Genomic DNA, 57,671 nt, shown 5'->3' on the forward strand with positions numbered 1-57,671 from the left:
CCTCCTTCCAAAGCTTGCAACGAATTCTATAAGCGGTATGATTCTTATTCGGTCCATTCAGGCGTTTTCTATGTGAACTGCCTTTAACAATGTGCGAATAATGAAATGACAATTCATGATGAGGTTAAGCGATCTATTTGCTCCTCCGCAAGGAATCATTGCCAATAAATGCTCCTCATCAGTTCTCCAGTTATTTTAAAGATCGGTTCAATGTAACGATTTCTTGAGCCAGAGAAGCAGCTCTTAAAAAATCTTTTTGCCTTTCGGCTTCGGCTCTTTCCGCCTCTTTTTCTTTTATCATTGACCAATTTCTTTGATTCAACACTTTTTTTACATAATCTGATAACTCGGCTTCGCTAAGCTCTTGATTAACCTGAAGCATTAATATATCAGACAAGAGCTGACTTATATGATCATCCGTCACCCTGGCCATCAGATGCTGAGGCGTCAGCTCGGCTCCCTCTTCATAAAAAGCATAAAGATAGGCGGCTAATGCCCGGTGCTCATCAATATTAAATTGAAACCCTACCCGGTCAATCACTTTTTTGATGACGCTCCGATCTCGAAGCATGTGAGCGAGTAACAGCCTTTCTGCATTTTCATACGCCGGACGCAAACGTTTTTGCCTTGCTTTTGTCGTCAGATGCGCTCGCCGCGTTTTTGTTTCACCGCTATTGTCAGCAGGTTTGTTTTGCTTGCTGAAAACAGACAGCTGCTCAGTTAAAGACTCCTGTGAAAGCGAAAACTCTGAAGCAAGCTGCTTTACATAGACTTCCTGCTCTAGAGACCCTGAAAGCGTGCTGATTTCTTTCAGTACGTCTTTAATGTAAGCTAGGCGGTCGCCTTCATCGGACAGGTTCTTTCCTTTTCGGAAATATTGCATTTTGAACGCCATTACGGTGACACTTGCGTCAATAATGTCGTTTTTAAATTTTTCCCCGCCGAATTTTTTGATGTAATCATCAGGGTCCAATCCGTCAGGAATCATTGCAACTCTGACTTTGCAGCCTTTTTTTTGCAGAAGCTCCGAAGCTTTTAAGGTGGCTTCATAACCGGCTTTATCAGAGTCATAGCAAAGAATGATTTCTTCGACGTTTCTTCTCAGGATCTTGACATGATCATCTGTAAGAGACGTTCCCATCGTGGCTATGCTTTCCTTTACATCCGAGCTTACGGCCGATATGACATCAGCAAACCCTTCAAATAAGACTGCTCTTTCCTGCTTTCTGATATGAAGGCGGGCCTTATAAAAATTGTAAAGCAGTTTGCTTTTATGAAAGAGCGGGGTTTCAGGACTGTTCATATACTTAGGCTGCTGGCTGCCAAGAGCCCTGCCTGAGAAAGCAACAACAGCCCCGTGATGATCATGGATCGGAAACATGACACGGTTTCTGAAGCGGTCGAAATATCCGCTTCCGTCTTCGCGTCTGATCAGGAGACCCGCTTTTTCCATTTGCGCCTCACTAAATCCCCTCTTTACAAGGAATTTCGTGATAAAGTCCCAAGAATCAAGAGCATAGCCAATCTGAAATTCATTAATCAGCTCTTTCGTAAAGCCCCTAGAAAGCAGATAATCCAGTGCCTCTTGACCTTCTTTTGTATTTATTAACAAATGATGGTAAAATTTCTTCAGGAGCTCATGTGCCTCAGCCATTTTTTGTTCTCCAGAAGACTCTGGCCGGGCTCCGGAATGGACTGTTATATCATCTGGAAAATCAATTTGGTATTTGTCAGCAAGGTGAGAAACCGACTCGGCAAAAGAATAGCCTTCCATCTGCCTTAAAAAAGAGAAAACATTGCCGCCCGCTCCGCAGCCAAAGCAATGAAAAATCTGTTTGTCGGGCGATACGGAAAACGAAGGTGTGCTTTCTCCATGAAAAGGACAGAGTCCAAAGTAGTTTCGGCCTTGCTTCTTTAATTGAACATAATCACCTATGACTTCAACGATATCTGCCGACTTTTGCACCTGATCCACAATTTCATCTGGTATCCGATTTCCCATCTTATAACACTCCGTCGTACATTATTCGATGCTTTAGTGCAAAATCCCTTCATCGTTCGACAGGATTTTTTGCAGCAGTGTAATAAATCGTTCTCGATCTTCTTTATTCAATTTTTTAGGCCCTTTGGCATATACGCCTTTTTTTCTTTGTTTGCCGGAAAAATGACGGCCCTCTAGGGCAAAATCAATCGTGTCTTCTTTGTAAAGACGACCTCTTTCCGACATAACAGAGACATTTCTGTTCAACAGCAGAGATGCTAATCCGATGTCCTGCGTCACAACAATATCTCCCGGTTTCACGTGATTTGCGATATATAAATCAGCAGCTTCTTTATGAGGATCAACATACTTCCATTTTTCTTCATTGCTTCTGGAAAGCTGATAATGTTCAAATGAAGCGACAAAAAGAACTTGAACTTCATACTCGGATGCTGTTTGTAAAATTTCATCTTTTACCGGACAAGCATCAGCATCGACAAAAATCGTCTTTTCTTGTTCATTAAGAAGAGTAATTCTCCATCCCTCCATTAAACTCCTGCATAAAAGCAAGCAAAATCGCACATCCTTTATTATTGTGGATGTATATGAATTTGTCGAAAAATTTCCGGGAGAAATTCTTGACATCTTACCCATAATAGTTTATTCGTATCACACGATCCTTAAACCTAAAATTAATCATTTTATCACAATTTTTTATTATAATACAAACTTCACAAAGATGCTATTGTTTTTCATTATTCCCTTTTGGCACAGCCAAAAACCCAGGATAGAGCGTCCTGAGTTATATGTTTTTTGTTTTGAGATGATGGATAATATTTGCTGTTTCCTCAACCGCTTTATTTGAAACATCAACAACCTGGCAGCCGATCCGATCCACAATCTTTTCGAAATACTCGAGTTCCTCTTTGATTCTGTTGATATTTGCATAAATCGCTTTATCATTAAGCCCGAGTGATTTTAAACGTTCTTTTCTGATATGATTCAGTTTATCAGGGCTAATCTTTAAACCGATGCATTTTTTCGGATCAACGTTAAAGAGTTCTTCCGGCGGATCAACCTCCGGTACAATCGGAACATTGGCAACCTTCAGGCGTTTGTGTGCGAGATATTGAGACAGCGGTGTTTTAGACGTTCTTGAAACGCCGATCAAAACGATATCAGCTTTTAAAATCCCTCTTGGATCACGTCCATCATCGTATTTAACTGCAAACTCGATGGCCTCCACTTTTTTGAAATAATCTTCATCAAGCTGGCGCACCCGCCCCGGTTCGTATTTCGCTGTTAAACCGTAGGCTGTTTCCATTTTATCAATCAACGGGCCGATAATATCATAATATAAAACATTTGCTTTTTCCGCTTCGGCTATCAAATATTCTCTGATTTCCGGCACCACGAGTGTAAAACAGATAATGCCGCCGTCTGCCTTTGCAAGTGAAATCACTTCATTGATAGTGCCTATATCTTCAACATAAGGAATTCTTCTTACATGAGTATCATCCGCCGATCCGTTAAATTGGCTGAGTGCTGCTTTTACTACCAATTCAGCCGTTTCACCGACGGAATCCGATACAACATAGATGATGCGGTTATTCATATTATCCCCCCGTTAGTTTGCAATCTTATAGGATTTCATTTTCAGATAAACTGACAAGTATTTTGGTCATATTTGTTTTTGTCACTCTGCCGATCACTTCAAAGCCTTTATCGGTGTCTTTGATGACAGGCAGTGCATCAATTTGTTTTTCTATTAAGTGCTTTGCAATGTCCATCACATAATCCTCGCGTCTGCACACCGTAATGTTCGGCATCCTTGTCATGATGATGTGAACAGGGACCGATGTAAGCTCCTGCTGGCCAATGCTCGCTCTGAGCAAGTCTTTTCGTGAAAGCACCCCGACTAAAACAGCATCGCGGTCCACCACAAACAGAGTACCTACATCTTCTAAAAACATGGTGCAAATCGCATCGTACACAGAAACGTTTTCGTGAATCACTACGGGGATAGATTGAAAGTCTTTCACCTGAAGCTTTTTGAGTTTATCCGCCAAAAGCTGTGTGCCGGTTTTTCCCGTATAGAAATAACCGACTCTCGGGCGCGCCTCGAGGAATCCTGACATGGTGAGTATGGCTAAATCCGGGCGCAATGTCGCCCTGGTTAGGTTCAGCTTTTCTGCAATATGCTCCCCTGTAATCGGCCCGTTTTCTTTTACAATCTGCAAAATATGTTCTTGCCGTTTATTTAGTTCGATCGTACTCACCACCTTTTCACTTCATAGCTATGTAAAGAAATAATAATCCATATTATAACGTAAATATCTTGTAATCAAACAAAAAACTTATAAATGGGGAAAAGACGATTACCGATCACACAGCAACCGCCTTTTCTCTCTTTATTTTACAATAAGGGCATTCATATTCGCAAAGGACTTGATCTCATCCGCCAAGCTTACCATTTGCGCTAAACGATTTGCCTTTAATGCCTCATTATCCGCTATAACCATTGTATGATCGAAGTAAGCATCGATCGGTTCTTTTAAGGCTGCAAGTGAAGCAAGCGCCGCCTCATAATCTTTTTTGCTGAAGTTTTCCTGCAGATTTTGCTTCGCTGTTTGGTAGGCATCAAACAGTTTTGCTTCGTATTCATTTTCAAACAGATCAGGCTGAATGTCTCCGCGGACTCCTTTTTTGCTGATAGAGATCACTCGGCCTAACGCTTCGGCTGTTTCCTTAAAGCCAGGTGCACCAAGCTTTTGCTCCAGTACTTGTGCTTTATGCAGCGCAGAGTACGGCTCAAGCTCAGAGCTTTCCAGCACGGCGTCAATGACATCATGTCTGATTTGTTCAGCATTCAAGACATATTTCAAGCGCTGAGTGAAGAAATCCAGCAGTTCATTTTCTTTATCGGTTTGAACGAAAGTAAGCAGCTCTTCAAATGAAATTCCCCAGTTGCGGTCAAGAAGAATCGCAACAATACCGCTTGCTTGGCGGCGCAGTCCGTAAGGGTCTTGGGAACCGGTCGGAATTACGCCGATAGAGAAGAATGAAGCGATTGTGTCAAGCTTATCCGCCATTGCTACAACAGCTCCGGTGAAAGTAGAAGGCGTTTCTCCGCCCGCTGATCTAGGCATATAATGTTCATTAACTGCCGCCGCCACAGCTTCATCTTCGCCAAGCATTCTCGCATACTTTTCGCCCATAATTCCTTGAAGTTCAGGGAATTCATATATCATATGCGTCACAAGGTCGAATTTAGAAATTTCAGCAGCCCGCTTCACATGTTTTAATGTATCTTCATCAGCCTGAAGACGAACGGCAAGTTTCTCTGCGATTGATGTGACTCTTCTAACCTTATCAGCAAGAGAACCAAGCTCTTCATGGAAAACGATATTTTCAAGCTTCTTCACATTTGCATCAATGTTTAGTTTCTGATCTTCCTTGTAGAAGAATGACGCATCAGATAAACGTGCGCGCAGCACTTTTTCATTGCCTCGGGCCACATTTTCAATCGCGTGGCTGTTGCCGTTTCGGACTGTGATAAAGTGAGGCAGCAGGTCACCGTTTTTGTCTTTGACAGGGAAGTAGCGCTGATGCTCTTTCATTGTTGTGACAAGCACTTCTTCAGGAATTGACAGAAACTCGGATTCAAATGAACCGTAAAGAGCTGTCGGGTATTCTACTAAATGATTCACTTCATCAAGAAGGTCTTCGTCAACTGGAATGCTCCAATTGTTTTCAGCAGCCATTGTTTCCAGCTGAGATTGAATCATTTGCTTTCGGACGCTAGGATCAGCAATAACATGCTGTTCTTTCAACTGCTCTTCATAAGCTGAAGGTGATTCAATTGACACTTCATGTCCGAGGAAACGGTGTCCCTGTGTTGTCCGTCCAGACTCAACGTTTGTGATCGAAAATGGAATGACATCCTGTCCAAATAATGCGACAATCCATTTGATCGGTCGGATATAACGCAAATCTTCATTTCCCCAGCGCATGTTTTTCGGGAAATGCAAGCTTGTAATTAAACCGCTCAATTCTGGCAGAAGCGACTTCGTTTCTTGGCCGGCTTGGAATTTTTGCACGAATACATACTCTATGCCTTTTACTTCTTTGATATACAGGTCTTCCACATTCGCGCCTTGGCCTTTTGAAAAGCCGATTGCCGCTTTTGTCCAGTTCCCGTCCGCATCAAGGGCAATTTTTTTCGCAGGCCCTTTTGCTTCTTCTTTTATATCATCCTGCTTTTCTGCGACATCCTTAACGAACACAGCAAGACGTCTCGGTGTATTGAAGAGTTTCACTTCACCGTGAGTAATATTTTTTTCTTTAAGCCAGCCTGTCAGCTTGTCGCCAAGCTGAACCATGCTTTCATTCAAAAAGCGCGCCGGCATTTCCTCTAATCCGATCTCTAAAAGTAAATCCTGTTTACTCATGAGAAGAACCCTCCCCTTTAAGCATTGGGAACCCTAGTTTTTCTCGTTCCTCATAATAGGTTTTTGCTACTTTTCTAGCTAAATTCCGCACTCTTGCGATATAGCCCGTCCGCTCGGTAACAGAGATCGCACCTTTGGCATCAAGCAGGTTGAAAGTGTGCGAGCATTTCAGCACATAGTCATATGCTGGATGAACAAGTCCGTTGTCCATTTGCTTGATCGCTTCTTTTTCATATGTGCTGAACAATTGGAACAGCATATCGACGTCTGATGTTTCAAACGTATAAACAGAATGCTCATATTCAGCCATCATGAATAAATCTTTTACTGTAAACCCTGACGTCCATTCCAAGTCAAACACGTTTTCTTTATCCTGGATATAAGACGCGAGACGCTCAATTCCATACGTAATCTCTACAGAAACGGGTTTACACTCTAATCCCCCGACCTGCTGGAAATACGTAAACTGTGTTATTTCCATTCCGTCAAGCCAAACTTCCCAGCCTAGACCCGCGCAGCCTAAAGACGGATTCTCCCAGTTGTCTTCAACAAAGCGAATATCGTGCTCAAGCGGATCAATTCCAAGAGCACGCAAGGAATCCAAATACAGCTCTTGAATGTTATCAGGTGACGGTTTAATAATGACCTGGAACTGATGATGCTGATACAGTCTGTTCGGGTTCTCCCCGTAGCGGCCGTCTGCCGGACGTCGGGAAGGCTCTACATAAGCCACTTTCCACGGCTCAGGACCGATACTGCGCAAAAATGTATACGGGCTCATCGTGCCGGCTCCTTTTTCTACATCGTAAGCCTGCATAAGCACACAGCCCTGACTGGACCAATGCTTTTGCAAGGTTAGAATCATGTCTTGAATATTCATTTCAAGCACCTCCACTTTTCTTTCATAAGTTGACTGTGGCAGCAACCAAAAAACTCCCGTCTCTATGCTTGCCAGCCGCAAACATAGGGACGAGAGTTCTCCCGCGGTTCCACCCTAGTTGCTGAGAACAAAATCCCAGCCTCTTTTTTTAAAATTGCTCAAGAATGCCTTTCGTTGCGTGCTCATCCTTAGCTTACACCGCCCTAAGGTCGCTTTCATGAGGTAAACGCAAGTACTTCTTTCTCTCACTGCAACATATTTTATAATAAATGATCATATAAAAAGATGGACCAAATGTCAACTTTTGTTTTCACCCATAAGATGTTTCATGCTTTCCATTTGATCTAAAAAGCGCTTTGATTTTAAATACAATCCCGAATATTCTTCGTAATATAAATCAATCACTTGCTTTAATTCAGCTTTTGTTTCCTCTTTTAAGGACACATTGCCGAGTCTCGACAAATCAAAATAGTAGAAGAGTCTTAACAGCCTTGCCGTTTGTGGTTTAATCGGTATCCTGTAAGGATCTTTTTCAAAACAGCGGTGGCATATAAAACCATTATCACGAACAGAAAAATGAAAGGTTCCGTCTTGGCTTTTACAATGTACACAATGATTTAGCTCAGGATACAGGCCCATGACACCGAGCATCTTCATTTGAACAATGAAGGTGATAACATCCGGATCTGTTCCTTCATTCAGCTGTTTTAATGATTCTAATATGAATTCAAATAAATAAGGATTTGGCTTTTTTTCTTCTGTGCCTCTGTCGACTAACTCAGCAATATAGGCAGCATATGCTGTTAAAAACAAGTCTTCCCTGATGCCTCTCATGCTGAGGATCATTTCCCCCTGCTGAAGCGTTCCGAGGCCCGATGTTTTTTGCATTAAGAAAGAACCATACAAAAAGGGCTGGCTGACTGCTGATAAACGGCTGTTCGGTTTTTTGGCGCCTCGTGCCATAACACCTATTTTTCCGTGTTCTCTTGTCAGTAATGTTACGATTTTATTCGTCTCTCCGTAATCATTTGTGCGAAGAACGATTCCTTCACATTTTGTCAGCATTTCCGCACCTTCCTCAAGCAGGAGCGGCCAAGAGGTTTATAAAATTGGATAATCAAATCGGGCTAGCTCATCTTCTAGTTCTTCGGGTCTTTCCATGTTCTCTTTTTCCAGTTCTTTAAAAAGAAGATACGTATCAACATTTCCTGTTTGAGAAAATACGTTCCAGGTAAAATTCAACACAAGAAACCCACCTTTCTGTAGTTAAACTAGCTTACCTAAACTCCAAATTCTTACCTTTATCTTGACCAGATGTCCTCCATTTCATGTTAAACAAAATTTGCTAATGTATCCCTGTTCCTGTGAGATAATGACACACACAGCAAGAGATTAATATTCGTCCTCTTTAAAGCCAAAATCGCGAAGCTGGGACATTTTATTACGCCAGTCTTTCTGCACTTTCACCCACAATTCAAGGTAGACACGGGAGCCCAACAGTGCTTCAATATCCGCTCTCGCTCTTTTTCCAACCTCTTTTAGAAGGCTTCCTTTTTTACCGATCACGATGCCTTTCTGGGAATCCCGCTCGACCACAATCGTTGCCGCTACGTGCACAGAACCGTTGTCTTGCCCTTTGATGGATTCGATGGCCACCGCAATGCTGTGCGGGATTTCTTCTCTCGTCAAATGCAGCACCTTTTCCCTGATTAATTCAGAAATGATAAATCGTTCAGGGTGGTCAGTTACCTGGTCACTCGGATAGAATTGCGGCCCTTCCGGCAAATACGCTTCAACCTGAGCAAGCAATGTTTCGATGTTATTTCCTTCTAAAGCAGAAATCGGAACAATTTCCTTAAAAGGATAACGTTTGCGGTATTCGTCAATTAGCAGAAGCAATTGGTCGGGATGAATTTTATCAATTTTGTTTACGATTAAGAATACAGGCGTAGACATCTTCTCCAATTTCTCAATGATGAATTCGTCGCCCTTCCCGTAGCCTTCCTCAGCATTGATCATAAACAAGATCAAATCGACTTCTTTTAATGTATTTTGCGCCACTTTCATCATAAAGTCCCCAAGCTTATGCTTAGGTTTATGAATCCCTGGTGTGTCAATAAAAATGGTTTGTGATGTGCCTGTCGTCAGTACTCCTTGCACCTTGTTTCTCGTCGTTTGGGGCTTATCGCTCATGATCGCGATTTTTTGTCCAATGACTCTGTTCAAAAATGTAGATTTTCCTACGTTTGGTCTTCCAATAATGGATACAAATCCTGATTTAAAGCTTTCGTTCGTCATGTAAATCCTCCGATGAAAATGCGCCTGGCAATAATTCTTCCACAGTCATTTCTTTTATTTGTCCTTGTAAATTAGTTAGTACGACAATAACGTCTTTTGTGCAAAGCTCAGAAATCACCTGGCGGCAGGCTCCGCACGGAGATACCGGTCCAGGGGTGTCAGCCGCAACGGCCAGCATCTGAAACTCTGTATCCCCTTCAGAAACAGCTTTAAATAAAGCAGTACGCTCGGCGCAATTGCACATGCTGTATGCCGCGTTCTCAATGTTGCAGCCTCTGTACACTTTTCCATCCTTGGTAAGAAGAGCGGCTCCTACTTGGAATTTGGAATACGGCGCATATGCCATATCACGCGCTTTTAAAGCTTCTGTTATTAATTCTTGTCTGTTCATGTGTACATTCCTCTCTTACCTATAATGGTACCGCTATCACTTTATATTTTACATAATCGCGCGCTTTTTTTCACGCCCATTTCTAAAAATGTAAAATAAATGTAAGAATTTTCAGCCATTACAGCTTTGGCAAAAAAATAAGTAAACCAATGATACACGAAATCACGGCAAAAACGCAAACAGCCCCGGCGGCAGCGTCCTTGGCCGCTTTAGCAAGAGGGTGATGTTTGTCAGTTATTAAATCAACCGTATGTTCAATGGCTGTATTTAAAAGCTCAAGCGAAAACATACCGCCTATCAAAAGGAATATAATCATCCACTCAATCATGCTGAGCTCTACAAGGAAGCCGCAAATGAGAACAGCGCAGGCGGCTGCGGCATGAAATTGGAAATTCCGCTCCGTCCGCGCTGTTTCCCAGATGCCCCGGCCTGCATGCACGAAGCTTTTGAAGAATCGCTTCAGCTCATTTCTATGATCTTTTGAGTCCATAAGCGTCCAGCAATTCCTTTTGCTTAGTAAGCATCTCCTCTTCTTCCTCTTTCGTCATATGGTCATACCCTAAAAGGTGCAGAAATCCGTGTACAGCTAGAAATCCGAGCTCTCTTTTAAAAGAATGATTATACTCCTCTGCCTGCTCTCTTGTGCGATCGGCACTGATGATAATATCACCTAAAACCGGAGGCATTTCGGCGCCCACGATTTCGACCTCGCCTTCTCCCTCTTCTTCAAGAGCAAATGAGATGACATCTGTCGGAGCATCCTTTCCCCGGTATTCTTTGTTAATCTGATGTATGTCATCATTGGAAACAATCGTGACAGAAACTTCAGCCTGATCCTGAACGCCTTCACGCTCAGCGGCAAATTGAAGCAGATTTTCTACTTCTTTGAGCATCTCTTCTGAGACGCTTCCTGTTTCATCAACGATATCAATCAGTAAACTCATCTATTTCACCTTCTTAGTAGCCTCCGGATATTCAATCCGGGAGTGGAAAATTCCTTTTAATGTTGCACAGAGCGTTTTTGCGATTGTATCCAGCTCTTTAAATGTCAAATCGCATTCACTGAACTGTCCGTCCTGAAGCTTATCGGATATAATACCCCGGACAAGCTTTTCAATTCGTTCAGGATTTGGATTATGCATGGATCTGACGGCCGCTTCAACACTGTCGGCCACTGATATAATTGCGGCTTCCTTTGACTGCGGCTTCGGCCCCGGATAACGGAACTCTTCCTCTGTAATCTGGTCGCCTTTTTCCTTCGCTTTATAGTAAAAAAACTTTAAAAGCGAGGTTCCATGATGCTGCTCAGCAATATCGACAAGCTCTTTCGGAAATTTATAGCTTCTCAGCATATTCGCACCGTCTGTCGTATGCGAGATAATAATATTTTTACTCAACTGAGGTGACAGCTTGTCATGCGGATTGTCAATATTCATTTGGTTTTCAATAAAATATTGCGGGCGCTTTGTTTTTCCGAGATCGTGATAATATGCGCCGACTCTTGCAAGCAAACCATTAGCCCCAACCGCTTCACAGGCTGCCTCTGATAAATTGGCAACCATTACACTGTGATGATATGTACCTGGTGTTTCTGTCAGTATTTTGCGCAATAGCGGATGGTTAGGATTAGACAGCTCGAGCAGCCTCATGGTGGATAAAATGCCAAAGCCCGTCTCAAAAAACGGCATCAGGCCGATGATCAATACAGATGAAGCAAACCCCGACACAACCCCCATGAGCATTAAAGTGCCGATTTCAAGACCCGACAGCGCAGTGTTCTGGATCAATAATAAGGATAGAACGACAACCATATTAATAAACGCCACGAAAAGTCCGGTCTGCAAAATCTTTGATCTTGCATTGTGTTTTCCTAAAAATAATACACCTGAAATGCCGCTGATCAAATAATAAATCCCTATGACATAATTGAATGTTCCTGTCACACCCTGATTAAACATCATACTTCCGCAAATCGCAAGAATGATACTTCCCAAAATGGCAATGCGTTCATTCATCAGCAGTTTGATTAAGATGGCGCCGGCCGCAATGGGGACCAGATAGCCGATATTATTATACTCCATCTTCTGAAACAAACTGACAACCTCCATGATCACAAGCAAAAGTGTTGTGATTATGGAGAATAACAGAATGGATTGGTTTTTAAACTTCAGATTTTGTTTCTGTTTTTCAAAATAATATACAAGTGTTGCAATGAAAAGTCCGATCATAATCAATAGCCCGCTGATCGGTTTAAAGAGATTTGAGTTATTTAATAACCCGGTCAGCTCAAGTTTCCTGTACACTTCCCGATCAATGAGGTCATTTTCTTCCACGAGCACTTGTCCCTGTTTGATTTGAACCTGCTGGACATTATCTGAGGCTTCCTGCCGTTTTGCCTCTGTTGCTTTCGGATCGAAGACGTAATTCGGAATAATAGCAAAACGCCCGATTTCTGTCGCGGCTCCCAAGTATTTAGACGGAATAGAATTGCTCTTTAGCTCTTTTTCTACCTTATCCTTTGCATCAGATAGTTTATCCGAAGGGATTTCACTGCTCATGACCGTATTTACTGCGGTAATGACCGTATCTCTGACAAAAGAAAAGTCTTCACTGTCTGCTTTCAGCAATGTCTTGATGGAATCCTCCGATATAGAATCATTCACATCTGATGTCAATTTGTCCTTTACAGATTTGACCATTGATTTTTCCGATGGTGATTTACTGCCTTCTTCCGATGATTTTTTCACTTCACTAATACTGTCGAATATTGATGACACAAGGTCAATCCGATTGTCTGTATATTCTTTTTTTAATGTATATTGATCTTCAACCGCGTCCTCAGCGGCTTGCTTTTTTTCCTCTGTGGCTTTTTGATCTTCTACGGTTGCCGGAGCGTAAATGGTCTTGTCGCTGACTGAAAACAGGTCTAAATCAAGTGTTTCCGGCTTAACATGTACAAAGAGCAAAGCAAACATAATGGCAGCCAGCAGAAGATACAGCAGTACATGCATGGAGCGGGCATTTTTAAAACTGCTCCATTTTTTTGAGCTGCTTTTGGTCTTAGCCTTCTTTTTCAACACAAGAACCTCCTCTTGAAACATCAAGCCCATAAGCAATCATAAAAATGACCCGATAACGCGCGATCGGGTCATTCAGCATTAATTTTGCTTATCGTATGCTTCAATAATTTTCGCAACAAGCGGATGTCTGACCACGTCTGTCTGGTCTAGCTCAATCATAGAAATGCCGTCTATTCCTTTCAGCATCTCCTTCGCTACTGCAAGTCCCGATTTGACGCCTTTCGGCAGATCAATTTGGCTGACGTCACCTGTAATGATCATTTTAGAGCCAAAACCCAGTCTCGTCAAAAACATTTTCATTTGAGCAGGCGTGGTATTCTGTGCTTCATCAAGTATAACATAAGCATCATCGAGCGTCCGCCCCCTCATATATGCGAGCGGAGCAATTTCAATGATGCCTCTTTCCATCAGACGTTCTGTATGATCTGCCCCAAGCACATCATGGAGAGCGTCATACAGCGGGCGCAAATAAGGATCTACTTTTTCTTTTAGGTCACCTGGGAGAAAACCAAGGCTTTCACCGGCTTCCACGGCAGGTCTTGTTAAAATGATTTTTTTGATATGTCCGTTTTTTAAAGCATGGACTGCTTTTACGACAGCCAGGTACGTTTTCCCGGTTCCCGCCGGACCAATGCCGAATACAAGGTCATTCCGCTTCATAGCGGCCACGTATTCCCGCTGTCCCATTGTTTTTACACGGATTGATTTGCCTTTTGCGTTTTTTGTAATTTCTTCTTCATACATGCTTTCAAAGTATTCAAGTTCATTCTTCTTTGCCATTTTGATGGCGTAAATCACATCACGTTCAGAGATCTCTATCCCCTTGCGAATTAAAGCGAGGAGCGATCCCAGCAGCCTGTCTGCAATCTGAAACGATTCATCATCGCCTGAAACATAAATCGTCTCGCCGCGCGTAATGATATTTACATTCAGATCTTTCTCCATCAATTTCAAAAAAGAATCTTGGTTCCCGAAGAGTGAAAGCGCCTCGTCCGGGTTTTTCAGTTTTTGATTCATCGCAAGTAAATGTTCTGTCATTCTTCAGTCTCCCTGACAATAGGTGTGGTTTGAACGATATCTTCTATAACTTGGTAGAGAATAATCAACTTTACTTTACCATTCTCAACAGTCTGGTGCAAAACTTTTTCACTTTTCACCTCGCCGTTTTCGCCTATTTTATCCTCTACATCCTGTTTACCCAATTTAATGCCTTCTTGAACTGCTTCTTTTTTTGTATATTTTCGCAAAGCCTCTTCACTTTCTCTCGTTTGCTCTTTGACATAAGATACAGGGAGCTTAAATCCGAGAAAATGAAGCGAATGTTTTTCTTGTTCTGTTTTTGGATGCTTCAATTCCTCTTTTTTAAACGTCATCCCCCAGATCGGGATTGCCAAAGAACCAAAAGAAAGCTTGTGCTTTGTCCTTACTTTGCCCGTATAGACGTTAAATAATGTTTCAAGCGGGACTGTCACTTCTGATCTATACCAGGTTTCTCCGTAAATTTCTGCTTTTGAGGCGACTTCCTGCTGATGGTCTTCGCTGCCGATCAGTCCCGAAACAAGCAGCTGCCCCTTTTCAACATGATCGTGTATGGCGGCCATGGGCTGTCCTTTTTGCACAAACATTCTCGTAATGGTTGCTTTCTTTTTGGCGACAATATTGCGCGGGCTAACATATTTTTCTTTTTCGGGCTCATTTTTCTCCACAACTTTCATGTGAATGGTCGTCCCCTTCAGATCAACTCCGACCCAAGTGATATTGTCTATTCCATTGGTTAATGATTTCTGTATTTTTTCGGGCGACATCATTAAAAACTGCAGACGGCCCTTTTTGACGCCGATTTCATTAAGATGCTGCCTCATTTGATGTTCTGTTTCAGGCTTAGCGCCTGTCACATCAATTTTCCACACCATATTGGACAGCAAAAACAAAAGGATGAAAAAAATCGCAAAACCGATCGTAAACCCTATATTCAGCTTTGATTTCAGCAACAGGAAGGGAAAACCCTTCCGATTGATAAATCGGGCTTTACATTTAAATTTACTTCTCACCCGCCGAAAGGCATGTACATCCTGAAGCTGTATATATAACGATACGGCTTCTTTCTTTTTTTTGACATGAAAGACCGGAATCCCCTGTCTTGTGCATTCATTAAGGAGCCGTTCAATCCCTCTTCCCGTCAATTCAAGCTGGACCTTACCCGAAAAAAAAGACAGCCATTTATTTTTCACAACATTTCCCCCTCGGCTTTATGACTCAACATATCGAACGACATCAATCGTACCCTCCAAAAGTATCTCTTCCGGAAGAATCGCCTTGATGACAAAATTTTTACCAGATATGATGCACTGGCCCTGCTTCAGCATCAGCCGCACTTCATTCTCACTGAAAAGCAAAAGGCCTCTGTGGTTTTCTATGTAGATATGAAGTCTGCCAACCATTGTAATCCTCGGCAGATCCATCATAACGTCCGGGGGAATTTCCAATGCTCTTGTCAGCCAAGCTTTCATACGATTCTTTCTTTGCCCCATACAAAAAGAACCCCCTTTCATCTCATATGTATGATTTGAAAGGAGGTTCTAACACTTTAATTTTTACGGGCCGGGCGCATCGTACGGTGAGGTTTTTTCGCCCGTGGAGGTCCGAACACCTCTCCTAGAACGATCCCCTGTACGACGGTGTCTTTATTCACCTGAAGCATTTTTTGTTTTGTGTATACTGTTTTTTGTTTGGCAGCAGCAAGATCTCGTTCCAGCCCTTTCAGGTTTCTTGCTGTTTCCCTGCGTCTTTCTTCCGCTTCCCGTCTTGCCTGTTCCATACGGTTAGGGATAGGGGCAGGGGCATCTTCTTTTGACTGCTTCTTTTGAGGAGAAGCAGATTGCACGTGTTGAGGTTTTTTACTTTTTTGGCTGTTTTGCTTTTCTTCTTTGCTCTTTTTGCCGAAAATCGCAGAAATGATTCCGATGATCGCTGCAATAATAAGCGGATTGGTCAGTAAATCTTCCATCAGCGTTCTCCCTTCTTAGAGAGATTATGATTTGCGGTCTTCATCCGAAGGGTCTTTCGTCAGCTTGCCGAATGAATCACGCATTTCTGTGTCAGCATCGATGTTCTTGATATTCATGTAATCCATGACGCCAATATTCCCTTCACGCAAAGCTTCTGCCATCGCAAGCGGCACTTCCGCCTCGGCTTCTACCACTTTCGCGCGCATTTCTTCTACGCGGGCACGCATTTCCTGTTCTTGAGCGACAGCCATCGCACGTCGTTCTTCCGCTTTTGCCTGCGCGATGTTTTTATCAGCCTCGGCCTGATCGGTTTGTAAAATTGCCCCGATGTTTTTGCCGATATCTACATCTGCAATATCAATTGAGAGAATTTCAAACGCAGTTCCTGAGTCCAATCCTTTTCCAAGGACTGTCTGAGAAATCATGTCAGGGTTTTCAAGCACTTTTTTATGATTATCAGATGAACCGATTGTAGAAACGATCCCCTCACCTACACGAGCTACAATGGTTTCTTCCCCTGCTCCTCCAACGAGGCGCTCGATATTCGCTCTTACTGTGATTCTCGCTTTCGCTTTCACTTCAATCCCGTCCATTGCGACACCGGCAATGAACGGTGTTTCAATCACCTTAGGATTAACGCTCATTTGAACAGCTTCCAACACGTCCCGGCCTGCAAGATCAATGGCAGCACAGCGCTCGAAAGTGAGTTCAATGTTAGCTCTCTGAGCGGCGATAAGCGCGTTGACGACTCTGTCAACATTACCTCCAGCCAGGTAGTGGCTTTCAAGCTGGTTTGTTCCAACATTAAGTCCCGCTTTATGGGCTTTAATCAGCGGGTTAACAACCCGATTCGGAATGACACGGCGAAGCCTCATACCAACTAGAGTGAAAATGCTGATTTTCACTCCGGCTGCCAAAGCTGAAATCCAAAGCATTACAGGCACAAATGTAAAAAATACTGCCAAAACAATGATCGCTACTGCGACAATTGCCAGAATCATAAGTGTTGACGGATCCATATAACTTCTCCTCGTTTCTATTTAAATTTCTCTCACGACAATGCGTGAGCCTTCTACTTTAATCACTTTTACTTTTTTATCTTTTTCTGTAAACGATCCCTCCGAAACAACGTCAAGGCGTTCATCATCAATAATCACGGTACCGGAAGGACGCAGCGGTGTAAAGGTTATACCCACTTTTCCCATTAAGTCCGTGCGCGTTTGATTTGAAACGTAGCCGCTCTCCGTGTTTGTAGAATCATTTAATATCAATTTCTTAAAGAATTTCATACGCTTTCCCAACACCCTTGTCAGTAAAATAAAAGCTGTAATCGAAACAGCTGAGGCGATCAAGAGAGAAACTGCCATGACAGTGAAGCTCCCCGCGGCTAAAAACAGGCTCGCAATAATCGCTCCCAAGCCCAGTAATCCAATGATTCCTCCGGGAAGAAAAATCTCAAGCAGAATGAGAATCACCCCTGCTATAAAGAGGAGAACCGTCTCATACCCGGCAAGGCCGGCTGCAAGATGCCCGTAAAAGAACAGCAATAACGCAATGAGTCCAGCCGTTCCAGGGAGGCCGACACCCGGGGAAAAAAGCTCCACCGTCAGACCTAAAAAAGCGATTGTCAGCAGAATAGGGACAATGACCGGATTCGTCAGCCATCTTGCTGTCTTTTCCGCAAAGCTCTCCTTTGCGTAGCTAATCTGCGCCTTTTCGAACCCAAGCTTCTTTACGAGCGTGGACAAATTGTCAGCAGTGCCTTCTGAATAGCCTACCTCAATCGCCTTGTCTGCGTTAAGTGTCAGCAGATCTCCCTTAGGCGCGCCGACTTCCTTGGCATCTATATCTGGGTCAGCCATTGCGAGCGCATATTTTGGATCGCGGTTATTTTTCACTGCGGCATCTTCCATCTCTGCCAGCCAAAGTGATTGAGCTTTTTGGTCAGCGGCATTGCCTTGGCCATCAACAATCGCGGCGGCTCCCATTTTTCCGCCAGGCGCCATATAAATGTGATCTGCTTGAAGTGCAATATATGCACCAGCAGACAACGCGCGTTTGTTGACATATGCAGTTACGGGGATCTCGCTTTCGGTTATCAAATCGGCCATATCAATAGCAGATTTGACCAATCCCCCCGGGGTATTGATATCAAGAATAATATGGTCTGCATGTGCATCCTTTGCGTCTTGTAACGAACGGGACAAAAACGAGGCGAGACCCTGTTCGACATTTTTTTCAACCGGGATCACATAAACAGTTTGTTTTTCTGCTTTTGCGTTCAGCTGTACGCCTAATAAAGAAAGTAAAAATATACCCAAAAGAGCAGCACGGAATCCTTTGATTTGAAGCAAGGGCGGTGTATCCCTCCTTCCTTTTATAATAAGTGCCTTCTCTTCATACGTAACAAATGTATCAAAGGTTTCATTTTTTTATGTATAAAAAAAGACATCTCTCTTAGAAAGATGTCCTTTTCTTTGCCATTTAAGACAGTTGACTGCTCACAAGCTTATTAATTAAACTTCCGTCAGCTTTACCTTTTACTTTAGGCATAATTGCCCCCATCACTTTGCCCATGTCCGCTTTTGAGCTCGCACCGACCTCCGCGATGGTTTCATTTACGATTGTACGCAGCTCTTCTTCTGACAGCTGCTCAGGTAAATAAACTTCTAAAATGTCCAGCTCTTTTTGAACTTTATCTACTAAATCTAAACGATTAGCGTTTGAAAATTCCTGGAGGGAGTCTTTACGTTGCTTAAGTTCACGAGAAAGGACAGTGAGTTCCTCATCCTCGGTCAAACTGTCTTTCTTAAGCTTAATTGCTTCATTTTGAAGTGAAGCCTTAACCATTCGAACGACAGTCAGTTTGTCTTTCTCACGGTTTTTCATATACAGCTTCATATCCTGGTTGAGACGCTCAAGAAGACTCATAAATCCACCCTCTTTTAGAATTTGCGTTTTCTAGCAGCTTCAGACTTTTTCTTGCGCTTTACGCTAGGTTTTTCATAAAATTCACGCTTTCTTGCTTCTTGCAAAGTACCTGTCTTTGATACACTGCGTTTGAAGCGACGAAGAGCATCTTCAAGCGATTCGTTTTTTCTAACGACCGTTTTTGACATTCTCTTTCCCTCCCTCCGAATACACCAATCGACTACCTTTAAGTTACACATATAAACATGTACTTTGACATTATAATATAAGCCATCAGTCAGGTCAACTAAGTGAGTTCACTTTTCCGTCATGAGTGCGACTGCCTGTCTATATAATGAAAGAAAGGGGTTGGTGAATAGGATGTTAATTCTGATTAGCTTTACTGCTCTTATATTATTCTTTCTCGCAGGCATGAACATGCTTCGAAAGGGCTTAATTTCAATGGCGTACTCAAAAATTGAAGAACGTTTGCTTTTATTTACAGACCATCCGTTAAAAGCGTTTCTTATCAGCATTGTATTTACGGGGATACTTCAGAGCAGCTCAGCCTTTATGGTCATTGTCATCGGCTTTGTAAGTGCGGGCGTTCTTTCTTTTAAGCGGACGATACCGATGATTCTGGGGACAAATGTTGGCTCTACTTTTACAACTGAATTTATTGCTATCAAAATGGATATTTTGATTTGGGTTCTTTTAATAGGAGGTTTATTGTTTTTTCTGACTGGCAGGTATCCTTTGAAACAGCTGGGAACAAGCTTCCTTGGACTGGGCATCATCTTCTTTTGCATCAGCGGATTCAGCCATCTTGCCGGGCCGCTGACAAAGCTGAAAACGGGCGCCGACGTTCTATACCATGTTAACGATTCAAACTGGACCGCTTTGCTCATCGGGATGGTGTTAACTGCCATCATTCACTCCAGTTCTGTCTGTATCGGCATTTTGATGAGTTTTATGAATGAAGGGATTATCGGACTGACACAGGCGATGAGCGTCGTACTCGGATCAAATATCGGGACATGCATTACAGCTGTCATGGCTGCTGTATCCGGGGGATATGCGGCGAAACAGACAGCGTATGCGCATGTGGTATTTAACGTGCTAGGGGTGGCTCTAGTATTGCCTTTTCTGACCGCAGCGACCGGCTTTGTAGAGCAGTTATCACCCGATCCCGCCCAAAGGATTGCTCATTTCAGCCTTTTATTTAATGTAGTAACAGCTCTTTTATTTCTTCCGCTTACAAACTTGTTTTACCGCTTGATTCACCTTCTTATCCCGGCTAAATAAAAAAATCGGTACATTTTAATGCACCGATTTTTTAGGTTAAGAAGACAAACGCATGTGTTCAGTTATTTCATCCTCAACCACACGGACAAACTGTCCTTCGTTGTAAGGATAACCTGCTTTTAGGATTTTGACTTTTACGATTTTGCCGATCATATCTTCCGTCCCTTTGAAAACAACCTTCATATAATTGTCTGTGTAACCTACAAACATATTTTCTTCTTCTGTTTCCTTAAACGCTTCCTCAGGGATAATTTCAAGCACTTCATTTTCATACTGAGAAGCGTATTCTTTTGCAAGCTGGTCAGAAAGAGCAATCAGGCGGTGCACACGTTCGTTTTTCACGTTTTCATCCACTTGGTCTTCCATTCGTGCAGCTGGTGTTCCTGTACGTTTACTGTAAGGGAAAACATGCAGTTCAGAGAATTTATGTTCTTTAATAAAGTTATAGGTTTCCATAAATTCTTCTTCTGTTTCTCCAGGGAATCCGACGATGACATCAGAAGTAACAGCTAAGCCTGGCAGTGCTTTTTTCAATTTATTTAAACGGTCTGCAAAGAATTCCATTGTATATTTGCGTCTCATCCGTTTAAGCACTGTGTTTGATCCGGATTGGATCGGAATATGCAAATGATTCACTATCTTATCTGAGCGGTCTAAGACCTCGATCACTTCGTCAGTGATTTGGCTGGCTTCGATGGAAGAAATTCTGATCCGTTTCACGCCTTTTACACGGGTGTCTAATTCGCTCAAAAGCTTCGCGAAGTTGTAATCTTTCATATCTTCGCCGTAGCCGCCTGTATGAATACCCGTAAGAACAATTTCCTTATATCCGGCATCAACAAGCTGCTGCGCTTGTTTAATGACTTCTTCAGGGTCGCGGGAGCGGAGCAGGCCGCGCGCCCACGGAATGATACAGAATGTGCAGAAATTATTGCAGCCCTCCTGTATTTTCAATGACGCTCTTGTGCGGTCCGTGAAAGCAGGCACATCAAGCTCTTCATATACTCTTGCTTTCATGATGTTGCTGACGCCATTAATCGGCTGGCGTTCTTCTCGGTATTGGTCAATGTAGCCAAGCATTTTTTCACGGTCCTGTGTTCCGACTACAATGTCGACACCGGGGATCGCCATAATCTCAGCAGGTGAGGTTTGCGCGTAGCAGCCTGTGACACAGATGACACCGTCAGGATTTTGACGAATGGCGCGTCTGATCACTTGGCGGCTTTTTTTATCTCCCGTATTTGTAACCGTACATGTATTAATGACATATACATCAGCTGTTTGTTCAAAGTCTCTTCTTTCATAGCCCGCTTCTTTGAAAAGCTGCCAGATTGCTTCTGTTTCATAATGGTTGACTTTACAGCCAAGCGTATGGAAAGCAACAGTTGCCATTACTGATCACCTCTTAATAACTCTGTTTGATAAGAAATCGCACTCAACGCGTATAGCGGAGCGGTTTCTGTCCTTAAAATTCTCGGTCCAAGGCCGCACGGCACACCGTCTTGCTCTGTGAGCCGTTCAACCTCCGCTTCTGTTAAACCGCCTTCGGGACCAAATACGATCAATAGAGATGATCCTTTCGGAAGGCTGCTTACAATCGCGCTGAATGTGCTTATTTCCCCTTGCTTCGATGACTCCTCGTATGCAACGACACATTTATCGAAATCCTGCATCCTTTGAAGAAGCTGCTGAAAAGAATGGACATCCATCACTCGCGGCACTTCGTTACGGTACGATTGCTCAGCCGCTTCCTTTGCAATTTTCGTCCATCTTTCCCGCTTTTTCTTTGCCTTTTTGTCATCCAGCTTGACAACAGAACGCGCGGCTTGGAAAGGAATAAAGGCATGAGCTCCGAGCTCAGTCCCCTTTTGGATAATCCATTCAAGCTTATCTCCTTTCGGAAGGCCGCTCGCAATATAGACCTTTATCGGAAGCTCTCTGTTTTCATTCGTCCATTCTATCACAAGGCAGGACACTTTATCTTTGGAAACAGATTGAAGTTCACATTTTGCCTCGAAGCCGTCTTGAGAGCAGCAGATAATCTGATCTCCCTCATTCATTCTCATCACGTTCACAATATGATGAACATCTTCGCCGGTAATCGAAAAAGCCGGCGCTTCCTCTATTTGCTGCTTCGTGAGCTCGATAAAATATCGTTGCATACGCTGTGACACCTACTAACTATTATTTTTTCGCAATAATGCTGACCCAATCTTCCATTGAAAGGATTTCTACAATGGTAAAGCCAGCTTGTTCCAGTGCTTCTTTTACTTCTTGTTTTTTATGACCGATGATTCCTGACGTAATAAAGTGGCCGCCCTCTTTTAACAGGCTGTACGCTTGTGAAGTAAAGCGAAGAATGACTTCAGCCAAAATATTGGCCACAATCACATCATGTTCCCCTTCAATCCCGTCTAACAAATTGTTTTGCTTCACTTGAGCAATATCTCTGACTTTGTTCAGCTTGAGATTGAGGCGTGCACTTTCTACAGCCACGGGATCAAGATCGTAGGCATGAACCGAGTCAGCCTCAAGCATTGCAGCCGCAATACTTAAAATTCCCGAACCAGTGCCGACATCAATCACCTTATCACCCTTTTGCACAAAGCGTTCAAGCGCCTGAATGCAGAGTACGGTTGTCGGATGTGTCCCTGTGCCGAAAGCCATTCCCGGGTCCATTTCAATAATCAGTTCATCCGTATGGACCGGCGTATATTCCTCCCACGTCGGCACAATTGTAAACTTTTCAGAAATTTTCACAGGATGATAATACTTTTTCCAGGCAGTCGCCCACTCTTCTTCATTTACTTCAGAAATAGTGATGTGGTTTCTGCCCAAATCAATATTGTAAAGAAGGAGATTATTAATCGTTTCTTTGATGCCGTCTACAGTTTCGCCCAGAAAACTGTTAACCGGCAGATATGCTTTGACAATGACACCCTCATCTGGGTAATCATTGGGGTCGAGCTGGTAGATTTCCCCGTACACATTCTCACGTTCTTTAATTAAATCAAGCGGGTCCTCTATCACAACCCCACTTGCACCAGCTTCATGCAATATATTTGAGATAGGTTCGACCGCTTCATGTGTTGTGTGAATGCTTAATTCGGACCATTTCAAAACTACCAACTCCTCATCCAATAATTAATCGCCTTTAAACGCCCGTTTTACCTTGTCAAAGAAACTCATTTCCTGTTCGTCAGGCAGGTTTCCGCTGACTTCGGCAAATTCGCGGATAATGTCTTTTTGTTTATCTGTCAGATTTGTCGGCGTAACGACGCGGACGACGATATGCTGGTCACCCTGTCCATAGCCTCTGACATTTTGAACGCCTTTGCCTCTTAATCTGAATTTCGTTCCTGTTTGTGTACCGGCCGGAATTTTCAATTTCACTTTTCCATGCAGCGTCGGCACTTCCACCTCATCTCCAAGAGCAGCCTGAGCAAACGTTAACGGCATTTCACAGTAAATATCATCGCCGTCACGCTCGAAGAACTCGTGTGCGCGTACATGGAACACGACAAATAAATCCCCAGCAGGGCCGCCGTTTATTCCTGGTTCACCCTGTCCCGAGAGACGAAGCTGCTGCCCGTCATCTACACCGGCTGGAATTGTCACATTGATTTTCTTGCGTTTTTTGATTTTTCCTTTGCCGCCGCAGTCCGCACATTTGTTTTTAATGATTTTGCCTGTACCTTCACAGTGGTGGCAGACCCGTCTGTTAACGACTTTTCCAAAAGGTGTATTTTGCTCCACGTTTAACTGGCCGGAGCCTCCGCAGTGGGAGCATGTTTCTGGATTTGTTCCAGGTTTCGCACCTGAGCCTTTACATGTTTCGCACGTTTCCTCGCGGGGAATTTCGATGGTTGTTTCTTTACCGAAAGCCGCATCCTCAAACGACAGGGTCATCGTATACTGTAAATCAGCACCCTGGCGCGGAGCGTTTGGATCTCTTCGTCTTGTGCCTCCGCCGAATATACTTGAGAAAATATCATCGAAACCAAAACCGCCGAAATCGCCGCCGCCAAAACCTCCGCCGCCGAAGCCTTGGTTAGGATCAGTGTGACCAAATTGATCGTAATGCGCACGTTTTTGGTCATCTGACAGCGTTTCGTATGCTTCTTTTACCTCTTTAAATTTTTCATCTGATCCGGCTTCTTTGTTAATATCAGGATGATATTTTTTTGACAGCTTCCGATAAGCTTTTTTAATTTCATCCTTTGAAGCGCTCTTACTTACTCCCAGCACTTCATAGTAATCACGCTTACTCATCTCGCTTCACTCTCCCGAATTTCTCACATAAATTAGATTGTATCATTTTGAATTATGATTTTTCAATTCCTTTTATCCCGGGCAAGAAAAAAAGTCAAAGCCAAGAGATGCCTGACTTTGACTTTCTAATCATTGAATCAGATTATGAAATGTGTTCTTTTCGGTCAGCTCCGGAAGCGGGGCTGACACTAAAAAGAACTTATTTTTTGTTTTGGTCGTCGTTTACTTCTTCGTATTCAGCGTCGACAACGTTGTCATCCGCTTTGTCTTCAGCGTTTGCTCCGCCTTGAGCTTGCTGTGCTTTAGCAGCTTCTTCATAAAGCTTCATAGAAAGCTCTTGAACGATTGTTTGAAGCTCATCTTTTTTCGCTTTGATCTCTTCAAATTCGTTTTTCTCAATCGCTGCTTTTAAAGCATCTTTGGCATCGTTGGCTTTTTTCACTTGTTCTTCGTCCACTTTGCCTTCAAGATCTTTTAATGTTTTCTCAGTTTGGAAAACAAGCTGATCTGCTTCGTTGCGGACTTCGATTTCTTCTTTTTTCTTCGCATCAGCGTCAGCATTTTCTTCCGCTTCTTTTACCATGCGTTCGATCTCTTCATCAGAAAGACCTGAAGAAGATTTAATTGTAATGTTTTGTTCTTTTCCTGTGCCTAAGTCTTTTGCTCTTACGTTTACGATACCGTTTTTGTCAATATCGAAAGAAACTTCGATTTGAGGCACGCCGCGCGGTGCTGGCGGGATATCAGTAAGCTGGAAGCGGCCGAGTGTTTTGTTGTCGGCAGACATTGGGCGCTCACCTTGAAGAACATGGATATCAACAGCTGTTTGGTTATCAGCAGCAGTTGAGAACACTTGAGATTTGCTTGTTGGGATCGTCGTGTTGCGGTCGATCAGTTTTGTAAACACGCCGCCCATTGTTTCGATACCGAGAGAAAGCGGTGTAACGTCAAGAAGAACAACATCTTTTACGTCACCTGTGATAACGCCGCCCTGAATCGCAGCACCAAGCGCTACAACTTCATCCGGGTTTACGCCTTTATGCGCTTCTTTTCCAGTTTCTTTTTTGATTGCTTCTTGTACGGCAGGGATACGAGTTGATCCGCCGACAAGGATGACTTTGTCGATTTCGCTTGCAGAAAGTCCTGCATCTTGAAGCGCTTGACGGACAGGACCCATTGTGCGCTCTACTAAATGAGAAGAAAGCTCTTCGAATTTAGCGCGAGTTAATGTAAGTTCAAGGTGAAGCGGTCCTGCTTCTCCAGCTGTGATAAACGGTAAAGAAATTTGCGTAGAAGATACGCCGGAAAGATCTTTTTTCGCTTTTTCAGCTGCGTCTTTCAAACGCTGAAGCGCCATTTTGTCTTTTGACAAATCAATGCCGTTTTCTTTTTTGAATTCAGACACAAGATGATCAATGATAACTTGGTCAAAATCGTCCCCGCCCAGACGGTTGTCGCCGGCAGTTGAACGAACTTCGAATACACCGTCGCCAAGCTCAAGGATGGAAACGTCGAATGTACCGCCGCCAAGGTCGTATACTAGGATCGTTTGATCTTCATCTGTTTTATCAAGTCCGTATGCAAGCGCTGCTGCAGTCGGCTCGTTGATGATACGTTCTACTTCAAGACCTGCAATTTTACCAGCGTCTTTTGTTGCTTGACGCTCAGCATCGTTAAAGTATGCAGGAACTGTGATAACTGCTTTTGATACTGTTTCGCCAAGATAGCTTTCAGCGTATGATTTAAGGTGTTGAAGGATGATAGCAGACACTTCTTGTGGAGTGTAATCCTTTCCTTCAATTTCAACTTTATAATCAGTACCCATATGACGTTTGATAGACATAATTGTGTTAGGGTTTGTAATAGATTGGCGTTTAGCCACTTCCCCTACTTGACGTTCGCCGTTTTTAAATGCAACAACTGATGGCGTTGTGCGGTTTCCTTCAGCGTTAGCAATAACTTTAGGCTCGCCGCCTTCAAGCACTGCCACACATGAGTTTGTTGTTCCTAAGTCGATTCCGATAACTTTACTCACTTGAATAACCTCCTGCTATGTAATTATTGATTCACTTTGACCATGGAAGGGCGAATGACGCGATCCTTCAGCTTATAGCCTTTTTGCATTTCCTCAACAACAATGTTTGAGCCGTAGTTTTCGTCTTCAGCCTGCATAACAGCTTGGTGCAGATTAGGATCAAATTCCTGCCCTACAGCTTCGATGGCTTCGACGCCTTCTTTTTTCAAGGCTTCTACGAGCTGACGGTGGACCATTTCCATTCCCTGGAGCAAACTTTTCGTCTGTTCATTGTCGGCTTCAACCTGAAGCGCTCGTTCAAAGCTGTCAAGAGCCGGCAGTAAATCAGTCACGATATTTTGAGAACGGTATTTTTGGGACGCTTCCATCTCTAAACGGCTGCGTCGTTTATAGTTTTCAAAGTCTGCTTGAACACGCAAAAGTTTGTTTTCTTTTTCCTCAAGCAAACCTTGCAATTCGTTAATTTGGTTTTGAAGAAGTTCGCTTTCATTTGTTTCTTCCTGCTGTTCATCAGCGGCAGCTTGTTCTTCAATGATTTCTTGCTCTTCTGTTTCGTTTTGATCAACGGTTTGTTTTTCTTCTGACATTGTGTTCACCTCCCTCAAAGTGTAAGGAGAAGGACAGGTGCTGCCCTTCGATAAAATTTGCCAAAATTCCCTTATTCATCATACAGACTTGTTAATGCTTTTGACAAGTCCGAAGTCACATGCTGAAGCAGGCTGACAACCCTGGAATAATTCATGCGGGTCGGGCCGATAATCGCAATTGAGCCGATCTGCTTCTGGTCTACGGAATAAGAAGCCGTAATCAGACTGCAATTTTCCATCTCTTCATAGTCGTTTTCTTTTCCGATTTTAATCGAAATTCCCGTGTGCGGGGATTGAACCAGCTTTAAAACATCCTGTTCTTTCTCAATTAATGAAAGCAGCGACCGAACTCGGGTGATATCATGGAACTCAGGCTGGTTCAGCATATTGATTTTCCCGCCAAAAAACAACTTTTCAACGTGATTTGTGGAATGAAAGGTTGAACGAAGCGCGTCGAGTATATTGTCATAGTTTTTAATGTGCTGTCTTAGGTACATGACAACTTCTTTAAATATGCGCTCATTCAGTTCATCCATTGGAACGCCGCTTAAACGGTCGTTCAGTATATTTACCAGTTTTTCAATATCAGACAGATCCATTTTGGCCGGAAAGTTAATCGTTTTGTTTTCCACATGCCCCGTATTGGTAACGAGAATCGCTACCGCCATATCAGGCTGAATCGGAATGATTTGAATCTGTTTAAGGTAATTCTCACTCAGCTTCGGCCCGAGTACGATGGATGTGTAATTCGTCAGATCGGACAAAATTTGCGCTGATTTTTGAACTGTCTTCTCCAGCTCGAAAATTTTCTCTTTGAAGATCGAGTGGATTTGGTCCAGGTCGCTTTTCGTCAATTTGACGGGTGACAGCAAATGGTCAACATAGTACCGATACCCTTTTTCTGACGGAACACGTCCTGAGGATGAATGGGTTTTTTCAATAAAGCCCAATTCCTCCAAGTCAGCCATCTCGTTTCTTATTGTTGCAGAGCTAAATGTGATTTCATCTTTTTTCGAAAGAGTTCTTGATCCCACCGGCTGTGCCGATTTAATAAAATCGTTGATTATAACCTGAAGAATCAGCAGCTGACGATTTGTTAACATCATCATCACCTCTGTTAGCACTCTCAATAAGCGAGTGCTAATTCTATAACAAAAGTATCAAACCACAAGAAAAATGTCAATTATAACTCACCCAAAAAAGCGCCAAAAACTTCATTGCCTAATAATTTCCCTTGATGAGTCAAATAAACGGCAGACTCTGAATTGTGAATCAGCCCTTTTTCAGCGAGGTCATTTAACACGCTTGGGAAAAGTCCATCCAGGGAACGGCCGTATTTTTCTGCGAATCGTTTTTTGCTGACACCGGCTGTTTTTCTCAAACCTAAAAACATTTCTTCCTCAATCTGTTCTTCTGTTGTCACTTCATGTGTATCTCTGTACGGAAAACCCTTTTCAGCTATCAGGTCAATGTAATGCTTAACAGGTCCGACGTTCACTGTTCGTGTGCCGCCGATATATCCGTGAGCGCCGGCTCCGAAACCGAAATATTGTTCGTTGCTCCAATACGTTAGATTGTGCTTAGATTCCATGCCTGCCTTAGCAAAGTTGCTGATTTCATATTGATGAATGCCGTGAGCTTCCATCTTGCTCATCACCATTTCATACATTTCAGCTTCCTGCTCCTGCGGCGGAAGATGAAGCCGCCCTTTTTGCATCAAATTATAAAATACCGTTTTCGGTTCTACAATAAGGGAGTAAACGGAATAATGCTCGGCATCCAGTGATAAAGCAGTGTTTATGGAATGTTCCAGATGCTTGAGGGTTTGCCCCGGAAGCCCGAACATTAGATCAAGACTGATATTCTCAAAACCGATTTCCCGCGCTCTTTCAAAAGAGGTGAATACATCTTTTTGCTTGTGCACTCGGCCGATTTTTTCTAACAGATCGTCTTCGAACGTTTGCACACCAAAGCTGAGGCGATTTACGCCTGCTTCTTTTAATATTTTTAATTTCTCTGCGGACAAGTCGTCCGGATTCGCTTCAACCGCAAATTCCGATAAGTCGCTTGAGGGCTTCAGTACGCGGTTGATCATGTCCATCAGCTTTTTAAGCTGTTCCTCAGACAGGGAGGTCGGCGTGCCTCCTCCGATAAAGATTGTTTTGAGATCAGGCTGCCCGGTTTTTGCTATTGTATTTATCATTTCCTGTTCGAGTGCGTTTAAATACTCATCGACTGGCTGACTTTGAATAAAATATTTATTGAAATCGCAGTAGTGGCAAATATGCTCACAAAATGGGATATGGATATAAGCTGATTTCAACGGATTCACCTTCTTTACAGAAAGAAGCCGCAGTACAAGACTGCGGCGGCTTCTATTGTTTTTTCGGACTGTCGTCCATTTTCAGAACTGCCATAAATGCTTCTTGCGGCACTTCAACTGAGCCGACCTGCTTCATCCGGCGTTTTCCTTCTTTTTGTTTTTCAAGAAGTTTCCGTTTACGCGAGATGTCCCCTCCGTAACATTTAGCCAATACGTTTTTACGCATTGCTTTTATGGTGGAGCGGGCCACGATTTTCTGGCCGATTGCGGCTTGTACCGGAACTTCAAACTGCTGGCGCGGAATGAGTTCTTTCAGTTTTTCAACGATCACTTTTCCGCGTTCATATGCGTAATCACGATGCACGATAAAGGAAAGGGCATCGATTTTTTCACCATTCAGCATAATGTCCATTTTCACAAGCTTGGACGGTTTGTAGCCGATCAGTTCATAATCAAAGGACGCATAGCCTTTAGTGCTTGATTTCAGCTGATCAAAAAACTCATATACGATTTCCGCTAATGGCATATCATAAATGATGCTGACACGGTTTGCGTCTAAATACTGCATATCAATGAAATTGCCGCGTTTTCCTTGGCAAAGCTCCATTACAGCGCCGACATAGTCATTCGGCACCATCATCGTCGCTTTTACGTATGGCTCCTCAACCCTTTCGATCTTTTGAGGATCCGGCATGTTGGACGGGTTGTCGACAACGACCTTTTCGCCGTCTGTCATATACACGTCATAGATAACGCTTGGCGCTGTCGTAATCAGGTCGATGTTGAACTCACGCTCAATTCGCTCCTGAATGATCTCCATGTGAAGCATGCCTAAAAATCCGCAGCGGAACCCGAATCCAAGCGCTTGCGAAGTTTCCGCTTCATATTGAAGGGAGGAATCATTCAGCTCAAGCTTTTCAAGAGCTTCCCTTAAATCATTATACTTCGCTGTATCAATCGGATACAAACCACAGTACACCATCGGGTTTAGCTTGCGGTATCCCGGCAGCGCTTCTTCTGCAGGATTGGCAGCGCTCGTTATTGTATCACCGACACGTGTGTCACCGACATTTTTGATTGAGGCAGTCAGGAAGCCTACATCACCGACCGTCAGTTCATTTGTCGGAGTTGCTTTCGGCGTGAACACGCCCACCTCTGTTACTTCGAATTCTTTGCCGGTTGCCATCATTTTGATTTTTTGTCCCGGCTTTACCGTTCCTTCAACGACTCTGATATAAGCCACGACACCGCGGTAGGCGTCATAAAGCGAGTCGAAGATCAGCGCTTTGAGCGGCGCCTCCGGATCTCCGGTCGGAGCTGGCACCTTTTCTACGATTTGTTCTAAAATCTCCTCAATCCCGATACCGGCTTTTGCTGAAGCAAGCACGGCTTCTGATGCGTCAAGGCCGATAACGTCTTCTACCTCTTGGCGCACACGTTCGGGCTCGGCGCTCGGAAGGTCGATTTTATTGATGACCGGAAGGATTTCAAGATCGTTGTCAAGCGCTAAGTAGACATTGGCGAGCGTCTGCGCTTCAATCCCCTGGGCTGCATCCACGACAAGAATCGCTCCCTCGCAGGCAGCAAGGCTTCGGGATACTTCATACGTGAAGTCGACGTGTCCCGGCGTATCGATTAGATGAAAGATATATTCTTCTCCGTCTTTTGCTTTATATTTAAGCTGAACAGAGTTTAATTTAATGGTTATGCCCCGCTCACGTTCAAGATCCATAGAATCGAGCAATTGTTCTTTCATTTCTCGTTGAGTGATTGCCGACGTTTTTTCTAAAATACGATCCGCTAAGGTCGATTTTCCGTGGTCAATATGGGCAATGATAGAGAAATTCCGTATTCTCGATTGCCTCTCTAAACGCTTTTCTTTATCTGTCACAATCTATCACTCCTACTATTAAACGCAAAATACACTAGCTTAGATTATATCAATAGGATTGTAAAGATTCAATGTAAAACAAGAAAGAGAAAAGTTCCCTATCATATCTGGGCTGCTTTTCTCTTTCACGTACTTATTGATTCATATCCCGTATCCATTCATACATTGACTGGGCAGTATTGGTTACGGTGTCCGAAAGCGCTTTTCCGGCTTTTGAAAACATATTGAATGTCTCCACCTTTTCCAGCTCTTTTTGTTTTTCTTCTAAATCTTTTGCCGTGACTGTTTCTCCTAGGATTGAGGCTTCTTTTTCATTATCTTTTCCGTCGGTGAGCGTAAACGCCCCCTTCAGTGAAGGGTCATGATAGCCTTTCATACTCAGCATCCCGTTGTTTGCCTGCTGCATGCCGAACAGAACGCCTAAAAACATGATCGTGACAAGCAGTAAGCATTTTCCAAAGTATGCAATCAAATCAACCACCTATTTCTTATTGTTTTTTCGTCTCCCCGCTCGCTGCGTTGACCTTTTCAGCATCCCAGTACATTTCGCTGAATACGTCCGCGGCCGCGTTAGCCGCACGCTGCAGCTCTTCGAGATTATTATCTACTCCGCCAAACTCGAGCAAAAGCGCTCTATCGGTTAAATCCTGATTGTAAACACCATTATCGCCTGGCGAGCCTTTGGAAAAGACACCTGTGCTAAGTCCGGGGTATTTTTTCTCCATCAGTTTATGAAGCTCACTCGCAATTTTATAGTTTTCTTCGAAGTTTTTGCTTTTTTTCCCGACGACAAAGGCTACCCTGGCATAGCTTTTCCCTTTAATCGTTGCGGTTGTGTCTTTTTTGCGCCGTGAGTCTCTGTGGATGTCAATGATATATTGCAGATTTTTGTTTGAAGCAAGGGCGTCTTTCACAACCGGCCTTGATTCATCATAGGACCTGGCATAGTTTAGGCCTTTTTTATTTAATTTTGACTGTATATCGGTTTTATTCACTGTGGCTCCGATTCCCTGGGATTCAAGCGCTTGTCCGAACATATCTCCTACAAGCGTGACGTTGGCTTTAGAATGGCGCGCCATGTCAGGATCGGTCTCGCCTTTTAATAGAGGGAGATATGATTCCGTATTGTGCGTGTGATAGATAAACACGACCTTTTTATCACCTGTTGTTTGTTTGGGCGGATCTTTTTGCGCATTATCTGATTGCGTTTGCTGTTTTTCAATCTCTGCCAAATTCGCTTCTCTTTCTTCCTCCATCACCTTAGACGGCGGCGGCGATTCCGCAGGCATATTCGTATAATCCGTTCCTTGTCCAGCTAACAAAATCTCGGTATCAAATTGTGCAAATCCCGGCAGCTCCCGACCGAGAAAGCTCCGCGGATCTTCGAGGTTAATGCTCGTCGCCAGCTTTAAAGAAAGACGAGAAAGATGAAATGAGCTGTCTGTTTGAGAGAGGTCAGAAGCGAAATAATGGTTTTCCATCCGCAGCAAATGTGCAAATACGTCACCCGGCAATTCTTCAGCAATCCCATAAAAAGAGTCAGACGACGGCCTAAGTTCCGGCCGGAGAGACGTCAGCACACCGGATAGAACAAAAATCACGATAAGGCTTACGATAAATAGAAAGATGGCTTTTACCGCTTTCCCTCCATTTACCGCAACAACAATCTGTCTGTTTCTGCGTTTATTTCTCATTGAATCCCTCCAGCGCTTGTCTAGTAATTACTCTATGAACAAGCTAGAGGAAGTAGAACTGTTTAGTGATTGTAGGAGCCTTTGTTTTCTTGTGACACTTTTTCATGAAGCGCTGTGTTTAATCCGTTCGCTAAAACATTTGCCATATCGTCGATAAATGAATCGACTTCCTTCGGTGTAACCATTAAGTTGTGCCCTAAAGGCGAAAGCACCTCGTGAATGAGCTGCCGTTTTTCATCTTCTTGAAGGGTTCCGACAATACCTAGGAACGATTGGCGCTGCTTTTGATCGGGAAGATCGTCTTCAGTGAGCACTTTCTTTTTCCCAAACGTCATGCCTGCCGGAACAAGCGATCTTGATGGCCTGTTATCCTTCATTTCTCTGCCAAAATGTTTTAATATGTAGTCCACCGTGTCGCTGGCAATTGTCACGGCATCAACTACTGTCGGAACACCGATAGCAATCACCGGAACACCAAGCGTGTCTTTGCTTAAATCTTTTCGTTTATTCCCCACTCCAGACCCCGGGTGAATGCCTGTATCCGATATTTGAATGGTTGTGTTGACCCTTTCCACCGCCCGCGCCGCCAACGCATCAATGGCGATGACAAAATCAGGCTTCGATTGCTCAATCACACCTTTAATAATGTCACTTGTTTCGATTCCTGTTATCCCCATTACACCCGGTGCAAAAGCACTGACAGGCCTGTAACCCTCCTGTACGTTTTCCGGCTGAAGCTTAAACAAGTGCCTTGTTACCAACAGATTTTCTACTGCCATCGGCCCAAGCGCATCAGGTGTCACGTTCCAGTTGCCGAGCCCAACGATCAAACAGCTCGCATCTTTTGAGATATTAAGGTTTTCAAGAAAAGCTGAGAATTCCTCCGCAAAGACAGCAGAGACCTTCTCCTGCATTTCCGAATCATTCTCCCTGATTCCCTGTGCTTCAAGCGTTAAATAGCGCCCTTCTTTTTTTCCCGAAAGCTCTGCGCCTTCCTTTGTAACATCAACTGTGCGGATTTTAATGCCGCCGTGATCACGCTCTTTTTCAATAAAGCCTTTAATTTCTTTTGTCGGCACAGCCTGCTGATTGGCCATTGCTTCCTTCGTTTCCACTGCCAAATCGGTCCGTATCAAATACTGATTCACATCCAGCTCACTCTTTTTCATACAGGGGGCCTCCTTCACATTAAGTACCTATATTGTTGCCATTTGCTGAATGAATCATGCTAAAAAGAGAGCCTTCAAAGAAAAATACTTTACATTTATATTGCAATCTAAAGATGTGTTTGATAGAATACAATTTGTTCTATTGTGAAGAAGATTTAACCTTAAGACACTGTGCTACAGGTTGTATCTTAGGAGGTGAAACACATGCCAAACATTAAATCAGCGATTAAACGTACAAAAACAAACAACGAACGCCGCGTTCATAACGCGACAATCAAATCTGCTATGCGTACTGCAATCAAACAAGTTGAAGCTTCTGTTGCCAACAACGAAGCTGACAAAGCGAAAACTGCTCTTACTGAAGCAGCTAAACGTATTGATAAAGCAGTGAAAACAGGTCTTGTACACAAAAATACCGCAGCTCGATACAAATCAAGACTAGCGAAAAAAGTGAACGGACTTTCTGCATAATATAAAAACGATCCTCAATAATGGGGATCGTTTTTTTCATTTCTTTTTAACAGCTGTAAAAGGAACAGTTCGAGCAGGAGCTGCTTGTCCTTTTTCCCGGTTTTCATCTCATAGTCCATGACAGCAAGCTGTTCAATAATTGAACGGAGCTCCTCCTCTGAAAAAAGCCTTGCTTGATCCATCGCCAGCTTTACCCGAAATGGGTGAACTTTTAGATTAGAAGCGATTTGTTTTTGTCCGTATCCCTGTTCCGCGAAGTATTTTGTCTGAAGAATCAGCCGGAACTGGTTCGAAATAAGCGCCATAATTTTGATCGGTTCTTCATTTTGTTTAAGCAAATCATAAAAAATTTGCAGACTCTCAGTTCGTTTTCGGTTGACGATTTTATTGATCAGCTCAAAAATATTTTGTTCAAGGCTTCTAGCAACAAGCATTTTCACATCATCCAGCGTAATTTCTTCACGATCTCCAATAAACGTGCAGAGCTTTTGAATCTCCTGAAAAATCGATGACAGATGCCCGTTCACAAGCAGAACCAAATGCTCCGCCGCTTCCGTGCCGATTGTTTTCTGCTCTGTTTTTGCAAGGTTGACAGTAAAGTCTGTCGTTTCCTTTGCGTTTAATTCCTTCGCCTCCATCATAAACGCGTGCTTCTTTAACGCTTTCGTCAGCTTTTTCCGCTCATCAAGCTTTTCATACGGAGCAAGCAGGACAAAGACTGTGTAAGGAGCAGGTGATTGTATATATGATTCAAGCGCACTGACGTTGTGCTCAATTTTTTCTTTTTTCTTTTCACCTGTTAAAAAATATGGATTTTTCACAATGACAAGACGCCGCTCCCCCATAAACGGAAACGTTTCAGCATCTGCAATTGCTTGATCCAGCGGGTCCTCTTCCAGATCAAAAACGGACAGATTGAAATCCTTTGTCTCCTGATCAACGACCGTCTGTCTGATCCTGCTGACGGTTTCTTGCAGCAGATATGTCTCTTTTCCGTATAAACAATAAACCGGATGGACCTCTCCTTTTTTCAGGCTTTTCCACACATCAAATACCATTGTTGTACGACTTCCTCTCTTTCATCATCCCCTTCTATCCTAAATTGAGTTTGCAAAATAGTAAAGAGGAAGCCTGACTGCTGCTTCCCCATTTATATTAAACGCCTGTTCGCAAGCCCCCGGGACAGCTTGTAAAAAGGCGATAATCACCAGAACAGAAAACGTTACCTTAGCTTCTAGATTTTTCAAAACAATTCCATTATACTTAAGTCAGTCAGGAGGGATAAAGTTGAATGATTTTGAAAAAAACGTTCAAAGCAAACGAAATGATGCTGTAGATTCAGCTGTTGGTTTTGTTGTGTCCTTCGGATTTTTCGCCTTCTTGTTTGTCATGGCAACGGTTATTCACCTAGTTGGTTCATAACAGCGACTGCCCGGGCTGCTGATTTCTCGGCAGTCTTTTTTAGTTCGTCTCTGTTATATCTGATGTATCATATGGAGGATAGACAGAAAAGGTTCCAACTCTGTTTTTGTATCTATATTGGATCGTTCCGTTTTGATCTGTTCGCAGCACGCGGATAGAATGTCTCTGTAATAGTTGCAGAACTTCTTGATGAGGATGATGGTACCGATTGTTTTTCCCGGCTGAGATAATGGCCGTTTTCGGCTGAAGCTGTTGGATGAATTCTTCACCGGTAGAGCCTTTGCTCCCATGGTGCCCCACCTTTAAGACATCTGCTTTAATATTTGGAAACACGTCCATCACCTCCTGTTCCCCTTCTTTCTCCAGGTCACCCGTCAAGATCCAGCTCATACCGCCCGTCTCCATCCACAGAACGAGAGAGGAATTATTTTTGCTTGCCGGATCAGGTGCTCCAGGTGACAGTACATGGAACTGCAAATCCTTTATTTGCAATACATCGCCTCGCTTCACCTCTTCAATTGTCACTCCCTCTTCTCTGGCTGTCTGCAGCACTTTCTCATCTTTAGGTTCAGAAACGAACCCTTTCGGAATCACGAGGCGCTTTACTTTATGATGCTTCAGCAGAGTCTCCGCCTCTCCGATATGATCTTGGTCAGCGTGCGTCAGAATTAAAGCGTCAAGCTGTTTGATTCCCTTAGCAGTTAAAAACGGAATCAGCACCTTTTCCCCCAGTGAAAACGGATGCTGTTTTTCGCGCCAAGGCTCTGACGAGTAAGACAAAGTGCCGCCGGTATCAATTAAGACACGACCCCGCTGATGCGGAGCACCTACAAACATGCTGTCACCCTGTCCAATATCTATCATATCCACTTCTCCTTCGGAACTAAGACACGGATATATAAAGAGCAGAAACAGCACCGTGCAGCAAATGCCTCCGGTTACCATCAACTGCGACAAGGAGCGTTTTTCAATCGCCATAAGCAATAGGATGATCGTGACCGTGAATAAAAAAAGCAAAACAGGTGCAGGATGTGCGATCATAATCGTGAACACTTCAACATCTGCAATGTTTGTGATTAGCCTATTGGTCCAGCTTATCAATAAATCAAACCAGCTGAAAAACAATCTCCCAAACGAAACGGAAAGACTTAATAGAAGAACACCTGCTACAGCTCCCGGCAAAATACAGAAGGTATAAAATGGTACCATCAACATATTCATCGGTACGCTGATGATAGAAAACTGATGAAAATGATATAGGAGAATCGGAAGCGAGCCCAGCTGAGCGATGAGTGATACAATTGTCAGCTGCCCCAAGGAGGTTTTAACCTGATGAAAAATAGAAGAGGATAGAATTAAAGAAAAACTGACGGCGAACGATAGCTGAAAACCGGCTTCAAAGAGATGATAAGGATTGAAGAGCAGAAGGACGATGTATGAAAGACAAATTGCAGTTGCAGAGTGGACACGCCATTTGACAAGGCTTCCAGCTAAGTAAACACCCGACATGAGAGCGGCGCGTAGCACTGAAGGAGCAGCGCCGGTCAACATCACATAGAGCGGCAGAAATAACAGCAACAGAATTGACGCCTTTTCTCTAGTTATACCAAGGCGAATCATGATATAAAACAAACCTGCTGTCAAAATCCCCACGTGGAGTCCTGATATTGCCAAGAGATGGACAACACCAAGCTTTTGATACGCGGTAAGCACTTCATCCTCCACATAGAATCTGTCACCAACTGTAAGTGCCTGTACAATCCCTGCCGAATCAGGAGGCAAAAGGCTGTTTGTGAATGATATGATATGTTTTCTCAAGCTGAGCACCTTGTACTTAAAATTTTCAGGTTCGCTGCAGTTTTGAATAGACGTGACAGAGTAGTTCCAATGAATATGCTGCCGATAAAGATACTCGTTATAATCAAATGCACCCGGCACAGTTGCGTGATTCGGTTCTTCCAATGTACCAGTCAACTCACATGACATTCCTGGTTCTATGTATAACAGCTGTTCTTTTTCACCAGCAGACTGAATGCGATACGCAGCAGCCCATTTTTCCTTATCAGGTGTCTCAACCATCATAGACATACGGTCGCCGTCAATTTTGGGAATAGTGTCAATCACTGCCTTGAATTGATAGGTTCCCTGCCGATAGGAAGAGACATTCTGAGAATCTGTGACTGCATACAGTACAAAAAACAATATAAAAGAGAAGAAACAAACAATAATGAGAAAAGCGTGCCTCGTTTTGATTAAAATGATGAGGAGAAAGAGGATGAAAAGAAAAATAGCGGGGAAATAAGCGGCGGCAGTAATTCCAGCCGTTGCCGAAGCTGCCGCCATAGGCAATAATAAGCGCGAATTACGCATTCATCACACGTAGCTCGTGAAAAGTGTATTCGCCTGTTCATGTATCTTTTTCAATTCTTCCTCCGCTAAACCGGCATCAGCCAATTTCCCTATAAGACCCGCTACAAATGAAAGCTTTTCCCTGTTTTTCAGATCAACGATCATTTCATCGAGTTCAACCTGTTCAACTGTTACACCCGCCTGTTCAAATAATTCCTGCGCATATGGATGTGTTTTGTAATCCTCAGCATAATAAACCGTTTTGATACCCGCTTGAATAATAGATTTGCAGCATTGAATGCACGGATAATGCGTCACATAAATCTCGGCTCCATCAGTCGGCACCCCAAACTTAGAGCATTGAAGAATCGCATTCATTTCAGCGTGAATGGTTCTTGCGCAATGATCATCTATCATTAAGCATCCTTCATCTGCACAATGTACGCCGCCCGCGATTGACCCATTGTAGCCTCCTGCTATCATGCGTTTGTCTCTGACTATAGTAGCGCCGACAGATAATCTCGGACATGTGCTGCGCAGCGCCAATAAATGGCTTTGAGCCATAAAGTATTGATTCCATGAAATTCGTTCCACGTTGTTCCCTCCAAATGTTGTGTTGCCTGACCTTTAGTTTACCTATCATAATGCATGACCGTCAAATCACTTTACTGTAATGGAAGACTTTATTTTCTCAAATGACTTTTCACCTATTCCTGAAACCTTAGTGATATCTTCAATTGTTTGGAAACGCCCGTTTTCTTCCCGGTATGCAATAATAGCTTCAGCTTTGGATGGCCCCACCCCTGAGATGCCTTGTAACTCCTCTAAGGTTGCTGTATTGATATTCACCAGCGCTCCCTTCCCTCCATCGCTTTGGACAGACCCTCCGCCACCTTGCTGCACTGCTATTTCCTCTCCCTTTTTCGGGATGTACACCACTGTCCCGTCCTGCAGAATCTCCGCCAAATTTACTTGCGCTTCGTCTGCTTGTTCACTGGTCCCGCCCGCTTTCTCAATTGCCTGAGATACTCTGTCCCCTGTTCGCATTTCATAAACGCCAGGATGCTGAACAGCACCTTTGATGTCTATCACAATTGTTTCGTTTGACTCGTCGTTGTTTGCTTCCTGCTTTACCACTGTATTTTCTGTCTCTGTTGGTACAGCTTGCTTCACCGGCTCTTTATTTTTCCCTGTGGCCAGAAAGATCATAATCGCTGTGAAAACAGCCGCAGAAGCCGCTAAAATAATTGCTTTCTTATGCTGATTCAACCAATTCATCGTGCATGTTCCCCGCTTTCGTCATATTTTATTTTCATAACACATATGGTTTAGAGGATAATAGCTCAAAGGAGGGGAAACCATTGAAGATAGGCTTTATCGGCACAGGAAATATGGGTACGATCCTTATCGAATCATTTATTGAATCAAAAGCAGCCGATCCCTCAAACATGACAATCACAAACCGCACAATTGAAAAAGCGTTGCACATAAAAAACCGCTACAACAGCATAAACGTTACCGAAAGTCTCGAAAAGCTCGTTTCTGAAAACGAGATGATTTTTATTTGTGTTAAGCCGCTTGATATATATCCTTTACTGGCAAGAGCGTTACCTTATTTAAGAAAAGATCATATTCTCATCTCAATTACAAGCCCCGTTCAAACCGAACAGCTCGAACAATATGTGCCGTGTCAAGTGGCTCGAGTGATCCCAAGTATTACGAACAGAGCGCTGGCAGGTGTTTCTCTCGTCACTTTCGGCACAAGCTGCGGCGAATCTGCAAAAACGAAAATCAATGAGCTGATGCAGCATATCTCTCATCCGCTGCAAATTGAAAGTGACATCACCAGGGTTGCATCAGACATCGTAAGCTGCGGCCCCGCTTTTATGAGCTATCTGATTCAGCGGTTTATAGATGCAGCTGTTTCGGAAACATCAGTGTCTAAACAGGACGCGATTTTGATGTGTAAGGAAATGCTTGTCGGAATGGGAAAACTGTTAGAAACCGAATTGTATACCCTGCCTGCATTACAGGAAAAGGTTTGCGTTAAAGGCGGTGTAACAGGAGAAGGCATTAAAGCGCTGGAAAGCGGTGTGCAGGATATGTTTCACCGGGTATTTCAAAATACTCATATGAAGTACGAGGAGGATATTTCCGCAGTGAAAAAGCAGTTTCATGTGTAGACGAGTATGTCATACGTTCGTCTGTACTGCAAAAGCATAAAAAAGCATTTTAAAAAACCATCGTTTTAGGAAACGATGGTTTTTGATTTCTGCGCCTTGAAAAAGAGGCGTTCTGATTGTGCTGATGGCTCGGTATCCGTAAAATCAGCTGTCACGCGATGGAGCTGAAAGCCGCAGTTCTTAAGCATTTCTTCGTATTCTTCCACCGGGAACGTTCTTTGCTCGTGTGTCTCATCAAAACGATCATACGCTTCTCCGTTCCACACAAAAAACGACATATCATGAATGACAGAAAGCTCGTCACTTCCGGCAAAGCTCTGCCAAATATAGCTGATATCTTCGTCCTGGTCAGCAAATGTGCTATCCGGAAAGACTTCCGCAATTTTAAAAGATGAATGAACATCAAACAGCAGAATGCCTTCAGGCTTTAATACCCGAAAAACACTTTTAAAGGTTTCGATCACATCATTTTTTGTTTTTAAATAATTTAATGAGTCACAGCATATCACAACAGCGTCAAATTGACCGTCAAAGCCGGTAATCTCTCTCATATCCTGCTGAAGAAATAAAATAGGCTGGCTACTCGATACCTTTTGCTGGGCGAAAGAAAGCATCTCTTCGCTGAGATCGATGCCTGTAACCTCGAAGCCTTTTTCGGCAAGCCGGATGGAGATTTCCCCCGTGCCGCATGCCAGATCGAGAATACGGCCTTTTTCCGGGAGAGATGCTTCAATCCATTTTGTCCATTGATCGTAAGGCGCGTGTGACATTAACTCGTCATACACGCTTGCAAAGCCTTGATAAATCATTGATTCATTCCAAGATCAAGATCTGCGAGCGGAGCGTCTCCCCACAGCTTTTCAAGGTTGTAGTAGCTTCTTTCGTCCTTGTGGAAGACATGGACAATCACATCGCCTAGGTCAACGAGAACCCATCTTGCTTCATCAAAGCCTTCCATCTTTTTGACTTGAATGCCGTTTTCATCAGCTTGATCCTTGATTTCACGGGCAATCGCCTGTACCTGTTTATCTGAATTTCCGTGGCAGATCAGAAAATAATCAGCAACCAGAGAAATACCTTCCATATCCAGTGCTAAAATATCCTCTGCCCGTTTATCATCGCAAGCCGCAGCTGCGATCTTTAAAATGGACTTATGGTTCATTCACAAATTCCTCCTGTTCAGCTGCCAGACACAAGCCAGTTATACGTTAAAAATGTGTCTGGAAAAACCGGTTGATTTTTTTTCATAAGAAAAACCATTGTATTTTTAATGGACTGAATCAGCGCTTGATTCAAATCTGTCTCAGCAAGCTTACGCACCTCATCGACACCGGGAAATGCCCGGTTTGGCTCAATGTAATCGGCAACGTAAATGACTTTTTCTAAAAGTGTCATGCCGGGGCGGCCTGAGGTATGATACCTAATGGCGTCAAGAATGTCTTCATCTTGAACCCCTGCCTCTCTTTGGACCAAATAAGCGCCGACCGGAGCGTGCCAGAGCTCCGGATTATGATCCAATAAATGCGCAGGCATTTTTTCACGCGCAATAATTTGTTTCATTTCTTCTTTCGGGCGGAATTTGGCGTAATCATGAAAGATTGCCGCTGTTTCCGCTTTTTTAGAATCGGCTCCAAAACGCTCCGCAAGTTCGATCGCCGTGTTCATCACGCCAACCGTATGGATATATCGGTGTTCGGTCAATTGCTGCTTCACGCATGCAAGTGCCTCCTCACGATTCATATAAACCATTCTCCTCTACATACTTCTTCACTTTATCAGGGATTAAGTAGTCAGTGGGCTTCTTGCTTTTAAACCGTTCCCTTATCATAGTTGATGATACCTCAAATTCCGGAACGTCTGCAAAGAGAAGCGGATAAGGGGTTTCAACATGAAAACCGGGGCGCTTTACTCCAATAAATTGAATGAGGTTCAGCAGCTCGTCCAGCTTATACCATTTCGGCAAATATTCAATCATATCAGCGCCGATAATAAAGAACAGCTGATCATTTGGATAACGCTGCTTCAGTAAAGAAACGGTATCAAAGGTATATGATGGCCCTTCTCTTTCCATTTCAACAAGCTCCAGCTTAAAGGACGGATTAGATTGAATTGCAAGCTTTAGCATTTCCACGCGATGAAAGCTGTCGGTATAGTCTTCGTTCTGTTTATGCGGCGGAATTTGATTAGGCATAAACCAAATTTCATCAAGCCCCGCCTGGTACAGCACCTCATTAGCCATTAAGAGGTGACCATTATGCGGAGGGTCAAACGTGCCTCCGAAAATTCCGATTTTCTTCATTTCAACCACCTTTAAGGAAGCTCGATTTGTTTATTTTCCTTTGATTCCTTATATAACACAATCGTATTGCCGATTGTCTGCACCAATTGAGAGCGGCTTCCTTTTACAAGAGCTTCCGCTACATCGTTTTTATCCTCTTCGCAATTCTGAAGCACGCTGACTTTAATCAGCTCTCTCGCTTCAAGCGCCTCAGCAATTTGTTTAATCATGTTGTCGTTTACTCCGCCTTTACCTACTTGAAAAATCGGCGTTAAATGATGCGCTTTTGAACGCAAAAAACGTTTTTGTTTACCTGTTAACATTCTGTTCCTCCTAATTTTCCTGTTACAATGGATCTCATTTTTTCAATATCAGGCTCTTGTCCAGTCCACAATTGGAAAGACAATGCTGCCTGTTCAACAAACATGCCCACACCGTCGAGTGTTTTCAAGCCTTTTTGGCTTGCTTCCTTTAAAAGGGCCGTCTGTATTGGATTATACACGATATCACATACGACGGCACTGCTCGCGGCACGCTGTAATGAAAGCGGCACATCGTCCACGTTCGGATACATGCCCACAGACGTTGTATGGATGATAACATCATACTGCTCAAGACGTTCTTCTGCTTCTTTTATGCTTAATACTTCTTTATTGTGAAACGAGGGAGTAGCTTCTGTAAGCCGCTTTGCTTTTTCTAACGTCCGGTTGCAAATGTCAAATTTTTTCGGGGTATTTCGGACAATTGTTGTAAAAATGGCTCTCGCCGCTCCGCCAGCGCCGATCATTAAGAATGACAGTTCAGAGATGGGTTTGTCTAATACCTTCATTAATGACTTCACGAAGCCTTCCCCATCGGTATTGTATCCGACAAGCTTATCTCCCTCTCTTCTGACCGTGTTTACGGCACCGAGCACTTTTGCACTCTCATCAATATGATCCAGATAATCCATAATGGAAACCTTGTGCGGAACAGTCACATTGATTCCTTGTACGCCTAGAGCTCTTATTCCTTTTACCGCATCCTCCAGATCATTCTCTTCTACCTTGAAGGCATGATAATGTCCGTCAAGCCCGAGGTCTTTCAATGATGCGTTATGAATATCAGGTGACATAGAATGGCCAATCGGATTTCCGATAACCCCGTACAGCTTTTTCATACTCCTCTCCCCTTTTCTTAAATTAATGAACGCCGAACAAATACATGAACGCCTTTTGGCGCGTATGCAGTTACCTTTTTATCGGCGTCATGGACAGTAACCCAGCCTAACCCAGAGAAAACGATATCTGTCTTTTTGTCTTTTATCGTAAACGTATGGGCGACCAATTCCGGAAACTCATCCATTTCATCTTTACCCGGAGGTGTGAGCAATTCCCCTGCATGCTTTTCATAAAGCGCGTCTGCATTTTCAAGTTTTGTTCTATGAATCATCAGTTCATTCGGCATATAGCAAATAAAAGGAGATCTTTCCCCAGACACATAATCAAACCTTGCAAGTCCGCCAAAATACAGTGTTTGCTGATCATTAAGCTGGAATGTGCGAGGCTTCAGCTCCTTTTTAGGAGATAATATTTTCAGATCCTTTTTATTGACATAATGCGCCATTTGATGGTTGTTGATAATTCCCGGTGTATCATAAAGCGATGAACCGTCATCCAGCGGGATTTCAATCGCATCAAGGGTTGTGCCAGGAAATTGGGATGTTGTAATAATATCTTCTTCACCTGACACTTCTTTAATAATCCGGTTAATAAAGGTTGACTTTCCTACATTTGTACATCCGACAACATAGACGTCTTTTCCGTTGCGGTAATGCTCAATCGCGTCAATTACTTCTCTGATTCCCTGGCCGCGTCCCGCACTGACCAAAAATACGTCAACCGGTTTTAAGCCAAGCTCTTTCGCTTCACGCTTCATCCATTGGATCAGACGCTCTCTTTTCAGTGACTTAGGCAAAATATCCGCTTTATTGCCAACTAATAAGATAGGGTTTCCCCCCACCAAGCGCTGCAGCCCATTAATCCAGCTGCCGTTAAAATCAAAAATATCAACAATTTTTACGACAAGAGAGTCCGTTTCTCCAATACCGTGAAGAATGTTCAAAAAATCATCATCAGTTAAGGAGACATCTTGTATTTCATTATAGTTTTTCAGTCTGAAGCAACGCTGGCAAATCACATTTTCTTTCGTAAGCGATGCAGGCGGCGCGTACCCCAAACCTGTTTTGTCCTCGGTTTGGATCGTAACTCCGCACCCGATACAAACAACCTTTTCCATTTCTTACTCCTCCCACTGAATGTGCCCTTTTCGTTTGAGAGCACTCAGTATTCTGCGTTCGACCTGGCGGTTAAAGCGCGTAATGAATCCGTCAGAGGAAGCGACTGGCACGACCAAAATCGTATGGTAGCCGTTTCGGTTTCCCCCGAGTACATCGGTCAGCAGCTGGTCTCCGATGACAACGCAGTCCTCTTTTTTCAGCTCCATATTGCGCACCGCTCTATTAAAGGCTTTACCCATCGGTTTTCTTGCTTTATAGATGAATGGGATTCCAAGCGGTTCTGAGAAAAGTTTCACTCTTCTTTCGTTATTATTAGAGACAATTGTCACTTTAATGCCGTGTTCCTTCATTTCTTCAAACCACTCGATCAATCGCGGCGTCGCGTTCGGCCTGTCCCATTCAACAAGCGTATTATCCAGGTCAGTAATAATCCCTTTTACATTTCGTTCCTTTAATTTCTCAGGTGTAATATGAAAAATATTTTTTACAAACTCGTCAGGTAAAAAAAACTTTTTTAACAAAACCCGCACCCTTCCCTTTTTCTTTCTTTCAAAATGATTGTCGAAAAAAATCGAACTTGCGCCTAAAGAAAAACTGAGCAAAAAAATTTCGACAAAAATTGGGTTTCTTCACCAGGTGTGGATAAATTTACACACACTATCCACTCTTATTACATCACTCTTTAGACAAATTATAAACACGATACTCACAAGTTATCCACTTTTTGGTGTGGATAACAGAACGATTGTTCTTATATGCATTTCATGGTAGATTAAAGATAACTTCAACCTCAGATGAACGCAACTTATCATTGTATGCGTTAAAATCATGAATGATTCCAACTTTTAAGGAGGTGCCTCTCCCATTAATTGGGTTCCTAGCATGAGAAAACTGTCTGATGAATTACTAATAGAATCTTATTTCAAAGCCACCGAAATGAATTTAAACCGTGACTTTATCGAGTTAATTGAAAACGAAATAAAAAGAAGATCGCTCGGACATATTATTTCCGTATCTTCTTAATAGGAATTTGTCTATTTTTTCCGGGCGTATTTCCTTTTTTTACTCAGATGACTGATATTATATCACTTTGGCTGCGCGCTTTACTACTACTTTCAGCAAAAAACACCCCTAAAAAGAGGTGTTTTAAAGGGCCGGTTATTATGCTAACCAGTATATGCCGCCCACAACAAGGAGAACAACAACTAAAACAACAATAAAAGCGTATCCATATGCTCTGCCTGCGCCATACATGTGAAGCGCCTCCTTAATAAGGTTTTATAACAGCCTATGTAGGAGAAATAAATCGGACTAGGCGGTTGTCCGGCTCAACGCTGCAGGATCTGCCCATCTTGTATTCCTTCATATACGATCCTTGCCCCTTTAGGTGTCATATGATTTCCAGAAGGATCTATAAGACCAGATTGGATAAGCGCTTCATCAGTTGCTTTTCCGCCGTCTGCTTCTATAAAATGCTTCCAGTTATCTACAAGAGGGACATCCAGGCGCTTCGACACATCTCTTGTAATATCGTTATATGAGTTGTGCCATTTCCTTGCTCCGCCTTTTGGTTCAAAAGCAGCTGCTTGATATCTGGAATAGTAAAACAAATGATGCTTCCCATTACCTTCTATAATTGGGATGCACGTCATTAAGATAGGCTTAATTCCGTGTTTTCTGCTTTCTTTAATAAAATAAACCAGATTTTCTCTAAAACGCTGCTTCGACACTCTCGGTTTCCCCTCAGTCAGTATGGCAGCGTCATTGGTGCCGAACATAATAAACAAATACTTCGGTTTTTGATCCAGCACATCTGTCTGAAATCGGAGACGGGCATCCTCTGTCGTCTGTCCGCCGATTCCCGCATTGAGTATATCAAGGTTACCGCGCTCAGCTGTTTTTAATATATTGACCCACTGCTGTGCTTTTGGATAATCGCGATAATCCCAATTAGAGCCACGCGTATTGCTGTCACCAAATGCTACAACGTCTTCGTATCCCCTTCCCTCGCATCCTGCTGTAACGAACAGCAGAAGGAAAAGGATGATAAAATGTTTCATCTTTACACCCCCAAAAGCCTCACCTTAATGTTATACCTCTGTTTCTCTTCGTTCAATGAAGAGTTTTTCGCTATCACTGTTTTTTCCTATAGTTAACGTGTCCCCCTCAGTGAATATCATTCTGCTTTCATTGCGGCGCAGCTGATGATTTTTTAAAATTCCCTTCTTTCCAATCTGAAAAACACACAAACCAAAGAAAAGAAAATAACCTGAATCCTCACTGGAAACAGGTTATCCGTTAAATCCTGCATTTACTTTAACTTCGATTTAAGCTTGGCCTTTGTTTTTGGCCCATAAATCCCGTCTGCAGTTAATCCGTTCATGAGCTGAAAACGCTTGACGGCATTCGCTGTTTTCGGTCCGTAAACTCCATCTATGCCATTGTTTTTGGCTCCCTTATCAGGGTAAAAGTGAAGTGCAGCTAAAGCCTTTTGCAGCTGGAGAATGTTTGTGCCCTTTCGATAAGGCGAAGTGAGCTTTATAACCCCAGACGGCAGAGGATATGATGGTGAAGGTTCTTTTGGAGGTGTATCCGAGGAAGAAATTCCGTTTATAAAAGAGTTCCAGTGGTTCAAGAGTTTCCGCGGACATTCTTTCCCAGACCATTTTTTGTGGGGAACAACACGATGTAACGGAATATTGTTTTCCTTCATCAGCTTTCTGATCAGCCACTGGGCATTTGATGTTGCTTTTTCAAAATCGCCATCAGCATTTTCGCAGATTTCAATCCCGATCGATTTGCGGTTTCCTGTCCCGTTTGTACCGTCTCCCGCATGCCAGCCGTTTTCATCTATCGGGAGATGCTGATAAATGACTGAATCGTCAACTGTAAAATGCCAGCTTTCGGATGTGCTCGGGTTTTTCACAAAATTGGCGTGCATTTTCGCATCAGCGCCTTTTGCTGTATTCGCTGTATTATGCACCGTAATATAAGCAGGCGTCATCGAATAGCCAGGACGATTATCATTTGATAGCGGTATAAAATCCTTTTTTATGGTTACCATTTCTATCCCTCCCTATTATTAAGAATGCAGAAAACAGAGAGATGGACAGCCTTTTTTATGAGGTAAAAAAGAATTGTGTTCTTAACCTGGTTTTCAGTTGAACAGCTGAAATGGCACCAGTTATACTAATTTAGATGACGGAGGTTTTGGCTCCTAACATCACCTAAGTTGGGAGTGACCATAGACATGTTAAAAAAAGTAATAGGTATACTTGTGATTATCGCTATCATTGCAGTCGTTTTTTTTCAGAAAGAAGCTTGGCTTGATGCAATCAAAGCAGGAGGGATGTTTTCCGTTTTATTTAGTATGCTGCTGATTGCTGCCGATGTTTTTTTCCCAATAGTGCCGTTTGCTTTGGTTGCTGCTTTAAATGGCGCAGTGTTCGGGACTGCAAATGGAATTTGGATTACACTGACCGGCTCAATGCTTGGTACAATATTGCTGTTTTTTCTCGCCAGGTACAGTTTTAGAGATTGGGCCAGAAAAAAAGTTCAGGCCTATCCTGCCATACAAAGCTACGAGGCTTCCTTCAACAAAAACGCTTTTACCGCTGTTTTATTAGGAAGGCTGATACCTGTCATACCTTCACTTGTAATGAACGTGATCTGCGGGCTGAGCCAGGTTCGCTGGCATGTTTTTTTCTTTGCGTCTTTAATAGGGAAAATCCCCAATATTGTTGTTGTCACTATTGCAGGTGCCAATTTCACCAGCAATAAATTATTGTCTATCAGCATTTACGGTGCATATATTCTGATCATCATGCTGGTCATTTATAAAAAGTTCCCTCATCTTCTGAAGGTGCCAAAAAAATAAGGAGGCTTGTTGGCCCCCTTACTTTTTTTCTGTCGCATGGCCTCCAAATTCATTTCGAAGCGCAGCGACCACCTTTCCTGTAAACGTATCGTCTGTTAAAGAACGGTATCTCATCATCAGTGACATGGCGATGACCGGAGTTGCCGTCTGCAGATCAAGCGCGGTTTCCACCGTCCATTTTCCTTCACCTGAGGAATGCATAATGCCCTTGATCTGATCCAGTTTCGCATCCTTAGCGAAAGCTCGCTCAGTCAGTCCCATAAGCCAAGAACGAATGACAGAACCATGATTCCACACTCTGGCAACCTTCTCGTAGTCAAAATCAAATTGGCTGTTTTCAAGCACTTCGAATCCTTCACCAATCGCGGCCATCATTCCATACTCAATTCCATTATGGATCATTTTTAAAAAATGTCCGCTTCCCGCTTCACCAGCGTATAGATAACCATTTTCGACGGCAGTATCACGAAAAAGCGGTTCCACAATCTCCCATGCTTCATGATCGCCCCCCACCATAAAACAGGCTCCATGCCGTGCGCCTTCCATTCCGCCCGACGTTCCGGCATCGAGATAATGGATACCCGCTTCTTTCATTTGATTGTAGCGGCGAATTGATTCTTTATAATGAGAGTTTCCAGCTTCGATAATCATATCGCCTTTACTTAATAAAGGTGATACATCACGCAAAACAGCATCGACAATGCCATGCGGTACCATAACCCATAGGATACGCGGCGGGTCTAATAAAGAAATTAACTCTTTAAGATTCGTTGTCCCCTCAGCCCCGTATGCTTTCAGTTCATCAACAGCCGCTTGATTTACATCATATCCAACCGCTTGATGATTGCGGTCAATGAATTGCTTTCCTATGTTTATGCCCATTTTCCCTAAGCCGATTAATCCGATTTTCATATCTGTTCCTCCTGATTGTCTAAAAAGCCTTTACTCTTTATGTTCCCTTTGGATTGTATTGTGATACGCAGAAAACAAATGGGGCTTACATCGTCTGCGCATGTAAATTTTATTTTTCATGACTGACTGTGCCTGCCAGTTCTATTACTGAATCTCTTTATATCCATAATTATCACTTTATCCTTGATTTACCATCAGTTTAAGTTAAAATATGGGAAGGTATTCGATTTTTTTAGTAAAAAGAAGGTGACATGTTGCAGAATCAATCTCATACTCTTATCGGAGTTACGAAAACCGCTGTATTCTTTTTATACGCTGCACTTGCAATCATCGGTTTTGCAATCGGGTATTTTATTCCGCAGATTGCGAAATGGGCATTATCCCTCCCCTGGATCCCTCTTGAAGGACCACTTCGGCTCATTACCTCTTTTCAGGGATCTACAGCTTCATTTATCACTGCTCTTCTCGGTATGTGTGCGGGGATTTGGTTCGCTCATTCTGTTATTGCAATGCTGCTATCTGTCAAAATTACAGATCACACAGTGGAATTCATCAAAGGAAAAAAAGTGCAAACAATTCATTCCGATGACATCGCTCTTGTATTTATGGATCACAAACGGCTTGTCCTCCTGGGAACAGCCGGATATGAATTGGTACGGGAAGAAATTGATGAAAAACCAGTAAACGTTGAGAAGGCCTTTAGACAGCATCATTACGAATGGGCAACAGATGGTGATCCGTTTAAAGATCAATTTCGCCGATGGATTCCTGATGCACCAGACCTATCGCAAGGCGCCCATGCCTTATTAAAAGCTCGTCACAAAGCGCTGCAGGACGAAGAAAAAGACGATATTGAAGAATTCCGTCTCGAACTGGCACAGCTGGGCATCGTTGTACGGGACGAAGGCACACGCCAATATTGGCGAAAAGCAGAAACCTATCCCCCGAAAATTCAGCTCGGCGAAGGATTGTAACAACAGAGGCTCAAGAAAGAGCCTCTTCTTTATTACTGCACAATAAACAGCACTCTGGTGCCGTCAGGATAGCTGCTCATTTGATTCCCTACCCACGAGCCGGCGCCGCGATTATCAGAAGGCGTCACATATCGGACATCAGCCCCTGCGCCGCCTTCCTCGCAGACAGCCATCGGCCACTCATCCCGGTCATAGCCCGGCTTCGTCGGGATTCCCTTTAAAGATTCCTCCCGCCTTTTGTCTGCTCCATCTCTGTCAATGGTACAAATATCTGGATGTCCCTCTGCAATCGCATCCCTAATATGACTGCCGGTTTCCGGATAACGAGACAGCGGAAAATATAACACTTTGTCATACGAAGATGCGCCTTGGATCTGCTGCGGAACCATTAAACAAAGAAGAACTGCTGCAGCAAGAAACAGGCCTGCCATCCATTTTTTCATTCCCATCCCCCCATACCTTTGTTCATTTCAATGTATGGGCGCTTGATAAAGATTATTTTTAACATTTGAAGTTAGTATGCTGCTTACAAAAGCCGGACTCCCCCGCGAGAATTTTCCCGGTACAGACACAGACAGCCTCCCGGTCACATACATTTACATATAGGCTTTTGCCTACATACTTTTGTGGAGGTGACGATGGTGACAGGTGTTTTCGCAGCGCTCGGCTTTGTTGTTAAAGAGCTTGTCTTTTTAGTATCTTACGTGAAAAACAATGCCTTTCCACAACCGCTCTCAAGCAGCGAGGAAAAAAAATACTTAGAGCTCATGGCTAAAGGGGATGAACATGCCAGAAACATGCTGATTGAGCATAATCTTCGCTTGGTCGCCCATATTGTGAAAAAATTTGAAAATACAGGTGAGGATGCAGAGGACTTAATCTCCATCGGAACGATCGGGCTGATAAAAGGAATTGAAAGCTATTCCGCTGGTAAAGGGACAAAGCTGGCGACGTATGCTGCGAGGTGTATTGAAAATGAGATTGTAATTACAAAAGGGGGGTGCATACACCCCTCTTTAATACGTTTCAATATATATGGTGTCAGAATCCACAATGGTAACTTCTTTCACGATAAAGTTAACAATTGTTTTTTTATCTTCAAGAGTTAAGTTATCTGCACCGATTGATTGAAAATAGTCGATGGCTCTTTTTAGAGCATTTTCACTTGAGCTCGTATCATCTAGGACTTTCATTTTTGACTGGATTTCGTTACACTTTTCAGTAAGCTGATTTTGCTTTTTTTGCAGTTCAATAATTTGTGCTTTGATTTCATCTATGTCTAAATCATCGTCATCGCTTAGGCTGATTAGCGTTAAAAGACGCTTGCGGCCTTTTTTTGTTTTCTCTATCTCTTTTTCAATAAGTTCTAATTCATCAGACAGGTGATTTGATTGTTCAGCCTCTTTAAAAGAAACATACTTTTGAGGATTTGTGATGAATTTAAAAATTTCACCCCATACATGCCGGTTCAATTTATTCTCAGACATTTCTTTTCCGCAGCCGCGGTCCTTTGCGCCAGAATAATTTTTCCGGCAAGTATATACATAGTAGTCTTTACCATGTGATTTTCTTTTCTTCCCTGTCATGGTATTTCCGCATTTTCCGCATCTAACCAAACCCGATAACAAGTAATTGTGAGGGCTGATACTCAAGTGTTTTCTTTTACTTTGACCTAAGAGTTCTTGAGCATAATCCCATTGTTCAGCTGGAACAATTGCTGGAATTGTCACAGTGATTTGTTCTTCTTCAGGCCTTATTTTAATTATAGATTTGTTCCCTGCCTGCTTTGAAACATAGGAACCCTCTGTATCATATTTATACTGTCTATGTTCACCCTTATAGGAAGAGTTCATTAATATTTGCCGAACAACCTGCCTGTGCCATACTTTGGCGCCTTTTTTTGTTTTAACCCCCATCTGAGTTAAATGTAGAGCAATACCATTTACTCTGCCGAAAAAAGGGCTTTTATGATCGGTGAAATAGTTAAAAATCATCCGAATGATTTTTGCTTCCTCTTCTAATATCTCAAGAGTTCTTTTCTCTTTAACAAATTTATAGCCATATAGTTTAGAATCTTTAATGATCATGCCTTTTTTCATTTTTTGAAGTCGGCCGCTTGATGTCCGTTCTTTGATTTTGGCTTTTTCAAATTCTGAGATTGCCCCGCGCATTGCGAAAAACAATTGACCTTCTGGAGAATTGGCGTATTCACCATTTACAAAAATCAAAGGTATGTTTCGCTTTCGCAATTCGTCATCAATGATTAGCTGATTCATTAATTTCCGAGAAAGACGGTCAGGATCGTAACAAATGACTTGACTTATAAGTCCCTTGCTTGCATCCTCCCTCAAGCGATTCAAAGCCGGACGTTCTAAAAGCTCTCCTGAAAATCCTTCATCTGCATACTTCAGCACATCTTTAGTCCCTGCTTTCTTTATACAGGCCTCGATTTGGCTGTCGATGCTCGATCCCTTGATCGCTTGTTCCTCGGTCGATACCCTTACATATATTGCTATCACCCTGAATCTCCTTCCTATAAAGTTTTATTAAATAATGATAGCAATCGTTAATGCATTTGTCAGCTTGCGGTCCCTCGATGATTATCACTTTCATAAAATGCATCACCCCTTGGGTAATGCTATGTAACAGCTGTTTGTCCAAATGAGGAGATTTTAAATTAAACTATAGTGTTATTAAACGTTTCAATGAATATGCAAAAAATTTAAAAAAAGTTGTTGTGACTTTTCTACACTCCTTTAGGTCCTCAATAGAAAAGATTTTATTTTCTATGCCTCAACATTCGCTTATTATAGTTTTCAATGATTTATTATTATTTGAGAGTACAATGGAGTAGTGTTTTTCATTGTTAGATAGTTAATGACATTTCACTGGTGTCAAGTTCGTATAGCTAGACATTAATAAAAAAAGGACACATATAAATATGCATCCTTTAACAAAAGAGTTTATTTATTTCCCTGTTTCAGCAAATTCCTTCAACCTATTCCCTATTTCATCACGAACTCTTTGGAAAAACGCCCATTTTTCTTCTTCTGTCCCTTGTGCTCTTGCCGGATCATCAAAACCCCAATGCTCACGTTTTACATGTGGAGGCGTCATCGGGCATTTATCAGCAGCATCTCCACAAAGCGTAACAACTAAATCAGCATTGTTCAGAATATCAGAATCGATTATATCTGACGTTTGATTAGAGATATCTATACCAACTTCCTTCATCGCTTTAACAGCATTCGGATTTAATCCATGTGCTTCTATCCCCGCGCTATACACTTTCCACTCATCACCTAAATATTGTTTAGCCCATCCTTCAGCCATTTGGCTCCGGCAAGAGTTCCCTGTACATAAAAAGTAAATGATTTTATTCTCCATATATTCCACCTCTACATCGAGTGACTTCCAAAGTATTTTCGTTGAAACCATAAAGCAACCTTAACAAGTGCTATCATGACTGGCACTTCTACAAGCGGACCAATTACGGCGGCAAATGCTGCACCCGAATGAATTCCAAATACACCAACAGCTACAGCAATCGCTAATTCAAAGTTATTGCTTCCTGCTGTAAAAGCTAAAGTAGTAGTTACAGCATAGTTTGCCCCGATTTTCTTCCCTAAAAAGAAGGAAACAAAGAACATTAAAACAAAGTAAATCAATAATGGAATCGCAACTCGGACAACATCTAACGGCAAGCTAACAATTACATCACCTTTTAAGGAAAACATGACGATAATTGTAAATAGCAAAGCAATTAACGTAATTGGACTAATCTTAGGAATGAACACTTTTTCATACCATTCTTTGCCCTTCACTTTTACAAAAATATAACGTGTCACCATTCCTGCAATAAAAGGAACTCCAAGGTAAATGAATACTGATTTTGCGACTTCTGCCATCGTAATATTCACTACTGCTCCTTCCATCCCTAACCATTGCGGAATAACTGTTACAAAAATGTAAGCATAAACTGAGAAAAAAAGCATTTGGAAAATTGAGTTGAAAGCAACTAATCCTGCCGCGTATTCCGTATCACCTTTTGATAAGTCATTCCAAACAATAACCATCGCAATACAGCGAGCTAATCCAATCATAATAAGCCCAATCATATACTCCGGTTTATCTGGCAAAAAGATGATAGCCAAAATAAACATGAGAGTCGGTCCGATGATCCAGTTTTGCACTAAAGATAAAATTAACACTTTAATATCTTTAAATACCCGTCCAATTTCTTCATATCGAACCTTTGCTAGTGGTGGATACATCATTAATACTAATCCAATAGCTAAAGGGATAGATGTAGTTCCTACTTGTAATTTGTTTAATCCACCAACAAAACTCGGAAATATAAAACCTAATCCTATCCCCAATGCCATCGCAAGAAAAATCCAGATGGTTAAATAACGGTCTAAAAAAGATAAACGTTTCATTACTTTATCCTCACCTTTTTTACTAACAGCAAGAGTTCGTTGTAATATCACTTGGCGGTGTTACACAACAAGAGGAGGAATCTTGTTTTTGAACCTCGCTGTTCGATTTGGTATAGAAAAATTCCCACTCGTTCCCATCTGGATCAGTAATCCAAAATTTATCTTGGACTGCATAACAACAAGTCGTATCCATTTCTTCACGTGCAAAAAACCCTTCTTTTTCAAGCCTTTTCTTGTGTTTCAAAACTTCTTCCAAACTATCTACTTGGAATCCAAAATGATTCACTTGATTTCCCTTCACCTCATCTGCGACATTTAAAGTGAAATTCAGTCCAGGAGTCTCTAATAGAAACTTTGCATAGTCTGTTTTTACTTTTACAGCCTTTACTCCAAAAACTTTTTCATAAAAATTGATCGATTTCTCTAAACTGACAACGTTAACCCCTACATGAACATATTTCATTTTAATTCCCCCTCTTATATATTAATCAAAAAAATTTGATATAATACCTAAAAAATTTTTTTAGCAGCAATCTCCTTCACCTTTTTTTCTAAATATACAACAAAGCTCTTCTGATAATAAACCATTTACTTCCTCATCATTTAGATCATAATAACTCCATGTTCCCTTTGTCTCTTTCGTTATTAAGTTGGCATCCAATAAAATTTTTAGATGATAAGAAAGTTTAGATTGCGTCACCTCAAAAATCTCAGTCAGATCACAAACACAGGTTTTTCCCCTTTGACAAAGTTCATACATGATCTCTAATCGTTTCTGATCAGCAAGAGCCTTAAATTTTTGTTCATATTTCCGTAGCAGTTCTGATTTCGTCTCATCCATTCATATCGCCTTCTTTAATCAATTTTTTTTGATGTATTTATTATACTCATGATTTTTAAATTAATGCAAGCAAATAAATCAATTTATTTTGATTAATTGTAAAACCCGCTAAAAGCTTGTGTAACCAGATAGAGGTTTTCCATTTTTATTATTTCCTCCATCGCTACTTTGCTACTACAGCAACGGAGATCATAAACGCTAATTTCTAATTTCAAGAAAAAAACATTAAATAATTTTTGTGAATATGTAGAATCGATAATAATTCGAGATAATACGTATTTAGTCAGAGCACACAGATTTATCATCAATTAAAACCTTATGTGAAGATATAAGCCATTCAATCCATCCTTCCACATAAGGTTTTAAACAATTTAATCAGACCTTTTCTTTTTGAATAAGTTCTTCATTTTCATAAAAGGGCATTGTGACACTTGATTTTCATCATCTCGCAAGAAGTACTGTTTCCACTCCAGATTGTCTTTTTTTCCATACCATCCTAAATGCGGATGGATAGGTACTTCATCATATGCCTCAAGCCTTTTTCGAATTTGCTTACTCATATTTCGTCCAAATGCAGTAGTATCATTTAGATCCTCAAAAACCCATCTAGGCTGAAACGTCAACATAAAATAAGGAAAACTTCTGCTTTTTCTTTTGCTGTGAGCCGGTGTAGCACACAGAACAAAATATGGTTCTCCATTAAAACAGTATTCCCATTGAAAGTTATCTGGATTTTCTGGTATATCATCTGGCCAATCAGCTGGATCTTCCATACTCAATGAATTGAGCAACTGCCAAAACAACGATTCGTAATCCTCAATTTTGTAATCAGTCAGTAATTCTTCTGGTGTATGAAATATTACAGTTAATGATGCATACTTTCCTGTCTCTCGTGAAATAGTTCCATACCGAGTAAGCAATGGCGCTAATTCCTTCGCAGTCTCGGGATTCCTAGGATCACCGACAAAAGCAATTCGCAGCTGGTCGCTTAAAAATGCTTGCCTTCCCGGTATACAAGGAAATTTATTTTCTTTATCACCTATTTTTTCATTCAAATAGTTAAACGAATCTAATTGCCAACCAGGTAGCGTTTCTTTAATTTTTTCAAGATCACTTTTAGCATATAACTCAGTCAATAAATCCACCTCCGAAGGCATTTATCATAATGTATTGCGGGAGCACGAAGGAGGTGAATGTCTAATTACTTTTTCATAAATCCGAATGAATATTAATTAAATGGTTAATGCTTTAATGGGTAAGTAGTATTTGCTTATCACAAAAAACAAAAATCCAGGTTTAAGTCTGCGTTTAGACGTTCATGCACACTCAGCCCTCAAAACGTATAACGCCGGACTTTCTGGATTTTTTTATT

Annotated in this window: 63 protein-coding genes and 2 pseudogenes; 8 read left to right on the plus strand and 57 right to left on the minus strand. The window is 42.5% G+C overall.

Annotation, left to right across the window (positions count from 1 at the left end):
* Positions 1-190: 190 nt before the first annotated feature.
* The 21 genes from dnaG to rpsU all read right to left on the minus strand — a co-directional run bounded on the left by dnaG (position 191) and on the right by rpsU (position 19,208).
* Positions 191-2,002: a DNA primase gene (dnaG, locus tag NSQ16_RS12635; protein ID WP_003230066.1), complete on the minus strand. Its 1,812-nt coding sequence runs from the start codon at positions 2,000-2,002 to the stop codon at positions 191-193.
* A 33-nt stretch (positions 2,003-2,035) separates the two neighbouring features.
* Complete coding sequence (locus tag NSQ16_RS12640) at positions 2,036-2,530, minus strand: YaiI/YqxD family protein (protein WP_230488260.1); 495 nt, start codon at positions 2,528-2,530, stop codon at positions 2,036-2,038.
* Positions 2,531-2,783: 253 nt separating this feature from the next.
* A complete protein-coding gene (locus tag NSQ16_RS12645) occupies positions 2,784-3,596 on the minus strand; it encodes a pyruvate, water dikinase regulatory protein (RefSeq protein WP_003230064.1) in 813 nt (270 codons plus the stop codon).
* A 25-nt stretch (positions 3,597-3,621) separates the two neighbouring features.
* The gene (gene ccpN, locus NSQ16_RS12650) at positions 3,622-4,260 is read right to left on the minus strand and encodes a transcriptional regulator CcpN (RefSeq protein WP_003237058.1); all 639 of its coding nucleotides are present in this window, start codon (positions 4,258-4,260) and stop codon (positions 3,622-3,624) included.
* Between the two features lie 132 nt (positions 4,261-4,392).
* Positions 4,393-6,432: a glycine--tRNA ligase subunit beta gene (gene glyS, locus NSQ16_RS12655; protein ID WP_024572413.1), complete on the minus strand. Its 2,040-nt coding sequence runs from the start codon at positions 6,430-6,432 to the stop codon at positions 4,393-4,395.
* Positions 6,425-7,312: a glycine--tRNA ligase subunit alpha gene (gene glyQ / locus NSQ16_RS12660; protein ID WP_003226213.1), complete on the minus strand. Its 888-nt coding sequence runs from the start codon at positions 7,310-7,312 to the stop codon at positions 6,425-6,427. The genes glyS and glyQ overlap by 8 nt, the downstream gene beginning before the upstream one ends.
* Before the next feature lie 297 nt (positions 7,313-7,609).
* A complete protein-coding gene (gene recO / locus NSQ16_RS12665) occupies positions 7,610-8,377 on the minus strand; it encodes a DNA repair protein RecO (RefSeq protein ID WP_014477369.1) in 768 nt (255 codons plus the stop codon).
* Positions 8,378-8,413: 36 nt separating this feature from the next.
* Positions 8,414-8,557 (minus strand): YqzL family protein, encoded by a 144-nt coding sequence (locus tag NSQ16_RS12670; protein ID WP_003230053.1) that lies wholly within the window; start codon positions 8,555-8,557, stop codon positions 8,414-8,416.
* Positions 8,558-8,704: 147 nt separating this feature from the next.
* Positions 8,705-9,610 carry a GTPase Era gene (gene era / locus NSQ16_RS12675; RefSeq protein ID WP_024572411.1) on the minus strand — a complete coding sequence of 302 codons (906 nt, stop codon included), beginning with the start codon at positions 9,608-9,610 and terminating at the stop codon, positions 8,705-8,707.
* Positions 9,591-10,001 carry a cytidine deaminase gene (locus NSQ16_RS12680; protein WP_003230049.1) on the minus strand — a complete coding sequence of 137 codons (411 nt, stop codon included), beginning with the start codon at positions 9,999-10,001 and terminating at the stop codon, positions 9,591-9,593. Before NSQ16_RS12680 ends, era begins: the two co-directional genes overlap by 20 nt.
* A gap of 118 nt (positions 10,002-10,119) precedes the next feature.
* Entirely contained in the window at positions 10,120-10,491 is a 372-nt protein-coding gene (locus tag NSQ16_RS12685; RefSeq protein ID WP_015384119.1) for a diacylglycerol kinase family protein, read from the minus strand.
* Positions 10,472-10,945 (minus strand): rRNA maturation RNase YbeY, encoded by a 474-nt coding sequence (gene ybeY / locus NSQ16_RS12690; RefSeq protein WP_339232212.1) that lies wholly within the window; start codon positions 10,943-10,945, stop codon positions 10,472-10,474. Before ybeY ends, NSQ16_RS12685 begins: the two co-directional genes overlap by 20 nt.
* On the minus strand, positions 10,946-13,081 hold the full coding sequence (gene pgpH / locus NSQ16_RS12695; protein WP_010886570.1) for a cyclic-di-AMP phosphodiesterase PgpH: 2,136 nt from the start codon (positions 13,079-13,081) through the stop codon (positions 10,946-10,948).
* Between the two features lie 78 nt (positions 13,082-13,159).
* Positions 13,160-14,119 carry a PhoH family protein gene (locus NSQ16_RS12700; protein WP_014477373.1) on the minus strand — a complete coding sequence of 320 codons (960 nt, stop codon included), beginning with the start codon at positions 14,117-14,119 and terminating at the stop codon, positions 13,160-13,162.
* Positions 14,116-15,312, minus strand: coding sequence for a sporulation protein YqfD (yqfD, locus tag NSQ16_RS12705; RefSeq protein WP_339232213.1), 1,197 nt, complete (start codon positions 15,310-15,312; stop codon positions 14,116-14,118). The genes NSQ16_RS12700 and yqfD overlap by 4 nt, the downstream gene beginning before the upstream one ends.
* Before the next feature lie 18 nt (positions 15,313-15,330).
* Positions 15,331-15,612: a sporulation protein YqfC gene (yqfC, locus tag NSQ16_RS12710; RefSeq protein ID WP_003226191.1), complete on the minus strand. Its 282-nt coding sequence runs from the start codon at positions 15,610-15,612 to the stop codon at positions 15,331-15,333.
* A 56-nt stretch (positions 15,613-15,668) separates the two neighbouring features.
* Positions 15,669-16,088 carry a hypothetical protein gene (locus NSQ16_RS12715; RefSeq protein ID WP_015714280.1) on the minus strand — a complete coding sequence of 140 codons (420 nt, stop codon included), beginning with the start codon at positions 16,086-16,088 and terminating at the stop codon, positions 15,669-15,671.
* A gap of 24 nt (positions 16,089-16,112) precedes the next feature.
* Entirely contained in the window at positions 16,113-17,108 is a 996-nt protein-coding gene (floA, locus tag NSQ16_RS12720; RefSeq protein WP_003230026.1) for a flotillin-like protein FloA, read from the minus strand.
* Positions 17,109-17,129: 21 nt separating this feature from the next.
* Complete coding sequence (locus tag NSQ16_RS12725) at positions 17,130-18,443, minus strand: nodulation protein NfeD (protein WP_003230024.1); 1,314 nt, start codon at positions 18,441-18,443, stop codon at positions 17,130-17,132.
* 130 nt (positions 18,444-18,573) lie between these two features.
* The gene (locus NSQ16_RS12730; protein WP_003230022.1) at positions 18,574-19,020 is read right to left on the minus strand and encodes a GatB/YqeY domain-containing protein; all 447 of its coding nucleotides are present in this window, start codon (positions 19,018-19,020) and stop codon (positions 18,574-18,576) included.
* A gap of 14 nt (positions 19,021-19,034) precedes the next feature.
* Positions 19,035-19,208: a 30S ribosomal protein S21 gene (gene rpsU / locus NSQ16_RS12735; RefSeq protein ID WP_003152957.1), complete on the minus strand. Its 174-nt coding sequence runs from the start codon at positions 19,206-19,208 to the stop codon at positions 19,035-19,037.
* 172 nt (positions 19,209-19,380) lie between these two features.
* Between rpsU and NSQ16_RS12740 the strand changes: the two genes are divergently transcribed.
* Positions 19,381-20,304, plus strand: a complete 924-nt coding sequence (locus tag NSQ16_RS12740) for a Na/Pi symporter (RefSeq protein WP_326145869.1) — start codon at positions 19,381-19,383, stop codon at positions 20,302-20,304.
* Positions 20,305-20,340: 36 nt separating this feature from the next.
* Here the strand turns inward: NSQ16_RS12740 and mtaB are convergent, their stop codons facing one another.
* The 12 genes from mtaB to gpr form a co-directional block, all read right to left on the minus strand.
* Positions 20,341-21,696 carry a tRNA (N(6)-L-threonylcarbamoyladenosine(37)-C(2))-methylthiotransferase MtaB gene (gene mtaB, locus NSQ16_RS12745; RefSeq protein ID WP_187956936.1) on the minus strand — a complete coding sequence of 452 codons (1,356 nt, stop codon included), beginning with the start codon at positions 21,694-21,696 and terminating at the stop codon, positions 20,341-20,343.
* Positions 21,696-22,466 (minus strand): 16S rRNA (uracil(1498)-N(3))-methyltransferase, encoded by a 771-nt coding sequence (locus NSQ16_RS12750; RefSeq protein WP_326145871.1) that lies wholly within the window; start codon positions 22,464-22,466, stop codon positions 21,696-21,698. Before NSQ16_RS12750 ends, mtaB begins: the two co-directional genes overlap by 1 nt.
* Before the next feature lie 22 nt (positions 22,467-22,488).
* Entirely contained in the window at positions 22,489-23,424 is a 936-nt protein-coding gene (prmA, locus tag NSQ16_RS12755; RefSeq protein ID WP_327837107.1) for a 50S ribosomal protein L11 methyltransferase, read from the minus strand.
* A gap of 24 nt (positions 23,425-23,448) precedes the next feature.
* Positions 23,449-24,576, minus strand: a complete 1,128-nt coding sequence (dnaJ, locus tag NSQ16_RS12760) for a molecular chaperone DnaJ (RefSeq protein ID WP_003230010.1) — start codon at positions 24,574-24,576, stop codon at positions 23,449-23,451.
* Between the two features lie 199 nt (positions 24,577-24,775).
* Positions 24,776-26,611 carry a molecular chaperone DnaK gene (dnaK, locus tag NSQ16_RS12765; protein WP_088326533.1) on the minus strand — a complete coding sequence of 612 codons (1,836 nt, stop codon included), beginning with the start codon at positions 26,609-26,611 and terminating at the stop codon, positions 24,776-24,778.
* 23 nt (positions 26,612-26,634) lie between these two features.
* Entirely contained in the window at positions 26,635-27,198 is a 564-nt protein-coding gene (gene grpE, locus NSQ16_RS12770; RefSeq protein WP_088326536.1) for a nucleotide exchange factor GrpE, read from the minus strand.
* Positions 27,199-27,269: 71 nt separating this feature from the next.
* Positions 27,270-28,301, minus strand: coding sequence for a heat-inducible transcriptional repressor HrcA (gene hrcA / locus NSQ16_RS12775; RefSeq protein WP_014114464.1), 1,032 nt, complete (start codon positions 28,299-28,301; stop codon positions 27,270-27,272).
* 80 nt (positions 28,302-28,381) lie between these two features.
* Positions 28,382-29,521: a radical SAM family heme chaperone HemW gene (gene hemW / locus NSQ16_RS12780; RefSeq protein WP_088326539.1), complete on the minus strand. Its 1,140-nt coding sequence runs from the start codon at positions 29,519-29,521 to the stop codon at positions 28,382-28,384.
* A gap of 52 nt (positions 29,522-29,573) precedes the next feature.
* Positions 29,574-31,412: a translation elongation factor 4 gene (gene lepA / locus NSQ16_RS12785; RefSeq protein WP_003229999.1), complete on the minus strand. Its 1,839-nt coding sequence runs from the start codon at positions 31,410-31,412 to the stop codon at positions 29,574-29,576.
* 133 nt (positions 31,413-31,545) lie between these two features.
* Positions 31,546-31,884, minus strand: a complete 339-nt coding sequence (locus tag NSQ16_RS12790) for a YqxA family protein (protein WP_014477382.1) — start codon at positions 31,882-31,884, stop codon at positions 31,546-31,548.
* Between the two features lie 16 nt (positions 31,885-31,900).
* Positions 31,901-33,106, minus strand: a complete 1,206-nt coding sequence (gene spoIIP, locus NSQ16_RS12795) for a spore autolysin SpoIIP (protein WP_014477383.1) — start codon at positions 33,104-33,106, stop codon at positions 31,901-31,903.
* A gap of 62 nt (positions 33,107-33,168) precedes the next feature.
* The gene (gpr, locus tag NSQ16_RS12800; RefSeq protein WP_003229991.1) at positions 33,169-34,275 is read right to left on the minus strand and encodes a GPR endopeptidase; all 1,107 of its coding nucleotides are present in this window, start codon (positions 34,273-34,275) and stop codon (positions 33,169-33,171) included.
* Positions 34,276-34,479: 204 nt separating this feature from the next.
* Between gpr and rpsT the strand changes: the two genes are divergently transcribed.
* Positions 34,480-34,746: a 30S ribosomal protein S20 gene (gene rpsT, locus NSQ16_RS12805; protein WP_003229989.1), complete on the plus strand. Its 267-nt coding sequence runs from the start codon at positions 34,480-34,482 to the stop codon at positions 34,744-34,746.
* A 14-nt stretch (positions 34,747-34,760) separates the two neighbouring features.
* On the opposite strand, the gene holA is transcribed toward rpsT, so the two are convergent.
* Together holA and NSQ16_RS12815 are read right to left on the minus strand one after the other, a co-directional pair.
* Positions 34,761-35,804: a DNA polymerase III subunit delta gene (gene holA, locus NSQ16_RS12810; protein WP_015714286.1), complete on the minus strand. Its 1,044-nt coding sequence runs from the start codon at positions 35,802-35,804 to the stop codon at positions 34,761-34,763.
* 39 nt (positions 35,805-35,843) lie between these two features.
* Entirely contained in the window at positions 35,844-35,993 is a 150-nt protein-coding gene (locus NSQ16_RS12815) for a hypothetical protein (protein ID WP_003229985.1), read from the minus strand.
* Between the two features lie 40 nt (positions 35,994-36,033).
* Here NSQ16_RS12815 and NSQ16_RS12820 point away from each other — a divergent pair, with 40 nt between their 5' ends.
* The gene (locus NSQ16_RS12820; RefSeq protein WP_003229983.1) at positions 36,034-36,168 is read left to right on the plus strand and encodes a YqzM family protein; all 135 of its coding nucleotides are present in this window, start codon (positions 36,034-36,036) and stop codon (positions 36,166-36,168) included.
* Between the two features lie 39 nt (positions 36,169-36,207).
* On the opposite strand, the gene NSQ16_RS12825 is transcribed toward NSQ16_RS12820, so the two are convergent.
* The 3 genes from NSQ16_RS12825 to comEA form a co-directional block, all read right to left on the minus strand.
* Positions 36,208-38,538, minus strand: a complete 2,331-nt coding sequence (locus tag NSQ16_RS12825) for a DNA internalization-related competence protein ComEC/Rec2 (RefSeq protein ID WP_339232215.1) — start codon at positions 38,536-38,538, stop codon at positions 36,208-36,210.
* 3 nt (positions 38,539-38,541) lie between these two features.
* A complete protein-coding gene (locus NSQ16_RS12830; RefSeq protein ID WP_003229978.1) occupies positions 38,542-39,111 on the minus strand; it encodes a ComE operon protein 2 in 570 nt (189 codons plus the stop codon).
* Between the two features lie 66 nt (positions 39,112-39,177).
* The gene (comEA, locus tag NSQ16_RS12835; RefSeq protein WP_014480312.1) at positions 39,178-39,795 is read right to left on the minus strand and encodes a competence protein ComEA; all 618 of its coding nucleotides are present in this window, start codon (positions 39,793-39,795) and stop codon (positions 39,178-39,180) included.
* 83 nt (positions 39,796-39,878) lie between these two features.
* Here comEA and comER point away from each other — a divergent pair, with 83 nt between their 5' ends.
* Entirely contained in the window at positions 39,879-40,700 is an 822-nt protein-coding gene (comER, locus tag NSQ16_RS12840) for a late competence protein ComER (protein ID WP_014480313.1), read from the plus strand.
* A gap of 65 nt (positions 40,701-40,765) precedes the next feature.
* Here the strand turns inward: comER and NSQ16_RS12845 are convergent, their stop codons facing one another.
* The 8 genes from NSQ16_RS12845 to NSQ16_RS12880 are packed head-to-tail and all read right to left on the minus strand — an operon-like array spanning position 40,766 to position 45,777.
* A complete protein-coding gene (locus NSQ16_RS12845; RefSeq protein WP_003229973.1) occupies positions 40,766-41,509 on the minus strand; it encodes a class I SAM-dependent methyltransferase in 744 nt (247 codons plus the stop codon).
* Positions 41,506-41,862 (minus strand): ribosome silencing factor, encoded by a 357-nt coding sequence (gene rsfS, locus NSQ16_RS12850; RefSeq protein ID WP_041333759.1) that lies wholly within the window; start codon positions 41,860-41,862, stop codon positions 41,506-41,508. Before rsfS ends, NSQ16_RS12845 begins: the two co-directional genes overlap by 4 nt.
* Positions 41,863-41,879: 17 nt before the next feature.
* Positions 41,880-42,440, minus strand: a complete 561-nt coding sequence (gene yqeK / locus NSQ16_RS12855) for a bis(5'-nucleosyl)-tetraphosphatase (symmetrical) YqeK (RefSeq protein WP_014480316.1) — start codon at positions 42,438-42,440, stop codon at positions 41,880-41,882.
* Positions 42,430-42,999 carry a nicotinate-nucleotide adenylyltransferase gene (locus NSQ16_RS12860; protein ID WP_004398676.1) on the minus strand — a complete coding sequence of 190 codons (570 nt, stop codon included), beginning with the start codon at positions 42,997-42,999 and terminating at the stop codon, positions 42,430-42,432. Before NSQ16_RS12860 ends, yqeK begins: the two co-directional genes overlap by 11 nt.
* Positions 43,000-43,010: 11 nt before the next feature.
* Positions 43,011-43,301: a ribosome assembly RNA-binding protein YhbY gene (gene yhbY, locus NSQ16_RS12865; protein ID WP_003226133.1), complete on the minus strand. Its 291-nt coding sequence runs from the start codon at positions 43,299-43,301 to the stop codon at positions 43,011-43,013.
* The gene (gene aroE / locus NSQ16_RS12870) at positions 43,295-44,137 is read right to left on the minus strand and encodes a shikimate dehydrogenase (protein ID WP_029317883.1); all 843 of its coding nucleotides are present in this window, start codon (positions 44,135-44,137) and stop codon (positions 43,295-43,297) included. The genes yhbY and aroE overlap by 7 nt, the downstream gene beginning before the upstream one ends.
* Positions 44,138-44,154: 17 nt before the next feature.
* Positions 44,155-45,255 carry a ribosome biogenesis GTPase YqeH gene (gene yqeH / locus NSQ16_RS12875; protein ID WP_003229966.1) on the minus strand — a complete coding sequence of 367 codons (1,101 nt, stop codon included), beginning with the start codon at positions 45,253-45,255 and terminating at the stop codon, positions 44,155-44,157.
* A 3-nt stretch (positions 45,256-45,258) separates the two neighbouring features.
* Complete coding sequence (locus tag NSQ16_RS12880; RefSeq protein WP_003226126.1) at positions 45,259-45,777, minus strand: YqeG family HAD IIIA-type phosphatase; 519 nt, start codon at positions 45,775-45,777, stop codon at positions 45,259-45,261.
* 361 nt (positions 45,778-46,138) lie between these two features.
* Here NSQ16_RS12880 and NSQ16_RS12885 point away from each other — a divergent pair, with 361 nt between their 5' ends.
* On the plus strand, positions 46,139-46,279 hold the full coding sequence (locus tag NSQ16_RS12885) for a sporulation histidine kinase inhibitor Sda (RefSeq protein WP_003226124.1): 141 nt from the start codon (positions 46,139-46,141) through the stop codon (positions 46,277-46,279).
* A 305-nt stretch (positions 46,280-46,584) separates the two neighbouring features.
* Here the strand turns inward: NSQ16_RS12885 and NSQ16_RS12890 are convergent, their stop codons facing one another.
* Positions 46,585-47,316, minus strand: coding sequence for an SGNH/GDSL hydrolase family protein (locus NSQ16_RS12890; protein WP_029317882.1), 732 nt, complete (start codon positions 47,314-47,316; stop codon positions 46,585-46,587).
* Positions 47,317-47,567: 251 nt separating this feature from the next.
* Positions 47,568-48,320 (minus strand): N-acetylmuramoyl-L-alanine amidase CwlH, encoded by a 753-nt coding sequence (gene cwlH / locus NSQ16_RS12895; RefSeq protein ID WP_160221685.1) that lies wholly within the window; start codon positions 48,318-48,320, stop codon positions 47,568-47,570.
* Positions 48,321-48,506: 186 nt separating this feature from the next.
* On the opposite strand from cwlH, the gene NSQ16_RS12900 reads away from it, so the two are divergent.
* Entirely contained in the window at positions 48,507-49,133 is a 627-nt protein-coding gene (locus NSQ16_RS12900; RefSeq protein ID WP_160221686.1) for a TVP38/TMEM64 family protein, read from the plus strand.
* An 18-nt stretch (positions 49,134-49,151) separates the two neighbouring features.
* On the opposite strand, the gene gnd is transcribed toward NSQ16_RS12900, so the two are convergent.
* On the minus strand, positions 49,152-50,045 hold the full coding sequence (gnd, locus tag NSQ16_RS12905) for a phosphogluconate dehydrogenase (NAD(+)-dependent, decarboxylating) (RefSeq protein ID WP_043857850.1): 894 nt from the start codon (positions 50,043-50,045) through the stop codon (positions 49,152-49,154).
* Positions 50,046-50,296: 251 nt separating this feature from the next.
* On the opposite strand from gnd, the gene NSQ16_RS12910 reads away from it, so the two are divergent.
* Positions 50,297-51,019, plus strand: coding sequence for a hypothetical protein (locus NSQ16_RS12910; RefSeq protein WP_010886572.1), 723 nt, complete (start codon positions 50,297-50,299; stop codon positions 51,017-51,019).
* A 32-nt stretch (positions 51,020-51,051) separates the two neighbouring features.
* On the opposite strand, the gene nucB is transcribed toward NSQ16_RS12910, so the two are convergent.
* Complete coding sequence (gene nucB / locus NSQ16_RS12915; RefSeq protein WP_009967785.1) at positions 51,052-51,462, minus strand: sporulation-specific Dnase NucB; 411 nt, start codon at positions 51,460-51,462, stop codon at positions 51,052-51,054.
* Between the two features lie 195 nt (positions 51,463-51,657).
* On the opposite strand from nucB, the pseudogene NSQ16_RS12920 reads away from it, so the two are divergent.
* Positions 51,658-52,005: pseudogene (locus NSQ16_RS12920) on the plus strand (sigma-70 family RNA polymerase sigma factor); the annotation flags it as partial.
* A gap of 30 nt (positions 52,006-52,035) precedes the next feature.
* Here NSQ16_RS12920 and spoIVCA read toward each other — a convergent pair.
* From spoIVCA to NSQ16_RS12955, 7 genes and pseudogenes are all read right to left on the minus strand, one after another.
* Positions 52,036-53,496, minus strand: a complete 1,461-nt coding sequence (spoIVCA, locus tag NSQ16_RS12925) for a site-specific DNA recombinase SpoIVCA (protein ID WP_223257626.1) — start codon at positions 53,494-53,496, stop codon at positions 52,036-52,038.
* Positions 53,454-53,632, minus strand: a pseudogene (locus NSQ16_RS12930) (hypothetical protein). The gene spoIVCA and the pseudogene NSQ16_RS12930 overlap by 43 nt, the downstream one beginning before the upstream one ends.
* Positions 53,633-53,986: 354 nt before the next feature.
* Positions 53,987-54,406: a thioredoxin-dependent arsenate reductase gene (locus NSQ16_RS12935; RefSeq protein ID WP_004398596.1), complete on the minus strand. Its 420-nt coding sequence runs from the start codon at positions 54,404-54,406 to the stop codon at positions 53,987-53,989.
* 11 nt (positions 54,407-54,417) lie between these two features.
* Positions 54,418-55,458 (minus strand): arsenite efflux transporter Acr3, encoded by a 1,041-nt coding sequence (gene acr3, locus NSQ16_RS12940; RefSeq protein ID WP_004398718.1) that lies wholly within the window; start codon positions 55,456-55,458, stop codon positions 54,418-54,420.
* A 22-nt stretch (positions 55,459-55,480) separates the two neighbouring features.
* On the minus strand, positions 55,481-55,921 hold the full coding sequence (locus tag NSQ16_RS12945) for an ArsI/CadI family heavy metal resistance metalloenzyme (protein ID WP_003229954.1): 441 nt from the start codon (positions 55,919-55,921) through the stop codon (positions 55,481-55,483).
* A gap of 60 nt (positions 55,922-55,981) precedes the next feature.
* Entirely contained in the window at positions 55,982-56,299 is a 318-nt protein-coding gene (gene arsR / locus NSQ16_RS12950; RefSeq protein WP_004399122.1) for an arsenical resistance operon transcriptional regulator ArsR, read from the minus strand.
* Positions 56,300-56,670: 371 nt separating this feature from the next.
* Positions 56,671-57,435, minus strand: a complete 765-nt coding sequence (locus NSQ16_RS12955; protein ID WP_004398670.1) for a YqcI/YcgG family protein — start codon at positions 57,433-57,435, stop codon at positions 56,671-56,673.
* Positions 57,436-57,671 lie beyond the last annotated feature (236 nt).

This window comes from Bacillus sp. PS108 (assembly GCF_037963335.1).
GTDB lineage: Bacteria > Bacillota > Bacilli > Bacillales > Bacillaceae > Bacillus > Bacillus subtilis.

Coding starts and splice junctions, on each gene's coding strand:
- dnaG (WP_003230066.1), bottom strand. CDS start 2,002: ATGGGAAATCGGATACCAGATGAAATTGTGGATCAGGTGCAAAAGTCG.
- NSQ16_RS12640 (WP_230488260.1), bottom strand. CDS start 2,530: ATGGAGGGATGGAGAATTACTCTTCTTAATGAACAAGAAAAGACGATT.
- NSQ16_RS12645 (WP_003230064.1), bottom strand. CDS start 3,596: ATGAATAACCGCATCATCTATGTTGTATCGGATTCCGTCGGTGAAACG.
- glyS (WP_024572413.1), bottom strand. CDS start 6,432: ATGAGTAAACAGGATTTACTTTTAGAGATCGGATTAGAGGAAATGCCG.
- glyQ (WP_003226213.1), bottom strand. CDS start 7,312: ATGAATATTCAAGACATGATTCTAACCTTGCAAAAGCATTGGTCCAGT.
- recO (WP_014477369.1), bottom strand. CDS start 8,377: ATGCTGACAAAATGTGAAGGAATCGTTCTTCGCACAAATGATTACGGA.
- era (WP_024572411.1), bottom strand. CDS start 9,610: ATGACGAACGAAAGCTTTAAATCAGGATTTGTATCCATTATTGGAAGA.
- NSQ16_RS12680 (WP_003230049.1), bottom strand. CDS start 10,001: ATGAACAGACAAGAATTAATAACAGAAGCTTTAAAAGCGCGTGATATG.
- NSQ16_RS12685 (WP_015384119.1), bottom strand. CDS start 10,491: ATGGACTCAAAAGATCATAGAAATGAGCTGAAGCGATTCTTCAAAAGC.
- ybeY (WP_339232212.1), bottom strand. CDS start 10,945: ATGAGTTTACTGATTGATATCGTTGATGAAACAGGAAGCGTCTCAGAA.
- NSQ16_RS12700 (WP_014477373.1), bottom strand. CDS start 14,119: ATGACAGAACATTTACTTGCGATGAATCAAAAACTGAAAAACCCGGAC.
- yqfC (WP_003226191.1), bottom strand. CDS start 15,612: ATGGGGCAAAGAAAGAATCGTATGAAAGCTTGGCTGACAAGAGCATTG.
- NSQ16_RS12715 (WP_015714280.1), bottom strand. CDS start 16,088: ATGGAAGATTTACTGACCAATCCGCTTATTATTGCAGCGATCATCGGA.
- floA (WP_003230026.1), bottom strand. CDS start 17,108: ATGGATCCGTCAACACTTATGATTCTGGCAATTGTCGCAGTAGCGATC.
- NSQ16_RS12730 (WP_003230022.1), bottom strand. CDS start 19,020: ATGAGTCTTCTTGAGCGTCTCAACCAGGATATGAAGCTGTATATGAAA.
- rpsU (WP_003152957.1), bottom strand. CDS start 19,208: ATGTCAAAAACGGTCGTTAGAAAAAACGAATCGCTTGAAGATGCTCTT.
- NSQ16_RS12740 (WP_326145869.1), top strand. CDS start 19,381: ATGTTAATTCTGATTAGCTTTACTGCTCTTATATTATTCTTTCTCGCA.
- mtaB (WP_187956936.1), bottom strand. CDS start 21,696: ATGGCAACTGTTGCTTTCCATACGCTTGGCTGTAAAGTCAACCATTAT.
- NSQ16_RS12750 (WP_326145871.1), bottom strand. CDS start 22,466: ATGCAACGATATTTTATCGAGCTCACGAAGCAGCAAATAGAGGAAGCG.
- dnaJ (WP_003230010.1), bottom strand. CDS start 24,576: ATGAGTAAGCGTGATTACTATGAAGTGCTGGGAGTAAGTAAGAGCGCT.
- grpE (WP_088326536.1), bottom strand. CDS start 27,198: ATGTCAGAAGAAAAACAAACCGTTGATCAAAACGAAACAGAAGAGCAA.
- hrcA (WP_014114464.1), bottom strand. CDS start 28,301: ATGTTAACAAATCGTCAGCTGCTGATTCTTCAGGTTATAATCAACGAT.
- spoIIP (WP_014477383.1), bottom strand. CDS start 33,106: ATGAGAAATAAACGCAGAAACAGACAGATTGTTGTTGCGGTAAATGGA.
- gpr (WP_003229991.1), bottom strand. CDS start 34,275: ATGAAAAAGAGTGAGCTGGATGTGAATCAGTATTTGATACGGACCGAT.
- rpsT (WP_003229989.1), top strand. CDS start 34,480: ATGCCAAACATTAAATCAGCGATTAAACGTACAAAAACAAACAACGAA.
- holA (WP_015714286.1), bottom strand. CDS start 35,804: ATGGTATTTGATGTGTGGAAAAGCCTGAAAAAAGGAGAGGTCCATCCG.
- NSQ16_RS12825 (WP_339232215.1), bottom strand. CDS start 38,538: ATGCGTAATTCGCGCTTATTATTGCCTATGGCGGCAGCTTCGGCAACG.
- comEA (WP_014480312.1), bottom strand. CDS start 39,795: ATGAATTGGTTGAATCAGCATAAGAAAGCAATTATTTTAGCGGCTTCT.
- NSQ16_RS12845 (WP_003229973.1), bottom strand. CDS start 41,509: ATGATTTATCAAGGCTTTGCAAGCGTGTATGACGAGTTAATGTCACAC.
- rsfS (WP_041333759.1), bottom strand. CDS start 41,862: ATGAACCATAAGTCCATTTTAAAGATCGCAGCTGCGGCTTGCGATGAT.
- yqeK (WP_014480316.1), bottom strand. CDS start 42,440: ATGAATCGTGAGGAGGCACTTGCATGCGTGAAGCAGCAATTGACCGAA.
- NSQ16_RS12860 (WP_004398676.1), bottom strand. CDS start 42,999: ATGAAGAAAATCGGAATTTTCGGAGGCACGTTTGACCCTCCGCATAAT.
- yhbY (WP_003226133.1), bottom strand. CDS start 43,301: ATGTTAACAGGTAAACAAAAACGTTTTTTGCGTTCAAAAGCGCATCAT.
- aroE (WP_029317883.1), bottom strand. CDS start 44,137: ATGAAAAAGCTGTACGGGGTTATCGGAAATCCGATTGGCCATTCTATG.
- yqeH (WP_003229966.1), bottom strand. CDS start 45,255: ATGGAAAAGGTTGTTTGTATCGGGTGCGGAGTTACGATCCAAACCGAG.
- NSQ16_RS12885 (WP_003226124.1), top strand. CDS start 46,139: ATGAGAAAACTGTCTGATGAATTACTAATAGAATCTTATTTCAAAGCC.
- NSQ16_RS12890 (WP_029317882.1), bottom strand. CDS start 47,316: ATGAAACATTTTATCATCCTTTTCCTTCTGCTGTTCGTTACAGCAGGA.
- cwlH (WP_160221685.1), bottom strand. CDS start 48,320: ATGGTAACCATAAAAAAGGATTTTATACCGCTATCAAATGATAATCGT.
- NSQ16_RS12900 (WP_160221686.1), top strand. CDS start 48,507: ATGTTAAAAAAAGTAATAGGTATACTTGTGATTATCGCTATCATTGCA.
- gnd (WP_043857850.1), bottom strand. CDS start 50,045: ATGAAAATCGGATTAATCGGCTTAGGGAAAATGGGCATAAACATAGGA.
- NSQ16_RS12910 (WP_010886572.1), top strand. CDS start 50,297: ATGTTGCAGAATCAATCTCATACTCTTATCGGAGTTACGAAAACCGCT.
- nucB (WP_009967785.1), bottom strand. CDS start 51,462: ATGAAAAAATGGATGGCAGGCCTGTTTCTTGCTGCAGCAGTTCTTCTT.
- NSQ16_RS12935 (WP_004398596.1), bottom strand. CDS start 54,406: ATGGAGAATAAAATCATTTACTTTTTATGTACAGGGAACTCTTGCCGG.
- acr3 (WP_004398718.1), bottom strand. CDS start 55,458: ATGAAACGTTTATCTTTTTTAGACCGTTATTTAACCATCTGGATTTTT.
- NSQ16_RS12945 (WP_003229954.1), bottom strand. CDS start 55,921: ATGAAATATGTTCATGTAGGGGTTAACGTTGTCAGTTTAGAGAAATCG.
- arsR (WP_004399122.1), bottom strand. CDS start 56,299: ATGGATGAGACGAAATCAGAACTGCTACGGAAATATGAACAAAAATTT.